Origin of the sequence: Methylopila capsulata (genome assembly GCF_016907975.1) — a bacterium.
Taxonomy (GTDB): Bacteria; Pseudomonadota; Alphaproteobacteria; order Rhizobiales; family Methylopilaceae; genus Methylopila; species Methylopila capsulata.
The window spans coordinates 732,126-786,631 of sequence record NZ_JAFBCY010000002.1; the positions used below are offsets into that span (position 1 = coordinate 732,126).

Annotated in this window: 57 protein-coding genes (2 of these 57 cut by a window edge); 30 read left to right on the forward strand and 27 right to left on the reverse strand. The window is 70.5% G+C overall.

Going from position 1 to position 54,506, the window contains the following annotated elements:
• The 5 genes from cysG to JOD31_RS09145 all read left to right on the forward strand — a co-directional run.
• Positions 1-22: the 3' end of a siroheme synthase CysG gene (gene cysG, locus JOD31_RS09125; protein WP_204950012.1), read on the forward strand. It extends 1,397 nt beyond the left edge of the window; the window shows 22 of its 1,419 coding nt (coding positions 1,398-1,419); its start codon lies off the left edge, out of view; it ends in the stop codon at positions 20-22.
• 16 nt (positions 23-38) lie between these two features.
• Positions 39-374, forward strand: a complete 336-nt coding sequence (locus tag JOD31_RS09130; protein WP_204950013.1) for a DUF2849 domain-containing protein — start codon at positions 39-41, stop codon at positions 372-374.
• 12 nt (positions 375-386) lie between these two features.
• Positions 387-2,048, forward strand: a complete 1,662-nt coding sequence (locus tag JOD31_RS09135; protein WP_204950014.1) for a nitrite/sulfite reductase — start codon at positions 387-389, stop codon at positions 2,046-2,048.
• A complete protein-coding gene (locus tag JOD31_RS09140; RefSeq protein ID WP_204950015.1) occupies positions 2,035-2,811 on the forward strand; it encodes a phosphoadenylyl-sulfate reductase in 777 nt (258 codons plus the stop codon). The genes JOD31_RS09135 and JOD31_RS09140 overlap by 14 nt, the downstream gene beginning before the upstream one ends.
• A gap of 149 nt (positions 2,812-2,960) precedes the next feature.
• On the forward strand, positions 2,961-3,497 hold the full coding sequence (locus JOD31_RS09145; protein ID WP_204950016.1) for a DUF934 domain-containing protein: 537 nt from the start codon (positions 2,961-2,963) through the stop codon (positions 3,495-3,497).
• Between the two features lies 1 nt (position 3,498).
• Here JOD31_RS09145 and JOD31_RS09150 read toward each other — a convergent pair whose 3' ends face one another.
• Positions 3,499-4,572, reverse strand: coding sequence for a dipeptidase (locus JOD31_RS09150; protein WP_204950017.1), 1,074 nt, complete (start codon positions 4,570-4,572; stop codon positions 3,499-3,501).
• Positions 4,573-4,830: 258 nt separating this feature from the next.
• Positions 4,831-5,832, reverse strand: a complete 1,002-nt coding sequence (locus tag JOD31_RS09155) for an adenosine kinase (RefSeq protein ID WP_204950018.1) — start codon at positions 5,830-5,832, stop codon at positions 4,831-4,833.
• A 114-nt stretch (positions 5,833-5,946) separates the two neighbouring features.
• Here JOD31_RS09155 and trpS point away from each other — a divergent pair, with 114 nt between their 5' ends.
• The 3 genes from trpS to JOD31_RS09170 all read left to right on the forward strand — a co-directional run bounded on the left by trpS (position 5,947) and on the right by JOD31_RS09170 (position 8,196).
• A complete protein-coding gene (gene trpS, locus JOD31_RS09160; protein WP_204950019.1) occupies positions 5,947-6,984 on the forward strand; it encodes a tryptophan--tRNA ligase in 1,038 nt (345 codons plus the stop codon).
• 40 nt (positions 6,985-7,024) lie between these two features.
• A complete protein-coding gene (locus tag JOD31_RS09165) occupies positions 7,025-7,519 on the forward strand; it encodes a universal stress protein (RefSeq protein WP_204950020.1) in 495 nt (164 codons plus the stop codon).
• Between the two features lie 110 nt (positions 7,520-7,629).
• Positions 7,630-8,196, forward strand: a complete 567-nt coding sequence (locus JOD31_RS09170) for a NifU family protein (protein ID WP_204950021.1) — start codon at positions 7,630-7,632, stop codon at positions 8,194-8,196.
• A 9-nt stretch (positions 8,197-8,205) separates the two neighbouring features.
• Here JOD31_RS09170 and JOD31_RS09175 read toward each other — a convergent pair whose 3' ends face one another.
• The 4 genes from JOD31_RS09175 to JOD31_RS09190 form a co-directional block, all read right to left on the reverse strand.
• Positions 8,206-8,400, reverse strand: a complete 195-nt coding sequence (locus tag JOD31_RS09175) for a Flp family type IVb pilin (protein ID WP_204950022.1) — start codon at positions 8,398-8,400, stop codon at positions 8,206-8,208.
• Positions 8,401-8,449: 49 nt separating this feature from the next.
• Complete coding sequence (locus JOD31_RS09180) at positions 8,450-8,866, reverse strand: (deoxy)nucleoside triphosphate pyrophosphohydrolase (RefSeq protein WP_103122764.1); 417 nt, start codon at positions 8,864-8,866, stop codon at positions 8,450-8,452.
• Between the two features lie 43 nt (positions 8,867-8,909).
• Entirely contained in the window at positions 8,910-10,142 is a 1,233-nt protein-coding gene (gene argJ / locus JOD31_RS09185) for a bifunctional glutamate N-acetyltransferase/amino-acid acetyltransferase ArgJ (RefSeq protein WP_204950023.1), read from the reverse strand.
• Positions 10,143-10,347: 205 nt separating this feature from the next.
• Positions 10,348-11,292 (reverse strand): peptidylprolyl isomerase, encoded by a 945-nt coding sequence (locus tag JOD31_RS09190; RefSeq protein WP_204950024.1) that lies wholly within the window; start codon positions 11,290-11,292, stop codon positions 10,348-10,350.
• 231 nt (positions 11,293-11,523) lie between these two features.
• On the opposite strand from JOD31_RS09190, the gene secA reads away from it, so the two are divergent.
• Complete coding sequence (gene secA, locus JOD31_RS09195; RefSeq protein WP_204950025.1) at positions 11,524-14,241, forward strand: preprotein translocase subunit SecA; 2,718 nt, start codon at positions 11,524-11,526, stop codon at positions 14,239-14,241.
• Between the two features lie 313 nt (positions 14,242-14,554).
• Here secA and JOD31_RS09200 read toward each other — a convergent pair whose 3' ends face one another.
• From JOD31_RS09200 to JOD31_RS09225, 6 genes are all read right to left on the reverse strand, one after another.
• On the reverse strand, positions 14,555-16,771 hold the full coding sequence (locus JOD31_RS09200; RefSeq protein WP_204950026.1) for a 3-hydroxyacyl-CoA dehydrogenase NAD-binding domain-containing protein: 2,217 nt from the start codon (positions 16,769-16,771) through the stop codon (positions 14,555-14,557).
• Between the two features lie 171 nt (positions 16,772-16,942).
• A complete protein-coding gene (locus tag JOD31_RS09205; RefSeq protein WP_204950027.1) occupies positions 16,943-18,151 on the reverse strand; it encodes an acetyl-CoA C-acetyltransferase in 1,209 nt (402 codons plus the stop codon).
• Positions 18,152-18,177: 26 nt separating this feature from the next.
• Positions 18,178-18,810, reverse strand: coding sequence for a glutathione S-transferase family protein (locus JOD31_RS09210; protein ID WP_204950028.1), 633 nt, complete (start codon positions 18,808-18,810; stop codon positions 18,178-18,180).
• A 76-nt stretch (positions 18,811-18,886) separates the two neighbouring features.
• Positions 18,887-20,680, reverse strand: coding sequence for an acyl-CoA dehydrogenase C-terminal domain-containing protein (locus tag JOD31_RS09215; protein ID WP_204950029.1), 1,794 nt, complete (start codon positions 20,678-20,680; stop codon positions 18,887-18,889).
• 160 nt (positions 20,681-20,840) lie between these two features.
• Positions 20,841-21,212, reverse strand: a complete 372-nt coding sequence (locus tag JOD31_RS09220) for a response regulator (RefSeq protein WP_204950030.1) — start codon at positions 21,210-21,212, stop codon at positions 20,841-20,843.
• Between the two features lie 34 nt (positions 21,213-21,246).
• Positions 21,247-23,190: a sensor histidine kinase gene (locus JOD31_RS09225; protein WP_204950031.1), complete on the reverse strand. Its 1,944-nt coding sequence runs from the start codon at positions 23,188-23,190 to the stop codon at positions 21,247-21,249.
• A 201-nt stretch (positions 23,191-23,391) separates the two neighbouring features.
• On the opposite strand from JOD31_RS09225, the gene JOD31_RS09230 reads away from it, so the two are divergent.
• A complete protein-coding gene (locus JOD31_RS09230; RefSeq protein ID WP_204950032.1) occupies positions 23,392-25,923 on the forward strand; it encodes a DUF3772 domain-containing protein in 2,532 nt (843 codons plus the stop codon).
• Positions 25,924-25,971: 48 nt separating this feature from the next.
• Positions 25,972-26,586 carry a CAP domain-containing protein gene (locus tag JOD31_RS09235; protein WP_204950033.1) on the forward strand — a complete coding sequence of 205 codons (615 nt, stop codon included), beginning with the start codon at positions 25,972-25,974 and terminating at the stop codon, positions 26,584-26,586.
• Between the two features lie 104 nt (positions 26,587-26,690).
• On the opposite strand, the gene JOD31_RS09240 is transcribed toward JOD31_RS09235, so the two are convergent.
• Positions 26,691-27,575: a methyltransferase domain-containing protein gene (locus JOD31_RS09240; RefSeq protein ID WP_204950430.1), complete on the reverse strand. Its 885-nt coding sequence runs from the start codon at positions 27,573-27,575 to the stop codon at positions 26,691-26,693.
• A gap of 250 nt (positions 27,576-27,825) precedes the next feature.
• Here JOD31_RS09240 and JOD31_RS09245 point away from each other — a divergent pair, with 250 nt between their 5' ends.
• Positions 27,826-28,329, forward strand: a complete 504-nt coding sequence (locus JOD31_RS09245) for a DUF2199 domain-containing protein (RefSeq protein WP_204950034.1) — start codon at positions 27,826-27,828, stop codon at positions 28,327-28,329.
• Between the two features lie 297 nt (positions 28,330-28,626).
• On the opposite strand, the gene JOD31_RS09250 is transcribed toward JOD31_RS09245, so the two are convergent.
• Positions 28,627-29,856 (reverse strand): SAM-dependent methyltransferase, encoded by a 1,230-nt coding sequence (locus JOD31_RS09250; protein WP_204950035.1) that lies wholly within the window; start codon positions 29,854-29,856, stop codon positions 28,627-28,629.
• A 317-nt stretch (positions 29,857-30,173) separates the two neighbouring features.
• Between JOD31_RS09250 and JOD31_RS09255 the strand changes: the two genes are divergently transcribed.
• The 5 genes from JOD31_RS09255 (at position 30,174) to JOD31_RS09275 (ending at position 33,075) form a co-directional block, all read left to right on the forward strand.
• Entirely contained in the window at positions 30,174-30,953 is a 780-nt protein-coding gene (locus tag JOD31_RS09255) for a ComF family protein (RefSeq protein ID WP_204950036.1), read from the forward strand.
• Between the two features lie 52 nt (positions 30,954-31,005).
• Entirely contained in the window at positions 31,006-31,263 is a 258-nt protein-coding gene (gene grxC, locus JOD31_RS09260) for a glutaredoxin 3 (protein ID WP_204950037.1), read from the forward strand.
• Positions 31,260-32,147 carry a carbon-nitrogen hydrolase family protein gene (locus JOD31_RS09265; RefSeq protein ID WP_428980903.1) on the forward strand — a complete coding sequence of 296 codons (888 nt, stop codon included), beginning with the start codon at positions 31,260-31,262 and terminating at the stop codon, positions 32,145-32,147. The genes grxC and JOD31_RS09265 overlap by 4 nt, the downstream gene beginning before the upstream one ends.
• Positions 32,148-32,187: 40 nt before the next feature.
• Positions 32,188-32,643: a DUF1178 family protein gene (locus JOD31_RS09270; protein ID WP_204950039.1), complete on the forward strand. Its 456-nt coding sequence runs from the start codon at positions 32,188-32,190 to the stop codon at positions 32,641-32,643.
• Positions 32,644-32,871: 228 nt separating this feature from the next.
• Positions 32,872-33,075 (forward strand): hypothetical protein, encoded by a 204-nt coding sequence (locus JOD31_RS09275; RefSeq protein WP_204950040.1) that lies wholly within the window; start codon positions 32,872-32,874, stop codon positions 33,073-33,075.
• On the opposite strand, the gene JOD31_RS09280 is transcribed toward JOD31_RS09275, so the two are convergent.
• The 4 genes from JOD31_RS09280 to JOD31_RS09295 form a co-directional block, all read right to left on the reverse strand.
• Complete coding sequence (locus tag JOD31_RS09280; protein WP_204950041.1) at positions 33,072-33,821, reverse strand: rhomboid family intramembrane serine protease; 750 nt, start codon at positions 33,819-33,821, stop codon at positions 33,072-33,074. The two genes, JOD31_RS09275 and JOD31_RS09280, sit on opposite strands and share 4 nt — an antisense overlap.
• A 118-nt stretch (positions 33,822-33,939) precedes the next feature.
• Positions 33,940-34,503 carry a cob(I)yrinic acid a,c-diamide adenosyltransferase gene (locus JOD31_RS09285; RefSeq protein ID WP_204950042.1) on the reverse strand — a complete coding sequence of 188 codons (564 nt, stop codon included), beginning with the start codon at positions 34,501-34,503 and terminating at the stop codon, positions 33,940-33,942.
• Between the two features lie 7 nt (positions 34,504-34,510).
• On the reverse strand, positions 34,511-34,705 hold the full coding sequence (locus JOD31_RS09290; protein ID WP_204950043.1) for a twin transmembrane helix small protein: 195 nt from the start codon (positions 34,703-34,705) through the stop codon (positions 34,511-34,513).
• Between the two features lie 9 nt (positions 34,706-34,714).
• On the reverse strand, positions 34,715-35,221 hold the full coding sequence (locus JOD31_RS09295) for a TspO/MBR family protein (RefSeq protein ID WP_246482406.1): 507 nt from the start codon (positions 35,219-35,221) through the stop codon (positions 34,715-34,717).
• Positions 35,222-35,490: 269 nt separating this feature from the next.
• Here JOD31_RS09295 and JOD31_RS09300 point away from each other — a divergent pair, with 269 nt between their 5' ends.
• Positions 35,491-36,651 (forward strand): hypothetical protein, encoded by a 1,161-nt coding sequence (locus tag JOD31_RS09300; RefSeq protein WP_204950044.1) that lies wholly within the window; start codon positions 35,491-35,493, stop codon positions 36,649-36,651.
• Positions 36,652-36,703: 52 nt separating this feature from the next.
• Here JOD31_RS09300 and sbmA read toward each other — a convergent pair whose 3' ends face one another.
• Positions 36,704-37,969 (reverse strand): peptide antibiotic transporter SbmA, encoded by a 1,266-nt coding sequence (sbmA, locus tag JOD31_RS09305; protein ID WP_204950045.1) that lies wholly within the window; start codon positions 37,967-37,969, stop codon positions 36,704-36,706.
• 115 nt (positions 37,970-38,084) lie between these two features.
• Positions 38,085-39,029 carry a PfkB family carbohydrate kinase gene (locus JOD31_RS09310; RefSeq protein ID WP_309299041.1) on the reverse strand — a complete coding sequence of 315 codons (945 nt, stop codon included), beginning with the start codon at positions 39,027-39,029 and terminating at the stop codon, positions 38,085-38,087.
• A gap of 138 nt (positions 39,030-39,167) precedes the next feature.
• On the opposite strand from JOD31_RS09310, the gene JOD31_RS09315 reads away from it, so the two are divergent.
• On the forward strand, positions 39,168-39,866 hold the full coding sequence (locus JOD31_RS09315; protein WP_204950047.1) for a GntR family transcriptional regulator: 699 nt from the start codon (positions 39,168-39,170) through the stop codon (positions 39,864-39,866).
• 66 nt (positions 39,867-39,932) lie between these two features.
• A complete protein-coding gene (locus JOD31_RS09320) occupies positions 39,933-40,928 on the forward strand; it encodes a Bug family tripartite tricarboxylate transporter substrate binding protein (RefSeq protein WP_204950048.1) in 996 nt (331 codons plus the stop codon).
• A gap of 6 nt (positions 40,929-40,934) precedes the next feature.
• Here JOD31_RS09320 and JOD31_RS09325 read toward each other — a convergent pair whose 3' ends face one another.
• The gene (locus tag JOD31_RS09325) at positions 40,935-42,302 is read right to left on the reverse strand and encodes a sensor histidine kinase (protein ID WP_204950049.1); all 1,368 of its coding nucleotides are present in this window, start codon (positions 42,300-42,302) and stop codon (positions 40,935-40,937) included.
• Entirely contained in the window at positions 42,299-42,964 is a 666-nt protein-coding gene (locus tag JOD31_RS09330) for a response regulator (RefSeq protein ID WP_204950050.1), read from the reverse strand. Before JOD31_RS09330 ends, JOD31_RS09325 begins: the two co-directional genes overlap by 4 nt.
• A gap of 134 nt (positions 42,965-43,098) precedes the next feature.
• Here JOD31_RS09330 and JOD31_RS19490 point away from each other — a divergent pair, with 134 nt between their 5' ends.
• Both JOD31_RS19490 and JOD31_RS09340 read left to right on the forward strand, forming a co-directional pair.
• Positions 43,099-43,686 carry a hypothetical protein gene (locus tag JOD31_RS19490; RefSeq protein WP_246482407.1) on the forward strand — a complete coding sequence of 196 codons (588 nt, stop codon included), beginning with the start codon at positions 43,099-43,101 and terminating at the stop codon, positions 43,684-43,686.
• A 183-nt stretch (positions 43,687-43,869) separates the two neighbouring features.
• Complete coding sequence (locus tag JOD31_RS09340) at positions 43,870-44,883, forward strand: LLM class flavin-dependent oxidoreductase (protein WP_204950051.1); 1,014 nt, start codon at positions 43,870-43,872, stop codon at positions 44,881-44,883.
• An 11-nt stretch (positions 44,884-44,894) separates the two neighbouring features.
• Here the strand turns inward: JOD31_RS09340 and JOD31_RS09345 are convergent, their stop codons facing one another.
• Positions 44,895-46,415 carry a sensor histidine kinase gene (locus JOD31_RS09345; protein ID WP_204950052.1) on the reverse strand — a complete coding sequence of 507 codons (1,521 nt, stop codon included), beginning with the start codon at positions 46,413-46,415 and terminating at the stop codon, positions 44,895-44,897.
• 101 nt (positions 46,416-46,516) lie between these two features.
• Between JOD31_RS09345 and JOD31_RS09350 the strand changes: the two genes are divergently transcribed.
• The 5 genes from JOD31_RS09350 (at position 46,517) to JOD31_RS09370 (ending at position 49,241) form a co-directional block, all read left to right on the forward strand.
• A complete protein-coding gene (locus JOD31_RS09350) occupies positions 46,517-47,152 on the forward strand; it encodes a uracil-DNA glycosylase family protein (RefSeq protein WP_204950053.1) in 636 nt (211 codons plus the stop codon).
• Between the two features lie 80 nt (positions 47,153-47,232).
• Positions 47,233-47,739 (forward strand): EF-hand domain-containing protein, encoded by a 507-nt coding sequence (locus JOD31_RS09355; protein WP_204950054.1) that lies wholly within the window; start codon positions 47,233-47,235, stop codon positions 47,737-47,739.
• A 74-nt stretch (positions 47,740-47,813) separates the two neighbouring features.
• Positions 47,814-48,401 carry a sigma-70 family RNA polymerase sigma factor gene (locus tag JOD31_RS09360; protein ID WP_271206120.1) on the forward strand — a complete coding sequence of 196 codons (588 nt, stop codon included), beginning with the start codon at positions 47,814-47,816 and terminating at the stop codon, positions 48,399-48,401.
• 1 nt (position 48,402) lies between these two features.
• Complete coding sequence (locus JOD31_RS09365; RefSeq protein WP_204950056.1) at positions 48,403-48,819, forward strand: hypothetical protein; 417 nt, start codon at positions 48,403-48,405, stop codon at positions 48,817-48,819.
• Positions 48,819-49,241, forward strand: coding sequence for a periplasmic heavy metal sensor (locus JOD31_RS09370; protein ID WP_204950057.1), 423 nt, complete (start codon positions 48,819-48,821; stop codon positions 49,239-49,241). The genes JOD31_RS09365 and JOD31_RS09370 overlap by 1 nt, the downstream gene beginning before the upstream one ends.
• Before the next feature lie 15 nt (positions 49,242-49,256).
• Here the strand turns inward: JOD31_RS09370 and fae are convergent, their stop codons facing one another.
• Together fae and JOD31_RS09380 are read right to left on the reverse strand one after the other, a co-directional pair.
• Complete coding sequence (gene fae / locus JOD31_RS09375; RefSeq protein WP_204950058.1) at positions 49,257-49,796, reverse strand: formaldehyde-activating enzyme; 540 nt, start codon at positions 49,794-49,796, stop codon at positions 49,257-49,259.
• Positions 49,797-49,821: 25 nt separating this feature from the next.
• Positions 49,822-50,487, reverse strand: a complete 666-nt coding sequence (locus JOD31_RS09380; RefSeq protein ID WP_204950059.1) for a carbonic anhydrase — start codon at positions 50,485-50,487, stop codon at positions 49,822-49,824.
• Between the two features lie 198 nt (positions 50,488-50,685).
• On the opposite strand from JOD31_RS09380, the gene JOD31_RS09385 reads away from it, so the two are divergent.
• Positions 50,686-51,567, forward strand: coding sequence for a RibD family protein (locus tag JOD31_RS09385; RefSeq protein WP_204950060.1), 882 nt, complete (start codon positions 50,686-50,688; stop codon positions 51,565-51,567).
• Positions 51,509-52,060 carry a cytochrome b gene (locus JOD31_RS09390; RefSeq protein ID WP_204950061.1) on the forward strand — a complete coding sequence of 184 codons (552 nt, stop codon included), beginning with the start codon at positions 51,509-51,511 and terminating at the stop codon, positions 52,058-52,060. Before JOD31_RS09385 ends, JOD31_RS09390 begins: the two co-directional genes overlap by 59 nt.
• Before the next feature lie 74 nt (positions 52,061-52,134).
• Here the strand turns inward: JOD31_RS09390 and JOD31_RS09395 are convergent, their stop codons facing one another.
• Positions 52,135-52,560, reverse strand: a complete 426-nt coding sequence (locus tag JOD31_RS09395; protein WP_204950062.1) for an OsmC family protein — start codon at positions 52,558-52,560, stop codon at positions 52,135-52,137.
• A 121-nt stretch (positions 52,561-52,681) separates the two neighbouring features.
• The gene (locus tag JOD31_RS09400; RefSeq protein ID WP_271206121.1) at positions 52,682-53,572 is read right to left on the reverse strand and encodes a YihY/virulence factor BrkB family protein; all 891 of its coding nucleotides are present in this window, start codon (positions 53,570-53,572) and stop codon (positions 52,682-52,684) included.
• A gap of 185 nt (positions 53,573-53,757) precedes the next feature.
• On the opposite strand from JOD31_RS09400, the gene JOD31_RS09405 reads away from it, so the two are divergent.
• On the forward strand, positions 53,758-54,506 hold the 5' portion of the coding sequence (locus tag JOD31_RS09405) for a DMT family transporter (protein ID WP_204950064.1). It continues 211 nt past the right edge of the window; the window shows 749 of its 960 coding nt (coding positions 1-749); the start codon lies at positions 53,758-53,760; its stop codon lies off the right edge, out of view.

Sequence of the window (54,506 nt, forward strand, 5' to 3'; positions counted from 1 at the left end):
CGGCACGACCGCCGCCGCCTGAAGGTTCAAGCTCGAACATGTCCGCGCCCATTCAGAAGTCGGCCGCCAAGACCAAGGCCGCCACGCAGATCGTCACAGCGAACCGGCTGTCGGACGGGGTCGTCGTGTACCTCGCGCCCGACGGCGGCTGGATCGACCGCATTGACTCCGCGCTTGTGGCGGAGGGCGCCGACGCCCTGGCCGAGGCGGTCGCCGCGGGCAAGGCCGCCGAGGCCGCCCAGGAGGTGGTCGAGTCCTATCCGATCGACGTCACGCGCGACGGCGGCCGGCTGAAGCCGCTGCGTCTGCGCGAGGAAATCCGCGCCGTCGGCCCCACGGTCCGTCCGGACCTGCTTCGGCCGACCGGCGTCTGAGGAGTTCGCCCCATGTACCGCTATGACGAGTTCGACCACGGCTTCGTCGCCGCCCGCGTCGACCAGTTCCGCGATCAGGTCGCCCGCCGCCTGACCGGCGAGCTGACGGAAGACCAGTTCAAGCCGCTGCGGCTTATGAACGGCGTCTACCTGCAGCTCCACGCCTACATGCTGCGGATCGCGATCCCCTACGGCACGCTGTCGTCCAAGCAGCTCCGGATGCTGGGCCACATCGCCCGCACCTACGATCGCGGCTACGGCCACTTCACCACCCGCCAGAACCTGCAGTTCAACTGGCCGGCGCTGAAGGACATTCCGGCAGTGCTGGACGACCTCGCCAAGGTCGAGATGCACGCGCTGCAGACCAGCGGCAACTGCATCCGCAACGTCACCACCGACCATTTCGCCGGCGCGGCCGCCGACGAGATAACGGATCCGCGCCCCTACGCCGAGATCCTGCGCCAGTGGTCGTCGATCCACCCGGAGTTCTCGTTCCTGCCGCGCAAGTTCAAGATCGCGGTGACGGGCGCGCCGAAGGATCGGGCCGCGATCCAGGTGCACGACATCGGGCTGGAGCTGAAGCGCGGGCCGGACGGCGGGATCGGCTTCGCGGTCTACGTCGGCGGCGGCCAGGGCCGCACCCCGATGATCGCCCACAAGGTGCGCGACTATCTTGCCGAGGAGGACCTGCTCGCCTACGTCGAGGCGATCATGCGGGTCTACAACCTGCACGGGCGTCGCGACAACAAGTACAAGGCGCGCATCAAGATCCTGGTGCACGAGACCGGCGCGGAGGAGATCACGCGCCAGATCGAGGCCGAGTTCGTCGAGGTCCGGAAGACCGAGCTGCTGCGTCTGCCGGACTCCGAGATCGAGCGCATCACGGCCTATTTCGCGCCGCCCGTGCTGGCGGAGAAGCCGGCGCGGTCGAGCGCCTTCGAGGCCGCCAAGGCCGACAGCGCGGCCTTCGCGGACTTCGCGACCTACAACGTCACGCCCCACAAGGCGGCGGGCTACGGCGTCGTGACGATCTCGCTGAAGCCGATCGGCGGCATCCCGGGCGACGCGACCGACGTCCAGATGGAGGCGATCGCCGATCTCGCCGACGCCTACTCGCAGGGCGAGATCCGGGTCAGCCACGAACAGAACCTCGTGCTGCCCCACGTGGCGCTCGACGACATGCCGGCGCTCTACGCCAAGCTCGCCGAGCACGGCCTCGCGACCGGCAACGCCGGGCTCGTCACCGACATCATCGCCTGCCCCGGCCTCGACTACTGCGCGCTCGCCAACGCCCGCTCGATCCCGCTGGCGCAGGATCTTTCGAACCGCTTCGGCTCGCCCGAACGGCAGAAGGAGATCGGCGAGCTCAAGATCAAGATCTCCGGCTGCATCAACGCCTGCGGCCACCACCACGTCGGCCACATCGGCCTGCTCGGCGTCGATCGGCGCGGCGAGGAGGTCTACCAGATCACCCTCGGCGGCTCCGGCGACGAGACCGCCTCGGTCGGCACTCTGGTCGGCCCCGGCTTCAAGACGGAAGAGGTCGTCGACGCGGTCGAGACCGTGGTCGACACCTATCTCAAGTTGCGTGAGGGCCCCGATGAACCTTTCCTCGCGGCCGTCCGCAGGCTTGGCCAGCAGCCCTTCAAGGAAGCGCTCTATGGAACGGCCTAACAACGTTCCGCTGCCGAGCGTCAGCGCCGCCCGCGCCGCGGAGCGGGCGACGTCGCTCGCGGCGCATCTCGACGCCCGTCACCGCGGCCAGAACGCGCAGGCGCTGATCCACGCGGCGGTGAAGGACCTGTTCCGGGGCCGCATCGCGCTGGTCTCGAGCTTCGGCGCGGACTCCGCCGTGCTGCTGCATCTGGTGGCCGAGGTGGACCCGACGACGCCCGTCATCTTCGTCGACACCGGCCAGCTGTTCGCGGAGACGCTGCGGTACCGCGACGAGCTCGTGGCGCTGCTGGGCCTCACCGACGTGCGCTCCGTCGGTCCCAAGACCGATCGGCTGGCGCGGCTCGATCCCGAAAACTTCCTATGGCAGTCGAACCCCGACCTCTGCTGCCGCATCCGCAAGGTGGAGCCGCTCGCCGACGCGATCGGCGACTTCCCTGCCTGGATCTCCGGCCGCAAGCGGTTCCAAAACGCCTTCCGCGCCGAACTCCCGGTGTTCGAGGGCGATGGCGCGCGCATCAAGGTCAATCCGCTCGCGGACTGGGGGGCCAAGGACGTCGAGGCCTACCGGCTGGAGCACGGCCTGCCCGAGCATCCGCTCGTGAAGTTCGGCTACCTCTCGATCGGCTGCGCGCCCTGCACGGACCGCGTGAAGCCCGGCGAGGACCCGCGCGCCGGCCGCTGGCGCGGCCGCGCCAAGACCGAGTGCGGCATCCACATCGCCGGTTCGATGACGCCCGAGAACGAGGGCAGCGGCATCTGACGGCCGCCCGCGTCCCGGCCTATGGATCGTCATCCCGGACGCGACCGGCGGGCCGCGCTCCGGGATCGCCATTTGCGGCCAGCGCTTTATTCTAACCACGACCCCGGCTCTTCACGGCTCCGCCGCCGGGTCGGGATGACGAGGATTCGATGACGACCGAGACCACCGACGCCGAGCTGACGATCTGGCGCGACGGCCGCTTCCAGGCGGACGAATGGACCCGCGCGGCGGAGGACGAGGCGGTCGCCGACGGTCCGGCCATCCTGCCGCTCGAGCGCTTTCTTGCGGAGCGCGACGCGCTCGTCTCCCGCAACGCACCGCTTGGCGTCTCCGTGGAGCCGAACGAGGCGATCGAGGAGCTCGCGCCGCATCTCGACCGCGTGGCCCTCGTCACGCTGAATTTTCCGAAGTACTCGGACGGCCGCAGCTCGTCGTCCGCCCGGCTGCTGCGCGAGCGCTACGGCTACGTGGGCGAGATCCGCGCCGTCGGCGACGTGCTGATCGACCAGATGCCGCTGATGCGCCGCTGCGGCTTCGACTCGTTCGCGGTCACGAACCCCGTGACCCGCAAGCAGCTCGCCGAGGGCCAGTGGCCCGACGTGCCGTTCTACTACCAGCCGACCGGCTCCACGCAGCAGGCGGAGGTCCCCGCCGGCACGAGGCCCTGGGCGCGCAAGCCGAGCTGAGTCACTCCCCCCAGACCCGCTCCAGCAGCGCCACCCAGTTCCGCCACGCGATCTTCTCCAGCGTGGCGTCGTCGTAGCCGTGCGCCTTGAGATGCACGAGCAGGCGCGGCAGGCCGGCCGCGTCGCCCAGCGCGTCGGGGACGATGGCGCCGTCGAAGTCCGAGCCGAAGCCGACGTGGTCGACGCCCAGCCTGTCGATGAGGTGGTCGAGGTGGCGCGCCATGACGTCGAGGGCGGTGTCGCCGCGCATCCGCCCGTCCTCGCGCAGGAAGCAGGTCGCGAAGTTCAGCCCGACGAGGCCGCCCGTCTCCCGGATGGCGGCAAGCTGCGCGTCGGTCAGGTTGCGGGCGTGCGGCGTGAGCGCGTGGGCGTTGGAGTGGGTCGCGACCAGCGGTCGGGTGGACAGCTTCGCCACGTCCCAGAAGCCGGCCTCGTTGAGGTGGCTGAGGTCGAACACGATGCGGAGCTCGTCGCAGGCCTTGACCAGGCGCTTGCCGGTCTCGGTCAGCCCGGGGCCGATGTCCGGCGAGGACGGAAACCGGAACGGCACGCCATGGCCGAAGATCGTCGGCCGGCTCCACACCGGCCCGAGCGAGCGCAGGCCGGCGGCGTGCAGCACGTGGAGCGCGTCGAGATCGGCGTCGATCGCTTCGGCGCCCTCGATGTGGAGCACGGTCGCGAACGCGCCCCGCGCCATCGCGGCGCGGATCTCGGCGCCGCTGCGGCAGACCGCGACGGCGCCGTCCGACGCGCGCTCGATCCGCAGCAGCAGCGCGGCCATGGCCAGCACCGCCTTCTGCGCGTCGCCGAGCGGCAGGCGATCGGGCAGCGGCACGTCGTAGGTCGCGGCCCGCATCAGCTCGAGGTAGTCGACCCCGAGCTGCGGCGACGGCGTGAAGATCGCGAACATCCCGCCCGCCAGGCCGCCTGCGCGCGCTTTGGCCAGGTCGATATGCCCGCCGACGCCGCCGTTCAGGAACGCCCCCACGCCCAGGTCGTCGTCCCCGCGCATGTGCAGGCGGAGAAGCGTGTCGTTGTGGCCGTCGAAGACGGGAATGGTCGGCGTGTCGGTCATCGCGCGAGGAGATCAGGCGGAGGCGAGCGGCGCAACGGACGAGCCGCTTCAAGAACACCGCGGGGATCCCTCCTCGCGCCGAAGGCGTGGGGAGGGTGGCCTCGGCGCAGCCGAGATCGGGTGGGGTCTCGGGCGTAGGGCGCGACGGCCGCGAGCTTTGTCTTGAACCCACCCCACCCGGCCGGGCTTCGCCCGTCCACCCTCCCCTCTGTCGAGGGAGGGATGCCCGCGCCTGCTGCGATGCGCGGGGCGAAGCGTTCAGATCAGGCCGCGGCTCTCCGCGAGCGTCTTCAGGCTGACCAGCGGCCTCGCGCCGACATGCGAGATCACCTCCGCCGCCGCGAGCGAGCCGAGTTCGCCCGAGCGCTGGAGACCCAGGCCCCGGACGTGGGCGAACAGGAAGCCGGCCGCGAACAGATCGCCCGCGCCGGTCTTGTCCACGATCGCGCCGCCCACGGGAGCCGCCGGCACATAGACCCGCTCGCCGCCCTGGAGGACCACGCAGCCGTCCGCGCCCAGCGTCACCGCCGCGAGCTTGGCGTCGGTCGCCACGGCCTGCAGCGCAGCCTCGATGTCGCCCGTCTCGTAGAGCGCCTTCAGCTCGCTGTCGTTCGCGAACAGGATGTCGACCACGCCGGTGCGGATCAGCTCCAGGAACTCCGCCCTGTAACGGTCGACGCAGAAGGAGTCGGACAGCGACAGGGCGACCTGCCGGCCGGCGCCGTGCGCGATGCCGGCCGCCTTGCGGAAGGCCTCCTTGGCCGCCGGCGGATCCCACAGGTAACCCTCGAGATAGGTGACGTGGGCGGCCTCCACGGTCGCGGCGTCGATGTCGTCGGGGCCGAGCGCCTGGGCCGCGCCGAGATAGGTGCTCATGGTGCGCTCCCCGTCCGGCGTCACCAGCACGAAGCAGCGGGCGGTGGCGGCGCCGTCGGTCGCGGGCGCGGACGGGAAGTGGACGCCGATCGCCGTGATGTCGTGGGCGAAGACGCCGCCCAGCGTGTCGGCCTTCACCTTGCCGAGGAAGGCCGCGCTCCCGCCCAGCGAGCCGAGGCCCGCGAGCGTGTTGGCGGCCGAGCCGCCGGAGGCCTCGATCGCGGGGCCCATACGGCCGTAGAGCGCCTCGGCGCGCTCCTCGTCGATCAGCGTCATGGAGCCCTTGGCCAGCCCCTCGGCGATCAGGAAATCGTCTTCGGCGACGGCGATCACGTCGACGATGGCGTTGCCGATGCCGAGGACGTCGTATTTCGCGTGCGACATGGCGGATCAACGCTCCGAAAGGCGGGGTCAGCGGGCGGCGTGAGAGGCGGCGAGGCCTTGCGTGGCCGCCGGGCGGAGGCCATAACGCGCCCTCGTTCAGAGGGCAAATCCAAGATGACGAGCGCGTCCCAGCGGGTCTTCTCCGGCGTCCAGCCGACCGGCAACCTCCACCTCGGCAACTACCTCGGCGCGATCAAGCGCTTCGTGGAGCTGCAGGAGGGCTACGACTGCATCTACTGCGTGGTCGACATGCACGCGATCACCGTGTGGCAGGACCCGGTCGAGCTGAAGAAGTCGATCCGCGAGGTCGCGGCCGCCTTCCTCGCCGCCGGCGTCGACGGCTCGAAGCAGATCGTCTTCAACCAGAGCCAAGTCCCCCAGCACGCCGAGCTCGCGTGGGTGCTGAACTGCGTCGCCCGCCTCGGCTGGCTGAACCGCATGACCCAGTTCAAGGAAAAGGCCGGCAAGGACCGCGAGAACGCCTCGGTCGGGCTCTACGCCTACCCCAACCTGATGGCGGCCGACATCCTGGTCTACCGCGCCACCCACGTGCCGGTCGGCGAGGACCAGAAGCAGCACCTCGAGCTCGCCCGCGACATCGCGCAGAAGTTCAACAACGACTTCGCGACCTCGATCGCGGCGAACGGCCTTCCCGAGAAGTTCTTCCCGCAGCCCCAGCCGCTGATCGCAGGCCCCGCGACCCGGGTGATGAGCCTGCGCGACGGCGCGAAGAAGATGTCGAAGTCCGACCCCTCGGACGCGAGCCGCATCAACCTGACCGACAGCGCCGACCAGATCGCCAACAAGATCCGCCGCGCCAAGACCGACCCGCTGCCGCTGCCGGAGAGCCTGGACGGCCTGAAGGAGCGTCCGGAGGCCGACAACCTCATCGGCATCTACGCGGCGCTCGCCGACACCGACGCCCAAGGCGTCATCGACGAGTTCGGCGGCGGCCAGTTCTCGCAGTTCAAGCAGGCGCTGGTCGATCTGACGGTGGCGAAGCTCGGGCCGATCAACGCCGAGATGACGCGTCTCGTCGCCGATCCCGGCCACATCGACCGCGTGCTGGGCGACGGCGCCGCGCGCGCCGAAGCGATCGCGGCGGAGACCATGACGGCCGTGAAGGACATCGTCGGCTTCGTCCGCCGGTGACGCCGTTGCGCGGCCGCCGCGCCGCGCGCATCCTCCCGTCATGATCGCGCAACGCCGCTCCTACGAGGCCGGGCACCGGCCGAAATTCCTCGTCGTCGTGGACGATAGCGAGGAGTGCGACCGCGCCGTGCGCTTCGCCGCGCGGCGGGCGGCGCGCGTCGGCGCGGACCTCGCCCTGCTCACCGTCATCACGCCGGGGGAGTTCCAGCACTGGTTCGGCGTCGGCGACGTCATGCGCGAGGAGGCCGAGGCCGCCGCCAGGGCGCATCTGGCGCGGGTGGCCGCGAAGGCGCGCGACGCCGCAGGCGTCGAGGCCGAGCTGGTGGTGCGCGAGGGCGCGAAGTCCGAGGAGCTGATCGCCGCGATCGAGGAGGACGAGGACGTCGCCCTGCTCGTGCTCGCGGCCGGCGTCAGCGCCGAAGGGCCGGGGCCGCTCGTCACGCAGATCGCGGGCCGCTCCGCGGGCACCTTCCCGATTCCGGTCGCGATCGTCCCAGGGCATCTCACGGACGCCCAGATCGACTCGCTGGCCTGACGCCCGCCGCCGGCATTTGACCGAGCGCCCCAAAACCACCATCTGTCTCACGATAGGCGCCGCGACCGGCGCGAAGGCTCCGCGCCTTGAACCCGGAGGCTGATTTCAGAATGTTCATCCAGACCGAAGCGACCCCGAATCCCGCGACGCTCAAATTCCTGCCCGGCCGCGACGTGCTGCCCGGCGACACGCTGGAGATGCGCACCGCCGACGAGGCCGCGCGCTCGCCGCTCGCCCAGACCCTGTTCGCGATCGACGGCGTGTCCGGCGTGTTCTACGGCTCCGACTTCATCACCGTGACCAAGGCCGGCGGCGAGTGGCCGCACCTGAAGCCTGCGATCCTCGGGGCGATCATGGAGCACTACCTCGCCGGCGGGCCGCTGGTCGCCGAAGGCGGCGCGCAGACGGCGACGGGGGGCGACGAGTTCTTCGACGAGGCCGACGCCGAGACGGTCAACACCATCAAGGACCTGCTCGAGACCCGGGTGCGCCCGGCGGTGGCGCAGGACGGCGGCGACATCACCTTCCGCGGATTCCGCGAAGGCGTCGTCTATCTCGATATGAAGGGCTCGTGCTCCGGCTGCCCGTCGTCAACGGCCACGCTGAAGCAGGGCATCGAGAACCTGCTCCGCCACTTCGTGCCGGAAGTCGAGGAAGTCCGTCCGGTCGCGACCTGAGACGGGGCCTCAGCCACCCGAAAGCGCCCTTAATTCGTTCGCGATCCGCTCGAAGTACCTGACCCGCACGACGTCGCCCAGGACGAAGACGGTGGCGACCAAAGCGATCGTCATGACGCTTGCGATCAGCGCGTACTCGATCGCGGTCGCGCCGCGTTCGTCGCGCGCGAACCGCCGAAGCGCATCCTGAACCTGCCACGCCATGCCAATCCCCAGTCCGCGCGTCCTGCGCGTGTCGATCGGCGGAACGGCCTCAGAGCAGGGCGACGAGGTGCGCGATCAGCGGCTCGTCGGCCGGCGGCATCGGATAGTCGCGGAGCGCCTGCGGGCGGACCCAGCGCGTCGCCTGTCCCTCCCGGCCCGTCACGATCCCCGTCCACCGCCGGCACACGTAGAGCGGCATCAACAGGTGGAAGGTCTCGTAGGCGTGGCTCGCGAAGGTGAGCGGCGCGAGGCATGGCTCCTCGACCGCGACGCCGAGCTCTTCGGCAAGTTCCCGGATCAAGGTTTCTTCCGGCCGCTCGCCCGCCTCGACCTTGCCGCCGGGAAACTCCCAGAGCCCGGCGAGGGTCTTGCCTTCCGGCCGCTGCGCGAGGAGCACGCGGCCGTCGGCGTCCACCAAAGCGCAGGCGACGACTAGGACGAGCTTGGGCTTCGCGTCCGCGGACATCATGGCGACCACACGTTAAAGGGGAGTTGTACGGACGCCGCGACTACGACCGATAGTCCGCATTGATCGCGATGTAGCCCTCGGTCAGGTCGCAGGTCCAGACGCGGGCGGTCCCTGCGCCGAGCCCCAGCTCGACCCCGATCGTGATCTCCTGGTTCTTCATGTAGGCCGAGGTCTCGGCCTCATCGTAGTCCGGGTCGCGCTCGCCTTCGAAGGCCACGCGGATATCGCCGAAGCGGATCGTCAGCCGGTCGCGGTCCGCGGGCTCCCCGGCCTTTCCGACCGCCATCACCACCCGGCCCCAGTTGGCGTCCTCGCCGGCGGCCGCGGTCTTGACCAGGGGCGAATTGGCGATCGAGAGCGCGATGCGCCGCGCCGAAAGGTCGCTCTCCGCGCCCCCCACCTCGACCGTGATGAACTTGCGCGCGCCCTCGCCGTCGCGGGCGACCAGCTGCGCAAGCTCGACCAGCAGCTCCTCGAAGGCCGCGGCGAAGTCGGCGAGCGCCGGACCGCCGGCCTCGGTGACGGGCGGGTTGCCGGCCGCGCCGGTCGCGAAGGCGAGCAGCGTGTCCGAGGTCGAGGTGTCGCCGTCGATCGTCACGCAGTTGAACGAGCGGTCGACCGCCGCCGACAGGATCGCCTGCAGCGCGGCCGGGGCGATCGCGGCGTCCGTCGCCACGAAGGACAGCATCGTCGCCATGTCGGGCGCGATCATGCCCGCGCCCTTCGCGATTCCGTTGATCGTCACCGTGACGCCGCCGATCTCGGCCGTGCGGGTGGCGAGCTTCGGGAAGGTGTCGGTGGTCATGATGGCGCGCGCCGCCGCGTCCCAGCCCTCGCCGACGCCGGAGGCGACCAGCGCGTCCATCACGCCCGAGAAGCGGGTGGCGTCGAGCGGCTCGCCGATCACGCCGGTGGAGGCCAGGAAAATCTCGGCCTCGGGGCAGCCGACGGCCTGCGCGGTGATCTCGGCCGTCAACCCGGTCGCGGCGCGGCCTTTCTTGCCCGTGAAGGCGTTGGCGTTGCCGGAGTTGACCACCAGCGCGCGGATGCGCCCGCCCGAGACCCGCTCGCGGCACCAGTCCACCGCGGCCGAAGGGCAGCGCGAGCGGGTGAACACGCCCGCGACGCTGGTTCCTTCCGCGAAGGTCGCGAGCAGCACGTCGGTGCGGCCCTTGTACCGGATGCCCGCGGCGGCGGTCGACAGGGTCACGCCCGCGATCGCCGGGAGGGTCGGAAAGGAGGTGGGGGCGAGCGGAGAGACGGCGGTCGACATGGCGGGCCCAACAGCAGGAGGCGCTTAGTGCGAAACCAGGCTCCGGCGGCGTCCCGGCTTGAGCCTGGACCCATACCCGCCGAGCTTTGAAGGCGACGCCGGCGGGAACGCGTCAGTCCCCGCCGGCGACGCATCTGTGGTCCCGGCTCAAGGCCGGGACGCGAAGTCGACGCTTGCGGCCCGTCGCCGGGCGGCGAACGCGGCCTTACTTCGGGGCCGGAGCCGCGGCCGGAGCGTCCGCGGGCGGCGTCGGCTCGGACGGCTCGCCGGCCTTGGTGCGCTCGACCTTGGCCTCGCCGCGCAGCTTCAGCACCAGGTCCTGCTGAGCGGTGCGCACGACGTACTGTTCGATCTGCGGCTTGACCTGCTCGAACGGCGGGATCGGGCGTTCGCGCTTCTCCGTCACCTTGATGACGTGGAAGCCGAACTGGGTCTTCACCGGCTGGGAGACCTTGTTCGGCTCCAGCTTGAACACGACCTCGTCGAACGCCGGGACCATCTGGCCCTTGGCGAAGAAGCCGAGATCGCCGCCCTGCTTGGCGGAGCCGGGATCGGTCGAGACTTCCTTCGCGACGGTCGCGAAATCCTCGCCCTTGGCGAGACGGTCCTCGACCTTCTTGGCCTCGTCCTCGGTCTTGACGAGGATGTGGCTCGCGCGGACCTCCTGCTCGGGCTTCAGGTTCTTCGCGGTCTCGTCGTAGAGCTTCCGCATCGCCTCGTCGGTGACGGCGGCCTTCGAGGTCTTCTGGAGCAGCTCCTCCATCAGCGCGCGGTCGTGCAGATAGGCGATGCGCTGCTTGAACTCGGGCGTCTCCGAGAGCTTGTCCTTCTCGGCCGCGTTCGCCGCGATCTTGAGGTCGATCAGATAGTTGAGCGTGTAGTCGCGGCGCTGCGGCTCGGTCATGGAGGCGAGCGACTGCTGCAGGTCTTCGGAGGCGATCTCGACGTCGCCGGCGGTGATCTCCTCGCCGTCGACGGTCGCCAGCACGGTCTTGGGATCGAGCGGCTTGGCCTCGGCGGCCGCAGCCGGCGCCGGGGCCGCTGCGGGCGGCGGGGTCTGCGCGAGGGCCGGGACGGCGGCCGCCAGCGCGACGGTCAACGCGGCGCCGAGCGCGACCGAACGCCGGGCCCGAAGAAGCGAAAATGTCATGAGAACCTTCCGTTTTGAGCGTCTTGGCGCCCCGATCGCGCGGGAGAGTGTCCGAAAGGGCTCACATTGACAACCCTCGGGGTCCCTCTTATCTCGACCACTGCCGCTAGCCGTGCGCGAGGCGGCTCCAATTCGAGGGGATTGCCGGGGGTCCGAAGGCCGCGAGCCGCGGCGTCGCCCCTCCGACCGAGCGCTCCGACACGGTCCGCGCCAGTCTTGAAAGGTTCGCCCATGTTCGGCGGTCTCGCCCGACGCCTGTTCGGCTCATCCAACGACCGACGCATCAAGGCCTTCCGCACGAAGGTCGCTCAGATCAACGCGCTGGAGCCCGAACTCTCGGCGCTCAGCGACGAGCAGCTCCGCGCCAAGACCTCCGAGTTCCGCGACCAGCTCGCGAACGGCGCGAACCTCGACGATCTGCTGGTCCCGGCCTTCGCCGTGGTCCGCGAGGCAAGCAAGCGCGTGCTCGGCCAGCGCCATTTCGACGTCCAGATGATGGGCGGCATGACCCTGCATGAGGGCCGCATCGCGGAGATGCGGACCGGCGAGGGCAAGACGCTGGTCGCGACGCTCGCGACCTACCTCAACGCCCTGACCGGCAAGGGCGTCCACGTCGTCACCGTCAACGACTACCTCGCCAAGCGCGACAGCAGCTGGATGGGCCGCATCCACGGCTTCCTCGGCCTGTCGGTCGGCGTGATCGTGCACGGCATGGACGACGAGGAGCGGCGCGAGGCCTACGCCTGCGACGTCACCTACGCCACCAACAACGAGCTCGGCTTCGACTATCTGCGCGACAACATGAAGTACGACGTCCGCGCCATGGTCCAGCGCGGGCACCATTTCGCGATCGTCGACGAGGTCGACTCGATCCTGGTGGACGAGGCGCGCACGCCGCTCATCATCTCCGGCCCGATGGAGGACCGCTCGGACCTCTACATCGCGATCGACGCCTTCATTCCGCGCCTCGATCCGGACGACTACGAGATCGACGAGAAGCAGCGCACCACGACGCTGACCGAGAAGGGCAACGAGCACATCGAGGCCATGCTCTCCGAGGCCGGCCTGCTCAAGGGCGAAAACCTCTACGACGTCGAGAACGTCACCGTCGTCCACCACGTCACGCAGGCGCTCCGCGCCCACAAGCTGTTCTCGAAGGACAAGGACTACATCGTCCGCGGCGACGAGGTCGTCATCATCGACGAGTTCACCGGCCGCATGATGCCGGGCCGGCGCTTCTCGGAAGGCCTTCACCAGGCCCTCGAGGCCAAGGAAGGCGCCAAGATCCAGCCCGAGAACCAGACGCTCGCCTCGATCACCTTCCAGAACTACTTCCGCATGTACCACAAGCTCGGCGGCATGACGGGCACGGCCCAGACCGAGGCCGAGGAGTTCCTGGACATCTACGGCCTCGAGGTCGTCGACATCCCGACCAACCTGCCGGTGCAGCGCAAGGACGACCACGACGAGGTCTACCGCACCGCCCGGGAGAAAGAGGCGGCGATCATCGAGCTGATCCGCGACTGCGCCGAGCGCGGCCAGCCCATCCTCGTCGGCACCACCTCGATCGAGAAGTCCGAGACGCTGTCCGAGGCGCTCAAGCGCGCCAAGGTCGAGCATCAGGTGCTGAACGCCCGCTACCACGAGCAGGAGGCCTTCATCGTGGCCGACGCCGGCGTGCCGGGCGCGGTGACGATCGCTACCAACATGGCCGGCCGCGGCACCGACATCCAGCTCGGCGGCAACCTCGAGATGCGCATCGAGCGCGAGCTCGAGGGCGTCGAGGAAGGTCCGGAGCGCGAGGCGCGGATCGCGACCATCAAGGCCGAGATCGCCGAGAAGAAGCAGAAGGCGCTCGCCGCCGGCGGCCTGTTCGTGGTCGGGACCGAGCGGCACGAGAGCCGCCGCATCGACAACCAGCTCCGCGGTCGCTCCGGCCGCCAGGGCGACCCCGGCCGCAGCCACTTCTTCCTGTCGCTGGAAGACGACCTGATGCGCATCTTCGGCTCCGGCCGCATCGACGGTATGCTGCAGAAGCTCGGCATCCAGGAGGGCGAGGCCATCATCCACCCCTGGGTGAACAAGGCGCTGGAGAAGGCCCAGAAGAAGGTGGAGGCGCGGAACTTCGACATCCGCAAGAACCTCCTCAAGTACGACAACGTCATGAACGACCAGCGCAAGGCGGTGTTCGAGCAGCGGCTCGAGTTCCTCTCCGCCGAGTCGATCTCCGGACCGATCGCGGAAATGCGCCACGACGTCATCGACGACATCGTCTCGAAGCACATCCCGGCCAACGCCTATCCCGAGCAGTGGAGCTCGCAGGAGCTCGAGGAGGAGGTCCGCGAGGTCCTCAACCTCGACCTTCCCATCGTGGCCTGGGCCGCCGAGGAAGGCATCGCCGACGAGGAGATCCGCGACCGCATCACCAAGGCCGCTGACGCCGCCGCGACCGAGCGCGCCGAGCGCTTCGGCCCGGACATCACCGGGCAGATCGAGAAGGCGGTGCTGCTGCAGACGCTGGACCACCTCTGGCGCGAGCACCTCGCGACGCTCGACCATCTGCGCCAGGTGATCGGTCTCCGCGGCTACGCCCAGCGCGACCCGCTCAACGAGTACAAGTCCGAGGCCTTCGAGCTGTTCGAGGCCATGCTCGCCCGCCTGCGCGAGACGGTCACGGCTCAGCTGATGCGCGTCGAGCTGGTGCAGTCGCCGCCGCCGCTCGCGGACGAGGACCTCCCCGAGATGCACGCGATCCACCAGGATCCGCACACCGGCGAGAACGAGATGGCGCTGGCCGACCAGTCCTACGCCGCCGCCGACGAGAACGGCGCCTGGCCCCAGAGCGTGAACCCGAACGACCCGACCACCTGGTCCGCGGTCGGCCGCAATGCGCCCTGCCCCTGCGGCTCCGGCAAGAAGTTCAAGCACTGCCACGGCGCCTACGCCTGAGGCGGCTGACCCGAACTGAAAAAGGCCGGACATGTTGTCCGGCCTTTTTCAGTTGTCGCGCGGCGGTTGAGCGGAAGCGTGACGTGTCGTCTCGTGTGAGTTGAACGCGCTTCTCTGAGAGGCTCGACGTCGCCCCGGCCGGAGTGCCGGGGCCCATCATCCCGGCGGTTGAGATGGTTGTGGGCCGGCGGGGTGATGGGTTCCGGGACTTCGCCCGGAACGACGGCGCGTGCGTCCCCAGTGAACCCAAACCGACGCGGCCCGGACGGGTCGCGGAGATCCAGGTTCGTCAGGAATGCAGGCGCCCCCCGCGCTACGCCGCCTCGGCGGGCGCCTTCGTCGGCGCGAACCGGCCGTAGAAGGTGTCGTCCTTGGCGGCGAGGTCCTTCAGCAGGGCGTTGGGCGCGAAGCGCGGGCCGTGCTTGGCTGCGAGGCCTTCCGCCAGCGCCACGAAGGCCTTGGGGCCCATGCCGTCGATCCAGCTGAGCGGACCGCCGGTGAAGGGCGCGAAGCCGAAGCCGAGGATGGCGCCCACGTCCGCCTCCCGCACGTCGGTGATCACGCCCTCCTCGACCGTGCGCGCCGCCTCCAGCGCCTGCGTCACCAGCAGGCGGTGGCGGATCTCCGTCACGTCGAGCGCCTCGGGATCCAGCTTGGTCTCCTGCAGGTCGGCGAGGCCCGGCCACAGGCTCTTCTTGCCGCCTTCGGGGTAGTCGTAGAAGCCCTTGCGGTTCTTGCGCCCGAGCCGGCCCTCGGTCTCGACCAGCGTGCGGAGGAGCTTCTCCTGCGCCGGGTTCACCGCGTCCGGCCCGAGCTGGGCCTTGGTGGCGTTGACGATCTTCAGGCCGAGGTCGAGCGCCACCTCGTCGTTCAGCGACAGCGGCCCGACCGGCATGCCGGCCTGCTTCGCGACGTTCTCGACCATCGCGGCGGGCACGCCCTCGGTCAGCAGCAGGTGCCCTTCGAGCATGTAGGCGATGACGCAGCGGTTGGCGAAGAAGCCGCGCGAGTCCTTCACCACGATCGGCGTCTTCTTGATGGCGCGGACATAGTCGAGCGCGGCGGCGAGCGCCCGGTCGCCGGTCTGCTCGCCCTCGATCACCTCGACCAGCAGCATCTTCTCGACGGGCGAGAAGAAGTGGATGCCGACGAAGTGCTCCGGCCGCTTCGAGGCCTTGGCGAGGCCGGAGATCGGCAGCGTCGAGGTGTTGGAGGCGAAGGTCGCGCCGTCCTTCAGCACGGCCTCCACCTTGGCGATGACCTCGGCCTTGACCTTGGGGTCCTCGAACACCGCCTCGATCACGAGGTCGCAGTCCGACAGAGCGGCGTAGTCCGGCGTCGCGGTGATGCGGCCGAGCAGGGCGTCGCGGTCGGCGCCCGTGGCGCGGCCCTTGGCGACCTGGTCGGAGATCAGCTTGCGGGCGAACTCCTTGCCCTTGTCGGCGGCCTCCTGGTCCCGGTCGACCAGCACCACCTCGAGGCCGGCCTGCGCGCTGACGTAGCCGACGCCGGCGCCCATGAAGCCCGCGCCGACGATGCCGACCTTCCGGATCGCGGCCTCGGGAACGCCCGCCGGGCGGCGCGCGCCCTTGTTCAGCTCCTGCATGGAGACAAACAGCGTGCGGATCATCGCGGCCGCTTCCGGCGAGCGCAGCACCTTGGCGAAGTGCCGGCTCTCGACGGTGAGCGCCAGGTCCATCGGCAGCTGCAGCCCGTCGAACACCACCTGCAGCATGGCGCGGATGGCGGGGTAGTTGTCCTGGGTCTCGCGCCGGTAGATCGCGTTCGCGGGCGGGAACGTCATGAAGCCGGGCTTCGACCACACCGGGCCGCCGGGCAGCTTGAAGCCCTTCTCGTCCCAGGGCTTCACGGCCTTCGGCGTTCCCTTCAGCCAGGCCTTGGCGCGGTCGACGATCTCGTCCTTGGGCGCGACCTCGTCCACCAGGCGCATGCCGCGGGCCTTGTCGGGGCGGATCTGCTCGCCCTTCATCAGCATCTGCAGCGCGTCCTGCGGCGGCAGCATGCGCGCCACGCGGGTGGTGCCGCCAGCGCCGGGGAACAGGCCGACCTTCACCTCGGGCAGCCCCACCCGGGTGGAAGCGTCGTTCGCCGCGACGCGCCAGTGGCAGGCGAGCGCCAGCTCGAAGGCGCCGCCGAGGCACACGCCGTGGAGCGCGATCGCCCACGGCTTTCCGGAGGTCTCGATCCGCCGGTAGAGCTGGGAGAGCTTGCGGCTTTCCTCGAACACCACGCCGGCCGCGGCCGCCTCGCCGTTCTGCGCCTTTTCCCGCGCGTAGAGCCGTCCGATGCCTTCCAGCATCGTCAGGTCCGCGCCGCCCGAAAACGCCTTCTTGCCGGACGAGATCACAACGCCCTTCACCGCCTCCTCCGCGATCACCCGGTCGACGAGCCCGGACAGCTCGAGGATGGCGTCGGCGGAGAGCACGTTCATGGAGCGGCCGGGCATGTCCCAGACGACGGAGAGGATTCCGTCCGCGTCGAGCTCGGTCTTGAAGTTGGTCTCGGTCATGGTCGCTTCTTGTCCCTGCCGCCGCGTGTCCGTTTCTCGACCGTCATGCCCGGCGGAGCCGGGTATCCACGACTTTCCGAGCCGCTGCGCTCCACGTCCAAGTCGTGGATACCCGCGAAGACGCGGGCATGACGGTGGAGTGTCCGAGCGAGGCGGTCGACGTTCGTAAGTTCACACCCGTTCGATGATGGTCGCCGTGCCCATGCCGGCGCCGATGCAGAGCGTCACCAGCGCGGTCGACTTGCCCGACCGCTCCAGCTCGTCGATCGCCGCGCCCAGGATCATCGCGCCGGTCGCGCCGAGCGGGTGGCCCAGCGCAATCGCGCCGCCGTTGGGGTTCACCTTGGCCGGGTCGAGGTCGAACGCCTGGAGGTAGCGCAGCACGACCGCCGCGAAGGCCTCGTTAACCTCGAACAGGTCGATGTCGGCGAGGCTCATGCCGGATCGCGCCAGCACCTTCTTGGTCACGTCGATCGGCCCCGTCAGCATCAGCGCCGGGTCCGAGCCGATGTTGGCGAAGGCCCGGATGCGCGCGCGCGGCTTCAGGCCCGCGGCGTCGCCGGCCTCCTTCGAGCCGACCAGCACGGCGGCGGCGCCGTCGACGATGCCGGAGGAGTTGCCGGCGTGGTGCACGTGGTTGACGCGCTCCACGTCCGGGTGCGCGTAGACCGCGACCGCGTCGAAGCCGCCGAGCTCGCCCATCTCGGCGAACGAGGGCTTGAGGGCGCCCAGCGACTGCATGGTCGCGTCGGGCCGCATGTGCTCGTCGCGGTCGAGCAGGATCTGCTCGTTGACGTCCTTCACCGGCACGACGGAACCCACGAAGCGCCCCTCGCTCCAGGCGGCCGCGGCGCGCTTCTGGCTCTCGACGGCGTAGGCGTCGACGTCGTCGCGGGAGAAGCCGTACTTGGTCGCGATCAGGTCGGCCGAGACGCCCTGCGGCATGAAGTAGGACTTGATCGCGATCGCCGGATCCATCGGCCAGGCGCCGCCGGAGGCGCCGAGGCCGACGCGGCTCATGCTCTCGACGCCGCCGCCGACCACGAGATCGTGCTGGCCGGACATCACCTGCGCCGCCGCGAAGTTCACCGCGTCGAGCCCCGAGGCGCAGAAGCGGTTGATCTGCACGCCGGGAACCTGGACGCCGTAATCGGCGGCGAGCGCCGCCGCGCGGGCGATGTCGCCGCCGGCCTCGCCGACCGGGTCGACGCAGCCCAGCACCACGTCGTCGATCCGGCCGGCGTCGAGCCCGTTCCGATCGGCGAGCGCCCGGAGCGCCGTGGTCGCGAGGCCGAGCGTGGAGACCTCGTGCAGCGCCCCGTCCGGCTTGCCGCGCCCCCGGGGGGTGCGGACGGCGTCGTAGATAAAGGCCTCGGCCATGGGACGTCCTCCTCGTGCGGCGTCGTTCACGCCGCCGCCGGCTTTTCGCGCGGCATGAGATCGTAGGGATGCTTCCAGCCCGGCAAGCTGCGGATACGCTCCAGCCAGGCGCGAATGTTGGCGTAGGGTTCGAACGGAACGCCGATCTCGTCGCCAAAGAACAGATAGGCGGACAGCGAGAGGTCCGCGATGGTGGGGCGTTCGCCGACGACGAAGGTCTTGCCTGCGAGGTGCGCGTCCAGCACGGCGTAGGCCGCCTCCGCACGCTTGTGCAGGAAATCCGTGACAGGCGTCTCGCCGGTCTTCGCGATCGCCCGCATGAAGCGGAGCGTCGCCGTGTAGCTCGTCAACTTGTGGTTATCGAACAGGATCCAGCGCCAGATCTCGCGCCGCTCGGCTGGCGTCTCGGCGCCGAACGCCCCCAGCGCGTCGGCGAGATAGTCGAGGATCACCCCGGACTGGCTGAGCGTGACGTCGCCATGCTCCAGCACCGGCGCCTCGCCCATGACGTTGAGCGCGCGGTACTCGGCCTCGCGGGTCTCGCCGTGGAAATAGTCGACGAACACCGGCGCCCAGTCGGCCCCGGCGAGCTCGAGCAGAATCGCCGGCTTGTAGGAGTTGCCGGACTCGGCGAAGCAGCGGAGCAGGTATTCGGGCATTGGCGTCCCGCGTCGTCAGATCAAACCGTCGCCAGGCTCCCGGGCGTTCCCAGGCGTCCCGACGTCATCGAGCGCGTCAGAAGGCTTCGGCCGGCAGCGCCATCACCGCGTCGGCGCCGGCCGAGATCGCGGCGAGGCGGGCGCCGGTCTCCGGCAGGCAACGCTCCATGAAGAAACGGCCGGTCGTCAGCTTCACGCCCATCGCCGCGGCGTCGCCGGTCCCATCCACGGTCTTGTCGAGCGCGGCGCGCGCGATCTTCGCCCACATGTAGCCGAGCGCGACGAGGCCGAAGAGGTGCATGTAGTCGGTGGCGCCGGCGCCGGCGTTGTCGGGCTTCGCCATGGCGTTCGCCATGAACCACATGGTGGCGGACTGCAGGTCGCCGCGCGCCTTCTTCAGCGGCTCGAGGAAGGGCTTCATCCCCTCGTCGGCGGCGTTCGCGGCGAGGAAGCCGTCGATCTCCTTGAACAGCGCCATGATGGCGCGGCCGCCGTCGCGGCCGAGCTTGCGGCCGACGAGGTCCATGGCCTGAACGCCGTTCGCGCCCTCGTAGATCATGGCGATGCGGGCGTCGCGGACGAACTGCTCCATGCCCCATTCGGCGACGTAGCCATGCCCGCCGAACATCTGCTGAGCCTTCACGGTGTTGTCGAAGCCGACGTCGGTGATCACGCCCTTGATGACGGGGGTGAGCAGGCCCATCAGGTCGTCGCCGGTCTGCTTGTCCTTGGCGTCGTCGCTGGCGTGGCCGACGTCGCCCTTGAGCGAGGTCCACAGGATGAGCGCGCGCGCCGCCTCGTTGAAGGCCTTGATCGACAACAGCGTGCGGCGGACGTCCGGGTGCACGATGATCGGGTCGGCGGGCTTCGCCGCGTCCTGCGCGCCCGTGAGCGCGCGGCCCTGCAGGCGGTCCTTGGCGTAGGCCACGGCGTTCTGGTAGGCGACCTCGGACTGGGCGAGGCCCTGGATGCCGACGCCGAGCCGGGCCTCGTTCATCATCGTGAACATGGCCGGCAGCCCGCGGTGCTCGACGCCCACCAGCCAGCCGGTCGCGCCGTCGTAGTTCATCACGCAGGTGGCGTTGCCGTGAATGCCCATCTTGTGCTCGAGCGAGCCGCAGGACACGCCGTTGCGGTCTCCGAGCGAACCGTCGTCGTTGATGAGCAGCTTCGGCACGACGAACAGCGAGATGCCCTTGGTGCCCTCGGGCGCGCCCTCGATGCGCGCCAGCACTAGATGGACGATGTTCTCGGTCAGGTCGTGCTCGCCGGCCGAGATGAAGATCTTGGTGCCGGTGATGCGGTAGGAGCCGTCGCCGTTCGGGACCGCCTTGGTCTTGATCAGCCCGAGGTCGGTGCCGCAGTGCGGCTCCGTCAGGTTCATGGTGCCGGTCCAGTCCCCGGCGATCATCTTCGGCAGGTAGGTCCGCTTCAGCGCGTCCGATCCGTGCAGAGTCAGAGCCGCGATCGCGCCCTGGGTCAGCCCGGGATACATGGCGAGCGCCATGTTGGCGGAGGAGACGTACTCGTTGACGATCGCGGCCAGCGTGTGCGGCAGGCCCTGGCCGCCGTACTCCGGATCGGCCGAGAGTCCGATCCAGCCGCCTTCGGCGAAGGCGTCGTAGGCGGCCTTGAAGCCCTTCGGGATGGCGACCGACCCGTCGTCCGCGCGCACGCAGCCCTGGACGTCGCCGATCCGGTTCACCGGTTGGAACGCCTCCTCGGCGAGCTTCCCCGTTTCCTGCAGCACCGCTTCGACGACGTCGCGCGAGGCGTCCGAGAAGCCGGGAAGGTTGGCGTGCCGTTCGAAGCCCAGCACGTCGTAGAGCAGGAAGAGCGTATCCTCGACGGGCGCCTTGTAGCTCGGCATAGCGTCTCTCGATCCGAGATGTGTGTATGCACTATAGCGACAGTCCGTCGCGGCTGACCAGCCCCTCCAGGCAAGGAAACACAAACTCGTCGCCGCGCCCCGCAGTCTCTGTCGCGGGCAGGACGCCGTCAAAGCCTAACAGGCTGCGGGCGCGCGCGGACTACCGCGCCGCGGCGAGATGGGCGAGCGCGCGCTCGAGATCGGCCGGCATGAACGGCTTCTGCAACGTCCGCGCGTTGGGATAGCGGTCGATCACGCCGGCCTCGCCGTAGCCGGTCGAAAACACGAACCTGACCCCGCGTTCGGTGAGGGCGTCCGCGACGGGAAAGCTCTTCTCGCCGCCGAGGTTGACGTCGAGCAGCGCGCCGTCGATGTCCTGGCCCTCCAGCGCCTTCATCGCCTGCGCGACGCTGCCGGCCGGGCCGACGACGGTCGCGCCGCAATCAAGCAGCATGTCTTCGATCAGCATTGAGATCATCGCTTCGTCTTCAACGACGAGGATGCGGAGTCCGGAAAGGGATTGGTCTGTCATCTATCGACGGAGGCTCGGGGCGACGGCGCGACAATCACGGCGCCATCACCTTGTGTGACAAGGGAATGCGAAAGGCGCACGTAACGCCGCTCGGAGCAAAGGAAAGCGTCACGGAGCCGCCAAGTTCCTGCGTGGCGCCGCGTTCGATCAGGCGCCGGCCGAATCCGCGGCGCTGCGGGGGTGCGACGATCGGGCCGCCGGACTCGCGCCAGACCAGATCGATCGCCGACTGTTTGACGCTCCAGGACACGACCACCCGCCCTTCCTCGTTCGACAGCGCGCCGAACTTGGCCGCGTTGGTCGCGAGTTCGTGCAGGGCCATGTTCAGCGTCACGGCGGCGGTGGGCGCCAGCAGGATCGTCGGGCCCTGCGAGCCCACCCGGCCCACGCTTCCAGCGGCGTAGGGCGCGAGCGTGTCCACCACGAGTTCGCCCAGCGACGCCGCCGTCCAGGTCTCGCGCATCAGCAGATCGTGCGCCCGGGCGAGCGCGACCAACCGCGCGTCGAGCGCCGTCTCGAACTCCTGCGGCGTGACCGCGTTCATCCGGCTGTGCCGGACGAGCGACTGCACCGTGACGATGTTGTTTCGGACGCGATGGTTCAACTCCGCCACGAGAAGACCGCGGAGCCGCTCGGCCTCGCGGCGTTCGCTGACGTCGATCGCGACGACGAAGAACTCGCCGGGCGAGCCCCCCTCCCCCATGAGGCGGGTGACGGTCGAGACCGCCCACACCTCCGAGCCGTCGGGTCGCAGATACCGCTTTTCGATCCCGAAGGATTCGCCGTCGCGCCCGTTCTGCGCCAAAAGCCGGCGCCACTTCTCGCGATCGACCGGATGGAGCAGCTGCTCCATCGGCACGCCCTGGACGTCGTCGCCGCGGCCGAGCAGACGGCGCATGCTGTCGTTCACGCGCAACACGCGGCCGTCGAGATCGATCTCCGCGAAGCCGACCGCGGTCTGACTGAACAGCGCCGCGAAGCGGCGCTCGCTCTGCTCCATCCGGTGCGTCGCGAGCGCCCGTTCGTAGGCGAGCGACATCCGGTCCACGGCGTCCCGGAACGTCGCGATCTCACGGCTGCGCCACCGGCGCGGGCGATCCGCGTGCACGAAGACGAGCGCGAAGGCGCGCCCCTCCCGCGCGATGGGAACCACGAGGTTGGCCGCGACGCCGATGTCGCTGAACCGCGCGCGCTCCTCGGCCGAAAGGTCAGGATCGGCGTCGAGGTCGTTGCGCACGATGACCTCGCCGGCCGCCGTCGCCATCGCCATGGCGCCGCCGTAATCCGTGAGGTCGTGGCGGCCGGGCCGGACGCTCACGACGCCATCGTCCCGGCGCCATTCGGCGTGGACTAGGCAGATGCGGCCATCTTCGATTTCGCAATAGCCGCAGCGCGACGCGCCGAAGTAACCGCCGAGCGCGGCCACCGTCGTCTCGAGCACCTCAGTCGGCGGACGGCCCCGCTCCGTCGCGGCGCGCAGAAGGTCGCCGATCTGGATCAGAAAATCCTGCGAGCGCACATGAAGCACGCGGTCGGTCGTTTCGTGCCCCTGGTTGAACACGCCCGAGACGCGGCCGTCGTCGCCGAGGATCGGGGTGAAACTGTAGTTCCAGTGGGTGTCTTCGACCACGCCCTGGCGGCGCATCTGCAGCATCTGGTCGTAGGCGACGAAGCCCTTGCTTCCGCCCACCACGCCCTGAAGCTGCGGGCCGACCACGTCCCAGATGTCGCTCCAGACTTCGGCGCCAAGCCGTCCCAGGGCCCAAGGATGGCGTTCGGCGAGAATGGGCGCCCAGGCGTCGTTGTAGATCAGCCGGAGATCATCCCCCCAGTAGACCGCCGTGGGGAAACTGGATTGCAGACAGATGCCGACCGCCACCTTCAGCGACGTCGGCCAGGAGCCGATGGGCCCGAGCGGCGTCGAGGACCAGTCGTGCGCCGCGATGCGCGCCGCCATCTCGCCGCCGCCGCTTAGCACTCCCAATGTCCTCCCACGTTGCGCAATCCCCGGCGGCTGGTCGGGAATCCGTTCGCTTAAAGAGTTATAAGCAAGCGATCAGCCTTAGACAGGGGAGGCGTAACAACAAGCCTCGTGAATCTTGCGTTCGCCCGGCCTTGGCCTCATTCGTGCGAGATGGAACCGGCTGTTCGGCAACCTGCAGAGGCGGCGCCCTCCCCGATGATTCGCACGATCTCCGGCCTCCGGCCCGCCGCCGCGCGGCTCCTTGCCGCCCTCGCCCTCCTGCTCGGGCTCGCGGCCGCCGCAGCGGCGCAGGATCAGGCCGCGCCAGGCGCGGCGCTCGACCAGGCGCGCGCGCAGCTCGACCAGATCGAGGCGACGCTGAAGCGCGACAATCTGGACGATCGCACGCTGAGCGACATGCGCGACCAGATCGAGCCGCTCTCGGTCGCGATCGGTCAGGCGGTCACGGCGCTCGCGCCCCAACTCGCCTCCGCCGACGCGCGGCTGGAGCAGATCGGACCGAAGCCCGCGGACGGCGCGCCCGCCGAAAGCCCAGACGTCGTGAAGGAGCGCGACGCCCAGACGGCCGCGCGACAGAAGATCGACGAGCAGATCAAGCGCGGACGGCTGCTTCAGGTCGAGGCGAGCCAGGTCTCCGACGAAATCACCCAGCGCCGGCGCTTCCTGCTCGCCCAGCGCCTGTTCGAGCGCAGCCGTTCGCTGCTCGATCCCGGGCTCTACATGGACATGATCGCGCAGGCCCCGCGCGACATCCGCAGCATCCAGCTGTTCGCCTCGGACGTCGTCGGCGTCGTCGCGCGCAGCCTGTCGGCCGCGTCGATCGCGCTCGCGCTCACCTCGGCGGCGATCGCGCTCGTCCTGCTGATTCCGGGACGCCGGCTGATCACCACGCTGGGGCACCGGCTCGTGGTCGAACAGATGCCGAAGACGCGCATCCGACGATCCGCGACGGGCGTGCTGTTCGTGCTGGCGTCCACGCTCGGCCCGGTTCTGGGCGTCCTCGCGCTCTACTGGGGCCTGAAGGGCGCGGGCTGGCTGCCCGCGCGCGCCGAGACGCTGGCGGTGGCCTTTGTCTGGGCCGCCGGCTTCCTCGGGCTCGCCTACGGGCTGATGCGCGCCTTCCTGACCCCGAGCCGGCCGTCCTGGCGGCTGGTCGATCTGTCGGACGCCGCCGTCGCCGAGATCAAGAACCAGCCGATGTGGTGCGCTCTGATCTTCGTGATCGGCCGGCTGCTCGACCACTTCAACGAGATGATCGTCGCGAGCCTCTCGGCCTCTATCGTCGTGAACGGCGTCTTCGCGGTGCTGAACGCCGGCGCCTTCGCGCTCGCGCTCCGCCGCATCCGCGCGGCCGAGAAGATCGAGGCGGCGGACAGCGCCGAGAAGGACGAGCGGCTCGGCAGCTTGTTCTTCTCGCTTCTCAGGATCGTCGCCTGGGTCGCGGTCGCCGTGATCCTCGCCGCCGCCGCCGCCGGCTACGTCTCGCTCGCCCAGTTCCTCGCGAACCAGGTGATCTGGATCGCGACGGTGATGTCGCTGCTGACGCTGCTGCTGATCTTCGTCGACGACCTCTGCACCTCGGGCCTGTCGGCCGAGACGCGGTTCGGCCGCTCGGCCAGCGAGGCCGTCGGCATCCGGCCGGCGGCGCTGGAGCAGATCGGCGTGCTGCTGTCCGGGCTCGTGCGGGTGATCCTGATCGGCGTCGCCGCGCTGTTCGTGCTCGCGCCCTGGGGGCTCGAGACCACCGACGTGTTTGTCTGGCTGCGGCTCGGAGTGACGGGCTTCCAGGTCGGCGGCATCACCATATCGCTCTCCGGCATCCTGGGCGCGATCCTGCTGGTCGCGATCGGCTTCGCGCTGACCAAGGCCGTCCAGCGCTGGCTCGACCGCGACCTGCTGCCGAAGACCCGGATGGACGCCGGCCTCAAGGCCTCGATCAACACCGGCGTCGGCTATCTCGGCGGCCTCGGCGTGATCGTGCTGGCGGTGTCGAATCTGGGCTTCAGCCTCGACCGGCTCGCGATCGTCGCCGGCGCGCTCTCGGTCGGCATCGGCTTCGGCCTGCAGGCGGTGATCTCGAACTTCGTCTCGGGCGTGATCCTGCTGGCGGAGCGCCCCATCAAGGCGGGCGACTGGATCGTGATCGGCTCCGATCAGGGCAACGTCCGCCGCATCTCGGTGCGCTCGACCGAAATCGAGCTGTTCGACCGCTCCACGCTGATCGTGCCGAACTCCGACTTCATCACCAAGAGCGTGAAGAACGTGACGCACGGCGCGCCGATCGGACGCGTCCAGATCGAGCTCACGGTCGCCGCCGACGTCGACCCGGTCGAAGTGAAGCGCATCCTGCTCGAGGTGGCGAAGAAGCACAGCTCGGTGCTCGCCTTCCCCGAACCTCAGGTGTTCTTCAACCTTCTCGGCAAGAGCGACAACGTCTACGCCCTGTTCGCCAACGTCGCGAGCCCGCGGCAGGCCTCCAGCGTGAAGAGCGACCTGAACTTCGCGCTGGTGAAGGCCTTCAAGGACCAGGGCGTCGCGATCGGCGGCGCGGCCGGCCCCAGCATGGTCGAGGCCGTCGACCGGCTGGGCGAGGCGCTGCGGTCGGGAATGAGCCCCGCCGCGCTCGCGGCTCAAGCCGAGGCGCCCCGCCGCCATGACGCCTCGGACGCGCCGCTCGCGGAAACCCCGCCGGCGGAGCCGCAATCGCCGCCGTCAACCAAGGCTTAAGCCGCGGCGCCGCTCATCCTGTCCCCCCGCATGTCCGGAGCGCCGTCCATGGTCCCCACTGTCTCCCGCGCCGCGGCGCTCGCTCTCGTCGCGACGCTCGCCGGCTGCTCGACGGCGCCCGTCGCCCCTCCGCCGTCCTCGACGCCGAGCGTCTACCAGAGCATGTCGAAACCGGGCGCCAGCCTCGACCGTCGCGCCGCCGCGGAGATGATCTCGGAGTTCCGCCGCGGGAACGGGCTGCCGCCGGTGACGCTCGACCCTGCGCTCAACCGGATGGCGCAGGAGCAGGCCGACGCCATGGCGCGCAACGACAAGCTCAGCCACTCCGTCGGCGGCACGCTGAAGGAGCGCATCGCGCGTTCGGGCTACCGCAACGCGCTGGTGGTGGAGAACATCGGCGCGGGCCACGACACGCTGGCCGACGCCTTCACCGGCTGGCGGCACTCCCCGCCGCACATGAAGAACATGCTGGCCCCGAAGGTCACGCGCATCGGCATCGCCTCCGCCCGCGCCCCCTCGAGCCGCTTCGAGGTGTTCTGGGCCATGGTCCTGGCCGATCCCAACGACCCGCGCCCGCTGCCCGGCGCCATGGCCGCCGCCCAGCCCGCCCCTGCGCGTCCGGGCGAGTCGCTGACGATCAACGGGGTCCCGGTGGCGCGCTGACGCGCGCTCTTCCCTTCTCCCCCTGCGGGAGAAGATGTCGCATAAGCGCCGGATGAGGGGTCGTCTCGGACATCCTGAAGGGTGACGAAGGCGCCGATCGTCCTTCACCCCTTCCCCGGAAACTCCCCTTCGGGCACGCCAAGCGCGTCGGCGAGGCGCGCGCGGGCGGAGCCGGGCTTCAGCGGCTTCTGCTGCTCCGGATGCGGCGCCCAGCCCGACAGCCAGGCGACGTCGAACGTCGCGCGCACCCGGCCGTCGGCGTCGGCGAACCGCTCGGCGTAGAGCGCGATCGCGCGGGCGAGCGTCGCCCGCCGCAGCGGACCGCGCCTTCGCTCCAGCAGGACGTTGGTCGCGCCCCAGGCGCGCAGGTCCGCCATCAGCGCGAGCGCATGCGGATAGCGCACCGTCACGCGGTCGACGTCCGCGACCGGCAGCGCGAAGCCCGCCCGCTGCAGCAGCGCGCCCAGCGCCCGCACGTCGGCGAAGGGCAGCACGCGCGGGCTCAAGCCGCCCTCGACCTCGCCCTCGGCCGCCGCGAAGGCCTGCCGCAGCTCCGTCAGGGTCTCGCCGCCGAGCAGGGCGGCGAGAAACAGCCCGTCCGGCCGCAGCATGCGCCGCACCTGAGCGAGCGCTCCCGGAAGGTCGTCGACCAATTGCAGCGCCAGCGACGAGACCACGAGGTCGAAGCTCTCGGGCGCGAACGGCGAAGCCGCCGGATCGCACACGAGGTCCGCCCCGGCCTCGGCCCGCGCCGCCGCCCGGACGACCCGGCCGGCGCCCGGACGCGCCCGCAGAACGGCGGCGGCCTCCGCCCCGGCCGAGACGAGGTCGAGCGCGTCGCCGAACGGCCGCAGCGTCGCGGCCAGCCGGTCCTCAAGGTCCTCGGCCACCCGCCGCCGCAGGAAGTCGGGCCCGCCGCCGGCCGAGGCCGCGCGCGTGAGCCGAAGGCCGAGCGCGCGGCGGTCGATGAGGGCAGGGACGGTGGTCATGGGCGACAGATAGGCCGCCGCGGCGATCAGGTCACCCATTGTGACGACGGCAACGTCTGGAGCGGGAAAGCCCCTCGACCGGATCGCGTTGGGCGATCCGGTCCCTCCCCCCGAGGAGAGGTGAAGACCCCGCGTCTTTCGCCAGACGTCAGCTTATCATTTTGACGCCTACGCGCCCCGCGGTCCGTTGACTGTTCCACGGACCTGATTTCTACTTATGCGCGAACTGACGTCGGACCGGGGGCGGGCGATGGCGCTGTATCGGTGGAGCTGTGCGTGCTGCGGCGTGGAGCATGACGAGCTGCCCACATGCTGGAGCGTCCCGTCGCCCTTCGATCTTCTGCCGGAGGAGGAACGCGAACGGCGCGCGATCTTCAACCGCGACTCGGGGATCCTGGACGACAAGACGTTTTACGTCCGCGGCGGAATCTACATCCCCATCCACGGCATGGACGAGCCTCTCGCCTGGGACGTGTGGGTGTCGCTGTCGGAGGCCAGCTGGAACGCGATGGCCGAGACCTGGGACGATCCGGACCGGCACGAGACGACCGGCCCGTTCTTCGGATGGCTCCACAGCTCGCTTCCCTACGCGGAAGAGACCCGCAGCCTGAAGACCATGGTGCACATCCAGCCGCCGGGCCAGATCCCCTGGATCGAGGTCGAGCCCACCGCCCATCCTCTTGCGATCGAGCAGGAATTCGGCGTTACCGTCGAGCGCGTCGCGGAGATCGCGGCGCGCCTTCTGGCGCACTGACGACGACCTCCGCCTCGGTGCCCATCTTCGCCCGCTCGGGCCGGCGCCGGGATCCGCGACAGTCTTCCCTGTCTGCGAAGGGCGAGCCTCGGTCGTCATTCCCCGGTTTATCCGGGGAATCCAGGCCAGCTCGCGCCCGGCGGGGGTCGACTGGATGCCCCGGATAAACCGGGGCATGACGCGCGCGCTTTCAGGCCGGGTCGGAGCTCACGCCGACGCCGAGAAGACGGTGGCCTCCCTCTTCCTCGCGAGAGAGGTCGCCGCGAAGCCGCGGGTGAGGGCCCAGGCCGCCCCGCCTCAATCCGGCCGTCGCTCGCCCGCCTGCAGCCGCGCTTCGGCCTCGCCCAGGTAGTCGCGGGTCTTCGGGACGGCGTCGACGTCCTTGGTGAGCTGGATCTGGAAGACCATGTGCTTGCCGTGGCGGAACGAGAACTCGGCGGTGATGAGGTAGAACTCCCACATCCGGCAGAAGCGCTCGCCGAGCAGCGCCGCGGCCTGCGCGCGGTTTTGCTGGAAGCGGCGCTCCCAGTGCACGAGCGTGTCGGCGTAGTGCATGCGCCAGATCTCGATGTCGGTCGCCCAGAGCTTGGCGCCCTCGATCGCGGTCAGGGTCTCGGACAGGGCCGGCGAGTAGCCGCCGGGGAAGATGTACTTCTTCACCCAGGCGCCGGTGATCCCCGGGCCGCCTTTGCGGCCGATCGAGTGCAGCAGCGCGACGCCGTCCGGCTTCAGCAGCTTCGAGACCTTGGCGAAGAAGGCCGGGAAGTTCTTGACGCCGACATGCTCGAACATGCCGACGGAGACGATGCGGTCGAACGGGCCTTCGACGTCGCGGTAGTCCATCAGCTCGAAGCGCACCCGGTCCGACAGGCCCTTCGCCGCGGCCCGCTCGATCGCGAGCGCGCGCTGCTCCTTCGACAGCGTGACGCCGACGACCTCGACCCCGCAGTTCTCGGCCAGATAGATCGCCATCGAGCCCCAGCCGGAGCCGATGTCGAGCACACGCTGGCCGGGCTTGAGGTCGAGCTTCGCCGCGATGTGGCGGAGCTTCGCCACCTGCGCCTGCTCGAGCGTATCGTCGGCGGAGCGGAAATAGGCGCAGGAGTAGTTCAGGCCCTCATCGAGGAAGAGCCGGTACATCTCGTTCGAGAGGTCGTAATGGGCCTCGACGTTCTTCTTCGACAGCGCCGTGGTGTTGGAGCGCGCCCAGCGCTTGAGCGTCTTCAAGCCGCGGCGCAGCGCCTTCTGGATCGGCTGGGCGCGCAGGTTGGTGCGGTTCAGCGCGTAGATCGAGAGGAAGTCGCGCAGCGTGCCCTGCTCGATGGTGAGCCGGCCGTCCATGTAGGCCTCGCCCGCCTTCAGCTCCGGATTGAGCAGCAGGTCGCGCGCGACCTTGGCGTCGTGGAACTTGAGCGTCACGGCCGGACCGGGTTCGCCGGAATGGCTGTGGCGGACGCCGGTATGGTCGATGATCGTGAGCGAGCCGCGCCCGACGAAACGGCGTAGCATGGCTTGGAACAGATCCATCGGCGGCTCCGGGCGTGAAAGGCTGGGCGCTTGATTAGAACAGAGAGCGCGATCCCGCACCGTCTTTGTGCAGGCCTTGGGCGCGCTTCGCGCCGGCGCGCTGCTGCGCCGGTCTTGCGGGGCTCAGTCATCCGATCTCGAAACGCGCCGTCGCGGGCCCCCTCTCCCCTCGCGGGAGAGGGTAGGGGTGAGGGGTCGTCCGGGACGCCCTCATTTTGGTTCAGGATGGTCCAGACGACCCCTCATCCGGCGCTCCGCGCCACCTTCTCCCTCAAGGGGAGAAGGGAAGGTGGCAGCCGCGCGTCCGAGAGACGCCGATGAGCGCGGTCGACGAGGCCGCCGCGCCCCTCCTCGCCCGCGTCCGCGCGCCCCTCGTGCGGCTCGGCCGGCGCGCGCTCGATCTCGCGCTGCCGCCCCAGTGCCTGGCCTGCGCGACGCCGGTCGCCGACATGGGCGGGCTCTGCGTCGCGTGCTGGAGCGGGCTGAAAGCGATCGAGCGGCCATTCTGCGAGCGGCTGGGGACCCCGTTCCCCGCCGACTTCGGTCCCGGCCTGGTGTCGCCCAAGGCGCTCGCGAGCCCGCCGGCCTGGGACCGGGCGCGCGCGGTGGCTCGGTTCGACGGCACGGCCCGCACGCTGGTCCACCGCCTGAAGTACGGCGACGGGACCCATCTCGCGGACGCGCTCGGCGGCATGATGGCGCGTGCCGGCCACGAACTGCTGGCGCCCGAAACGCTTCTGCTGCCCGTGCCGCTGCACCGGGGGAGGCTGTGGCGCCGGCGGTTCAACCAGTCGGCGCTGCTCGCCCGCAGGATCGCCGCGCTCTCGGGCGCGGAGCTCGCGCTCGATCTCCTGGTGCGCGCCAAGGCCACCCGGCCCCAGGTCGGCCTCAGCGGCCGCGAGCGAGCCGAAAACCTCGCGGGGGCCTTCCGCCTCGGCGAGGAGGGGAAGGCGCGGATCGCCGGGCGGCCGGTCGTTCTCGTGGACGACGTGATGACGACCGGGGCTACCGTCGACCGCCTCGCCCGGCTCGTGCGGCGCGCGGGCGCAGGGTCCGTGGACGCGCTGGTGTTCGCGCTGGTTGTGAACGACGGCTGACAGCCTATATCGTGGCGCTTTCGCCCCTTCGGTCCTTTGCGTCGAGGTTTCGATGCCCACGGTGACGATCTACTCCCGCGTCGGCTGCCCCTATTGCGACATGGCCAAGAGCCTGCTGCGCCAAAAGAGCGTGGCCTTCGACGAGATCGACGTCGGCCGCGCGCCGGACAGGAGACCCGAGATGATCGCGAAATCCGGAGGCCGCACCACGGTGCCGCAGATCTTCATCGACGGACGCCACGTGGGCGGCTGCGACGATCTCTACGCCCTCGACGAAGGCGGCGGTCTCGACCCGCTGCTGGCGGCGTGACGGCGATGGCGGAGAACTCCAGGAGTTTCGTCGCCGCCTGCGCGCAGATGCGCTCGGGCAAGGACATGACCGCCAACGTCGACGCCGCGGCCAAGCTGATCCGCGAAGCGGCGGAGAGCGGCGCGGCCTACGTCCAGACCCCGGAGATGACCAACATCCTGGTGCGTTCCCGCGACGAACTCTTCGCCGCGATCATGCCGGAGAACGTCTGCCCGACGCTGGCCGCGTTCCAGGAGCTCGCGCGCGGCCTCGAGGTCTATGTCCATCTCGGGTCGCTCGCGGTGAAGCTTGACGGCCACCGGGCGGCGAACCGGAGCTTCGTGATCGACCCCGAGGGCGAGATCGTCGCGCGCTACGACAAGATCCACATGTTCGACGTCGATCTTCCGAACGGCGAGAGCTGGCGCGAGAGCGCGACCTACCGGCCGGGCGAATCCGCCGTCGGCGTCGACCTGCCCTGGGGGCGGCTGGGGCTCACCGTCTGCTACGACGTCCGCTTCCCGACGCTGCACCGGGCCCTGGCCGAGACCGGCGCCGAGGCGATCGCCTCCCCCGCCGCCTTCACCCGGCAGACCGGCGAGGCGCACTGGCACGTGCTGCTGCGCTCGCGCGCGATCGAGACTGGCTCCTTCGTCATCGCGGCCGCCCAGGGCGGCAAGCACGACGACGGCCGCGAGACCTATGGCCACAGCCTGATCATCGACCCCTGGGGCCGCGTGCTGGCGGAAGCCGACCACGACCGCCCGGGGGTGATCCTGGCGGAGATCGACCTCGCGCAGTCCGCCGAGGCCCGCCGCCGCATCCCGGCGCTCGAGAACGGGCGGCGCTTCGGCGTGCTGCCCCAGACCTCGGACCCGACCCCGCTGCGCGACGTCGGGACGTGAGACCCGGCGCCGACCCAGCCGTCAACCCGATCGTTCGCCCATGATCCGCTATCAACTGACCTGCGCCGCGGGCCACGGCTTCGACGGCTGGTTCCGCTCTTCCGCCGATTTCGACGGCCAGGCGGAGCGCGGCCTTTTGTCCTGCCCCGCCTGCGGTTCGGCCGAGGTGCGCAAGGCGCTGATGGCGCCGGCGGTGGCGACCTCGTCCGACGTCGCGAGGGCCGCGGTCGAGTCCGCCTCCCCGGCCGAGCCGGTCACGCTCGTCTCCGAGAAGGACAAGGCGTTGCGCGCGATGCTTCGGGAGCTCCGCGAGCACGTGACGCGAAACGCCGAAGACGTCGGCGAGCGGTTTCCCGAGATCGCCCGGCAGATCCACGCCGAGGAGATCGAGCCCCGTTCGATCTACGGCAAAGCCACGTTCGAGGAGGCGAAGGCGCTGGCCGAGGAGGGCGTCGCCGTCCATCCGCTGCCGCGTTTTCCCGACGACGGAAACTGACCGGCGGCCATGCGTTTCGGGGCTTGACACAGCCTCCGATCGGCGTATTTCAGCGCGCATCCGCAGCGGCTTACGCCGTTCGCGGCTCCACAGGAATTCGACCCTTTATGCCAAGCGACAGTAGTCGATGGACCGCGCCGTACGCGGCCGTTCGCGAGCGTCTCGCCTGATCGCTTGATCGGGCTCGCCCGCGACCGGCCCGTGCGGCCGGTCGGACGAGGTGAGCCAATGACCTTCCCCAAGCGCGCCCCCGGGCGCATCGCAGCCGAGTTCGAGGCCGCCCCGCGTGAGCGCGGCGGCGATCTCGCCATGATCATCCTGCTTGCGCTGGTGTTCGCGCCGATTGTCGCGATGCACGTGGCCTTCGCGTCCGACGGCGGCGCGGAGCCGGCCGCGCCCGTGGCGCAGGCCATGGCCGTCGGCGCGCGCTAGGCCGACCGCTCTTCCAGCGTCGGCGCCGGCTGGCGGCGGCGCTCGATGCGCTCCGCCAGGCCCCGGTCGAACAGGTGCACGTCGCGCCGCTTGAGCGCGACCACCAGGGCGCCCCCGGTGAGGAAACCGCCGACGTGCGCCCACCAGGCGATCTGGGCGCCCTCGCCCGCGAGCAGGGCGTTGCCGGCCTGGAAAACCACCCAGGCGCCGATGATCCAGAAGGCGCGAAGCCGCAGCGGGATCCGGTAGAACACCAGCACCCAGACCTTCACCTGCGGGTGCAGCATCACGTAGGCCGCGACCACGCCCGCGACGACGCCCGAGCCGCCGACCAGCGGCGCGTCCGCGTTGGCCGCGCCGGCGGCGTGGGCGAGGCCCGAGCCGACCCCGCAGAGCGCCAGGAACAGCAGGTAGCGGGCACGACCGAGGTCGTCCTCGACGTTGTCGCCGAAGACCCACAGGAACATCATGTTGCCGATGAGGTGCAGCCAGCCGCCGTGCAGCACGATCGAGGTCACGAGCGTGGCCCAGGCCGGCACCCGCTCATAGCCCGCCGGCAATACCGCCTCGCCGAACAGCACGCTGGGGATGAGCCCGAACGAGACCACCGAGGCCTGGCGCGCGTCGATCACGAGGCCGGACTGGAACACGACGAAGATCGCGATCGAGACGCCCATGAAGGCATAGGTCACCCATGGCCGCCCGATGTGGCGGTGGGGAGCGTCGTCCAGGAAGGGGACGAACATGGCGGTCTCGACCCGTCAAGCGCGGCTGCGGCCTCCTGCGGGCCGGCGCGCTTCCGCAAATATGGCGGCGCGTGCGACCGTCACAAGCGCTCGGGCGCGCAGCCCGGCGATTGGCGCGTCAGCGTGTCTTTCCGGGCGCCCAGAGCACGTCGCCCTGGCCGAGGTTCGCGACCCGCGCGGCGACGAACAGGAAGTCCGACAGCCGGTTGACGTAGGCGAGCGCCGGCTTCGACACTGGCTCGCGCTCCGCGAGCGCCGTCATCAGCCGCTCGGCGCGGCGGGCGATGGTGCGCGCGAGGTGGAGGTTCGCGGCGAGCGCCGTTCCCGCCGGCAGCACGAAGGACTTCAACGGCTCGAGCCGCGCGTTGAGCGCGTCGATGTCGGCCTCGAGCCGGTCGACCTGGCTCTGGACGATCCGCAGCGGCTCGTAGCCCAGGTCCTCGCCGGTGTCGGGCGTCGCGAGATCGGCGCCGAGGTCGAACATCTCGTTCTGGACCCGCGACAGGATGGCGTCGAGCTCCGGCTCGGCGTGCAGCCGGGCAAGCCCGATCGCGGCGTTGGCCTCGTCGACGGCGCCGTAGGAGTCCACCCGCAGGTCGTGCTTCGGACGTCTGGGGCCGGACGCCAGCCCCGTGGTGCCGTCGTCGCCGGTGCGCGTGTAGATCTTGTTGAGCTTGACCATTTCGGCGTCAGGACCCCATCGCCCAGACCGTCGCCATGATGATGACGATCGCCACGAACTGCAGTCCGACGCGCCAGCGCATCAGCTTCTGCGACCGATTGGGATCGCCGCCCCGCATCATGTTGAAGAGGCCGAGAATGAGGACGACGGCGACCGCGCCGACCGCCGCCGGCACCGCGTAGCCCGAGAGAAGATCGGCCATGGGGGACCCTCAGTTCAGGAACAGGATCGACGCGTTCAGCGCCGTGGCGAAGGCGACCCACGCCAGATAGGGGTGCAGCAGCCCGGCCGCGAGCCCGTCGATCGACCGAAACGTCAGGATCGTCCAGACGATCGCGGCGAGCAGCGCCAGGATGACCCCGAGCCCCAGCCCCGGGTTCTGCGCGCCGAAGAAGGCGAAGGACCAGGCGACGTTGAGCGCGAACTGCACGGCGTAGGCCGTCAGCGCGCGCCGCCGCGCCGCGCCCTCCCCGATCACCGCGACGCGCCAGAGCGACACCGCCATGAGCGCGTAGAGGATCGTCCAGGCGATCGGGAACGCGAGCTTCGGCGGGTTGAACGAGGGCTTCGCCAGCCCGTCGTACCAGGGAAGGTTCGGAACGGTCACCGCCGAGCCGAGCTGGGACGCGGCCAAGCTCAGCGCGAGCGCGCCGGCCAGGATCAGCAACGAGCGCGGCGAGCGCCAGGCGGGACGGGCGGGACGCAGGGGGGCGGTCATGCGCCAGACATAGCGCGCGACGCGTGCTTTCGCGAGGCCGGGCGCGGGTCGGCCGTGTTGAGCGACACGCCAAAATCGTCTAAGGACGACGGCATTCCTGACGTCAGCGCCTGAAGGGAGGCGACCGATGCTTATCGATCATCGCCTCGGCCTGAGGCCGCAAGACATTTGAAGCGCCGCCGCGGCCAACGCGCCGCGGCTCTGTCGCTTCTTGGTCAGACGTTCGCCGCACGTCGGTTCGCCGCGGCCGGCGCTTGGGATTTTCTTTCATGTTTTCCGCCACGTCCTGCGCCCTTACGGGGCGCAGCCTTCGATCCACTGCGCCGTCGGCGACGGAGCGCGCTCTCGCCCGCTTTCCCTCCCCGCAGGGGTGTTCGATCCGCAGGCTCGCGCGGCGAGATCCGCGCCTCGCCGATCTTGCGCTCAGCTTTCCCGGCCTGCTTGCGACCCTCGCCGCGCCAAAGGGGAGCTTCGACCCGGAGCCTGCGATCGCAGCGATCGAAAGGGGCGCCGCGCTGAAGCTGGCCGCCGCGCTGGCGGCGGTCCCGATGTGGACGCGCCGCCTGCCGCCTGAGGCCTTTGCCGCCGCCGACCTCCGTCGCCTGCCGGACGGCGACCGCTTTCGCCGCCAAATAGCGAACGCCGTGCCCAAGCGTCCCGCGGGCGCCGCGCGGTGGCTCCAGATGGTCTCGGAAGCGGCGCTCTGGGGCGACGACGCCTTCGTGCTCTGGACTGCGCGTGAGGCGCCGTCGCTACGGTCGCGGAGGGGATCGGCCGTCGTGCGACCTCTGGCGCTCTATGCGTTTTACTCCCGGAACCCGGCCACCTCGGCCGGGGCGATCGTCGACCGGCTCTGGTCGCCGAAGCTCGGTGCCCCAGCGGCGCTCGAGGGCGCCGAAGCGTGGCTCATCGCGGCGGAACTTCGCGCGCACATGGCCGCTCCCACATCGTCGTGCGGCCTGAAACCCGGGCGCATCCTCGATGCAGACCTCGTGCCCCTCCTCTCGGAAAGCGACGTCGTCGAGGAGGCGATCGCGATGCGGAACTGCCTCCGCCGGTTCGGCCCGCAGGTTCGCCGTCAGGGGCAGAGCTTGTGGAGCCTTCGCCGTGGCGAACGCCGGGTCGCGACCCTACGCATAGGCTACCCGCGCGGCAGTCCGATTCTCGGCGTGCTCGAATTCCGTGGCCCAAACAACGCGGACGTCGACCTGGAGCTGTGGGCGGCGGTTCACCGCTGGCTCGGCGCCCACAACTTGGCGTCGATCCGGCCGGAGATCGTGGGCTGGCGGCCTGAAGTGATCGACCGGACGATTTGGGCCGAGCTGTGGCGACCGTATTGGCTGGCGCTTGGCCGCTTCCCAGCTTGGCTCCCGCTTCGGCCGTCCTCGGCCGCGCTTGAGGGCCTCAAGGACGAGATCCGCTGGAGGTGAGCGTGTCGTGGACCGTCGCGCAGGCCCGTTGGGTCCGAGCGACGGTCCATCCTCAGACCCGCACGCCCGCGGCGTCCACCTCCGCCTCGGGGGCCTCGAGGTCCTGCGTCGGCGGCTTGCCGCCGTGGATCGTCGCCTCGAAACCGCGAAGACGCTTGTAGATCGACAGCAGCTCGATGATCTGCGGCCACGAGTTCACGAGATACTGGAACGACGACCGCACCTGCTCGAACGCGCTCAGGATCTGCTGCATCGGCCCCAGCGTGATCTTGCCGGCGACGATGGTCGGCGCGAGCACGATGTAGGGAAAAATGTTGTCGATCTGCACGTACGAAATGCGGGCGACGTTGAAGTAGAGATAGTGGAAGTAGAGCCGGAAATAATTCCGGCGGACATTTCCAAACAGCTCCCGCACGGTCGGCGGCTGAGCGCGGCCGGCGTCGTCTTCGCCGTAGACCAGCTCCTTGCGGTAGGCGGCCTCAACGCGCTGGTTGCGGAACTCGAGGCCGGGCAGCTTGACGCCGACCAGCGCCAGGAACGTCGTGCCGAACGCCGCCCACAGGATCGCCGCCGTCACCAGCGGGTGAGGAATCGCGCCCACGATCGGCAGCTCGCTGATCGGGCCGGACAACCGGATCAGCACAGGCAGGAAGGCGATCAGCGTCATCACCGCGTCGATCAGGCTGACGCCGAGCGTCTCCATCTGGGTGGAGAACCGCATGGTGTCCTCCTGCACGCGCTGCGAGGCGCCCTCCACATGACGCAGTTTCGGCCAGAACGACATGTAGTAGTCGTTCATCGCGGTTCGCCAGCGGAAGATGTAGTGCTGCACAAAGAACCGAGTGAACACGCCGACGATCACGGCAACCATGGCGATGCCGATGAACGCGAAGGTTTCGCCATAGAAATCAGGGAGAGTAACAGGCCGGCTTTTCGAGACCGCGGCCTGCACCAGGTCGTAGAACGGCCCGTACCAAGCGTTGATGGCGACCGCCACCTGCACTTGAAAGTAGGTGACGAAGATGATCAGCGCGCTGCCGAGGATGGACCACGGCGCCCACGGATGCTTGGACGTGGCCAACCAGTAGGCCGAGAACAGGCCGACCGCGATCGCATAGTAGACGTAAAACCACAGGAACGGCGCGGAGACGAAGACGGCCGGCCCTATGATCGGCGGCGCATCCGGCGCGGCGGGCGGCAGGCCGATCCAGGTCCCCGCGGCCCAGCCGCCCGCGTACCACAGTCCGATCGCGAGCAGCGACCAGACCACGACCGAGATGAAGAACGGTTTCGGGTTCGGGAAAAACGATACGAACATGCCCGACGGTCTCCACGTGCGCTCCCTCAGCGGAACGGCGACAAGGCATACGCCGGAAGCGGCGAGACGATGGCTTAAAATTTAGAAGGGTTTGCGCCCCGGCGGGCGGGCCGCCTCACCAGACCGCGGCGAGCAGCGCGTCGCGTTCGACCCGGGTCGGAAAGGCGCCGAAGCCGCCTTCGGCGCGGACCGCGAGCGCTCCGCAGGCGGCGGCGTGCCGCAGGCTTTTGGGCCAGTCGCCGGTTTCCGCGAAGGTGGTCGCGAACCCTGCGGCGAAGGCGTCGCCCGCGCCGATGGTGTCGACCGCTTCCACTTCGAAGGCCGGCTGCGTCAGGATCGCCCCGTCCGACAGCCGGGCGATCGCGCCGGCCGCGCCGCAGGTCGCCACCAGCGCGCTGACGCCGAGGGCGAACAGAGCCGCCGCCACCGCCTCGGCGTCCAAATCGGCCTCGACGCCGAGCGCAAGCGCGAGCGCCTCGGTCTCGACCGCGTTCGCGACGACGATGGAGCAGGTCGCGAGGATCTCGGGCGCGACAGGGCGGAACGGCGAGGGGTTGAGCACGGTGATTCGGTCCGCGCCGCGGGCGATCGCGAAGCCCTCGGCGATCGCGGCGTCGCCGATCTCGAACTGGGCGAGCGTCACCGCGGCCGCCTCGATCGCCGGCCGCGCGTCTTGGGCGTCCTGGGCGGAAAGCGACGCGTTCGCGCCGGAGAACACCGCGATGGCCGTCTCGCCGTCTTCGGCGATGAAGCCGACGCCCGCGCCGGTCGCTCCCGGCCGGCGGCGCAGCATGGCCGGGTCGAGATCGGCGTGCGCGAAGGCCGCCGCCGCGAGCGCTCCGAGCGCGTCGTCCCCGACCGCGAACAGGCCGTCGACCTCAGCGCCGAGCCGGCGGGCGGCGACCGCCTGGTTGAATCCCTTGCCCCCGGGCTCCATCCGAAACCCCGACGCGGCGAGCGATTCGCCTGCCACGGGCAGCCGTGCAACGCGTGTCGTGCACGCCGTCACGAAGCTTCCCATAATGAAAAGCTTCGCGCGCGCGCCGTTCTGGTTCATCATAAGTCACGCCCCCCCGACGCGACGTCGTTCCCGCCACCCTGCGCCGAGGGCGCTCTAGCCGCCCCGCATGATATGCTGAAAGCGTTGCACGACACTCCGAGCTTACACAGTCGTCTGCGTTTGCGCGACGACACTGCGATGCCGCTCTATCGGCAACTGGAGCTGCAGATCGCCGCGCTGATCGAGAGCGGCGAGATCGGTCCGGGCGCGACGCTGCCGGCCGAGAGGCAACTCGCGTCCGACCTGGGCGTCAGCCGCACGACCGTGCAGCACTGCTACAGCGCTCTGCGCCGGCGCAGGCTGGTGAGCGCGCATGGCCGTCTCGGCTTCATCGTCGAAGGGCCGACGGAGAAGCTCCACCCCGGCATGGAGCGCCTCAAGGGCTTCACCGAGGAGATGCGCGAGCTCGGCCGCGCCGCGTCGTCGAAGGTGATCGAACGGGTGGTCACCCACGACCGCTCGCTCGCCTCCCTGTTCCAGCAGCCCTCGACCGCGCCCTTCCTGAAGCTCGTGCGGATTCGCTTCGGCGACGACGTCCCGCTGTCGCGGGAGGTCGCCTGGTACGACCTCGGTGTCGCGCCGGAGCTCGCCGAGGCCGACCTGTCGGGGTCGGTCTACGATCGGCTGCGGGAAATCGGCTGCGCGCTGACCCGCTGCGAACAGACGATCGAGGCCGCGACCCCGGACGTGGACGAATGCGCCGTGTTCGGCTTCGAGGAGCCGCTGCCGTGCCTGCTGATCAAGCGCCGCTCCTTCGCGGGCGAACGCATGGTGGAGTACGTCGAGGGCCTCTTCCGCGGCGACGCCTACGCCTACCGGCTCACTCTCGGCGCGTGACCGCCTGACTTTCGGCGCGGGCGCGCTAGCTCGGGAAGGATGCCCCTCGCCGAGGAGACGCCGTCCATGCCGATGCGACTGACCCGCCGCGCCGCACTCGCCGGCGCCGCCGCGACCGCGGCCCTCGGCCTGCCGCTCCCCGCCCGGGCCGCCGCCGTCACGCTGATCGTGCCGTTTCCAGCCGGCGGCGCCGTCGACATTCTGGGGCGGCTCGTCGCCGAGCGCCTGCAGGCGAAGCTCGGAGAGACCGTGATCGTCGACAACCGCGGCGGGGCCGGCGGCATGATCGGCACGGCGGCGGTGGCAAAGGCGGAGCCCGACGGCGCGACCCTCGGCGTCGCCTCGACGTCGCAGCTGATCGCGAACAAGTATCTCTACGCCTCGAGCCCCTACGACCCCGACGCGGACCTCGTCCCCGTCAGCCGGATCGCGACCGGCACCGTGCTGTGCGTGGCGAACGCGAAGATCGCGCAAGACCGCGGCTGGACGAGCTTCCGCGACCTGATCGCCTGGTCGAAGGCCCATCCGGACGAGACCCGCATGGGCTCCTCCGGGCTCGGCCAGGTCTCGCACCTGATGATCGAGCTGGTGAAGGCGCGCACCGGCGCCAAGATCCTGCACGTGCCCTACAAGGGCGGCGGCCCGGCCATCCTCGACCTGCTGGGCGGCACGATCGACATGATGTTCGACGTCATCCCCGCGCTGATGCCGCACGTGAAGGACAAGGCCTTCCTGCCGCTCGCCGTCGGCAGCCGCGACCGCATCCCCGCGCTCCCCGACACGCCGAGCATGAAGGACTTTGCGGACCTCAACCTCGCCGACGTCGACCTGCAGACCTGGTACGCGGTGATCGCCCCGAAGGGCTACCCCGCCGACAGGCAGGCGTCCCTGTCCAAGGCCCTGGCCGAGATCATGGCGGACCCCGCCGTGAAGGCGAGGCTGGAGCCGATCGGCTTCTCGCCCGTGACCGACGCCTCGCCGGACGCGCTGAAGACGCGGATCGCCGAGGAGAATCCGATGTGGAAGGACATGGTGCGACTGTCAGGCGCCAAACTCGATTAGCCGGCTTTATTTCTGCGCGGGCAGCGTCAGCCGGGCGGCCAGACCTCCGGCCGGGCCGCGCTCCAGCGTCAGCCCGCCGCCGTAGAGCTCGGCGAGTTCGCGGGCGATCGACAGGCCGAAGCCGTGGCCGGGCGTGGTCTCGTCGAACCGCCGGCCGGGAAGCAGCGCCTCCGGCAGCGCGTCCTCGGGCAGGCCGGGCCCGTCGTCGGAGATCGTCAGCGCGACCTGCGCGTCGCTTCGCTGCGCATGAACCACGATCGCGCCGCGCGACCACTTGCAGGCGTTGTCGAGCAGATTGCCGGCCATCTCGTCGACATCCTGCGGGTCGCAGGCCACGTGGAGATCGTCCGGGACCTCGACCGCGATCGTCAGCGCCTTGTCCGCGTGGATCGCCTTCAGCGCGACCGCGAGATCGTCGATCCGGGGCTTGAGCTCGGTGCGCATGCGCTGCGGCCCGCCGAGCGCGGCGGCCCGGGCGCGGGCGAGATGATGGCGGATCCGGCGCTCGACGCGGTCGACCTCGGCGCGCAGGGCGCCGTCGGGGTCGCGGCCGGGATCGTCCAGCGCGACCGAGAGCGTCGCGAGCGGCGTCTTCAGGCCATGCGCGAGATTCGCGACGTGCAGCCGCGCGCTCGCAAGTCCCGCGGCGTTCTGCTCGATCAGCGCGTTGAGCTCGGAGGCGAGCGGCTTCAGCTCCGCCGGCTGGTCGTCGGGCACGCGGGCGGCCCTGCCGGCGCGCACCTCGCCCAGCGCCTCGCGCAGCCGGCGGAGCGGCGTCAGGCCGAACCGCACCTGCAACAGCGACGCGCCGACGAGGCCGAGGCCCACCGCCGCGAGCGAGAGCATGAGCGGCGTCAGCGCGTCCTGCATCGGCCCCTCGACCGCGCCGCGCGGCGCCGCGACCGCGATCTCGACCGGTCTGCCGCCTACCTCGACGCGCGTCGCGCGCACGATCAGCGGCTCCTCCGCGGGGCCGCGGCCCTCGTCCATCTTGGGCTTCGGCTCGCGCCAGCGCGGGTCGAACGGCGCCGGCAGCGGCCGCCGCCGCCCGGATTCGAACCCTTCGTCGCCGAGCGAGCCCGACCGCAGGACGGCCGCGCCCTCCTCGTCGACGCGCCAGTACCAGCCGGAGCGCCGCCGGTCGAACGGAGGGCCGTCGACGTTCCGGGACAGGCGGAGCCGGCCGTCCGGGTCGCGCTCCAGCGCGTCGGCGATCGTCGTCGTCTGCGCGTCCAGGCGCTGCTCGACCTGATGCGTCACGAAGCGCTGCAGGATGAAGCCGATGGCGAGGCCCGCGCCCACGAGCGCGACCAGAGTCAGCACAGCCGCCGCGAGCGTCAGCCGGCCGGCGAGGGAGCGCGGCGCGAGCCTCATGCGCCGTTCGCCGTCAGCCGGTAGCCGCGGCCCCGCACGGTCTCGATCAGGTCGCGGCCGATCTTGCGGCGCAGCCGGCCGACGATGACCTCGAGCGAATTCGAATCGACCTCGGCGTCGCCCTCGTAGACCCGCTCCAAGAGCTCCATCCGGTCGACCACCGCCTCCTTGCGCAGGGCGAGGCAGGACAGCACGCGCCACTCCATGCCGGTGAGCTTCAGCGGCAGGCCGTCGAGCTCGAAGGTCCCGAGCTGGGCGTCGAAGGCGATCGGGCCGCAGACCACCCGCGACGACGCGGCGCCGGCCGCCCGGCGCACCAGCGCGCGCAGCCGCATGACAAGCTCCTCCACCCGGAACGGCTTGGTCAGGTAGTCGTCGGCGCCGGCCTTGAAGCCCTCGACCTTGTCGGACCAGCTTTCGCGCGCGGTGAGGATGAGCACCGGCAGGTCGCGCCCTTCCGCGCGCCAGCGGCGCAGAACCGTCGCGCCGTCGACCTTCGGCAGGCCGAGGTCGAGCACGGCGACGTCGTAGCGCTCGGTCGCGCCGAGATGGCCGCCGTCCTCGCCGTTCGCGGCCACGTCGACCGCGAACATCTCCTCCCGGAGCGCGCGAGCCACCCGGTCGGCGAGCGCGGCGTCGTCCTCGACCAGAAGCACGCGCATGGGAAACGTCCTCGAGAGTGGGAGAGGGTTCGATAGACCCGGCGGCTGAACCGAAGCTGAACCGCGCGGTTCAGGCCGGGTTCCACGGCCCTCATCTAGAACGGCGTCATCGAAACCGAACCGGAGATCACCCGATGACGACTGACAACAACGCCCCGACCGCCGAGCCGATCGCCCCGAAGACCGACGCGGCGCCCCGCCCGAAGCGCGGCCGCCGGACGATCTTCGCCGCGGCCGGCGTCGCGCTTCTCGCCGCGGGCGCCGCGGCCGGCGCCGGAGCCGCCTCTTTCGCCCGCCACGGCGGCGGCGAGATGGCGCCGCTGGCGCCGGTCGCGATCTCGGCCGTGAAGGACGGCGCGGTCACCACCGTGAAGGGCAAGGTTGCCGAGATCTTCGGCAACAAGTTCGTCCTGCAGGACGACAGCGGCCGCGCGCTGGTGGAGACCGGCCGCGCCGGCGAGGGCGGCAAGCTCGTCGCGGCCGACGAGGCGGTGACGGTGCAGGGGCGCTTCGAGAACGGCTTCCTGCACGCCGCCTGGATCGTCCGCGCCGACGGCGCGACGGAGAAGGTCGGCGGCTTCGGACCCGGCGGGCCGAAGGAGCACGAGCGCCACGGCCACGGGCCGAAGCGCGGCGAGCGCGAGGACGGCCCGCGCCGCGGCGCGGACGCTCCTCCCCCGCCGCCGGCCGGCGGCCCGGAGCGTCCCGGCGCGCCGCTCTGACCTCTGCGAAGGGGCGCCCCGCGCGGGGCGCCCCTTCCGTTTTGGGCCGCGGGCCCCGATCTTGGGAGCAACGCGAGGCTCGGCGCGCGACGCGCGACCGCCTCTTCCTCCTGCGCATCGCGCGCGGGGGCCGGCCGGGCGACGCCCGCGGCTCCCGCGCGCGACGCCCGATCGGATGATCTCATGATCCCCTTTTCCGTCCTCGATCTCGCGCCGATAGCCGAAGGCTCCACCGCGGCCGACGCCCTGCGCAACTCCGCGTCCTACGCGCAGGCCGCCGAACGGCTCGGCTTCCAGCGGTTCTGGCTGGCGGAGCACCACAACATGACCGGCATCGCCAGCGCCGCCACGGCGGTGGTGATCGCCCATGTGGCGGCCGCGACCTCCTCGATCCGCGTCGGCTCCGGCGGGATCATGCTGCCGAACCATTCGCCGCTGGTGATCGCCGAGCAGTTCGGCACGCTGGCCTCGCTCCATCCCGGCCGCATCGACCTCGGCCTCGGCCGCGCGCCGGGCACCGACATGCTGACCGCCCGCGCGCTCCGGCGCGACGTCAACGCGGCGGCCGAGCGCTTTCCCCAGGACGTGATCGAGCTGCAGGCCTACTTCGCGCCGGCGGTCGAGGGACAGGCGATCCGCGCGGTGCCGGGCGTGGGCCTCGACGTGCCCCTCTGGCTGCTCGGCTCCAGCACCTTCTCCGCCCAGCTCGCGGCGATGCTCGGCCTGCCCTTCGCCTTCGCGGCCCACTTCGCCCCGGCGGATCTCGAAGCCGCCTTCGCGGTCTACCGCGACCGGTTCCAGCCCTCGGAGACGCTGGCAAAGCCGCACGCGATGGTCGCGGTGAACGTGCTGACCGCGGAGACCGACGCGGAGGCCCAGCGGCTGTTCACCTCGCAGCAGCAGGCGTTCCTGAACCTGCGCCGCGGCCGTCCAGGCCCGCTGCCGGCTCCGGTCGACGACATCGGAACGGTCGCGTCGCCCGGCGAGGTGGCGAGCCTTGAGCAGATGCTGCGCTACGCCTTCGTGGGCTCGGTCGAGACGGTCGAGCGGGAGCTGGCGCGTTTCATCGCACGGCTGCAGCCGGACGAGCTGATGGCGACCGGCCACATGTTCGATCCCGCGGCCCGGATCGCCTCGCTCGAGGGCGTCGCGGCGGCGCGCGACCGTCTCGCTGCGGCGGAACGCGTCGCGGCGTGACGCCGAGAGCGTCAGACCACCCGGCGCAGGTCGTCGGCGTACTGCTTGATCGGCGCGAGCGCGCTCATCACGCGCGCCGCGGGGAAGGCGACGATGACCTCGGTGCCTTCCCGCAGCCGGCTCTTCAGCGAGAAGTGACCGCCGTGGAGATCGACCAGCCCCTTCACGATCGGCAAGCCGAGCCCGGCGCCCTGTTCCGCGGTCTTGATGGCGAGGCTGCCCTGGCCGAAGGAGGCGAGCACGGTCGGGATCTCGTTCTCGGGAATTCCCGGCCCGGAATCCGAGACCGACAGGTACTGGCCGCCCGAAGCCATCCAGCCGACCTTCAGCCGGATCTCGCCGCCCTGCGGCGTGAACTTGATCGCGTTCGAGAGCAGGTTGAGCGTGATCTGGCGGAGCGCGCGCTCGTCCGCCCAGAGCGGCGGGAGGCTGGCCTCGTAGACCTCCCGGATCGTGATGCCGCGGTTCTTGGCGCGGAGCTTCAGCAGGCGGTGGCAGTCCTCCACCACATAAGGCAGGCTAACGCTCTCCTCGCGCAGCTCGTAGCGGCCGGCCTCGATGCGCGAGAGGTCGAGGATCTCGTTGATGAGCTGGAGCAGGTGCTGGCCGCTCTGGTGGATGTCGCCCGCATACTCCTTGTAGGTTGGCACCGCATGGGCTCCGAACACCTCGGACTTCATCACCTCGGAGAAGCCGAGGATGGCGTTCAACGGCGTGCGCAGCTCGTGGCTCATCGTGGCGAGGAACCGCGATTTGGCGAGGTTCGCCTCCTCCGCCCGGCGGCGCGCCTCGTCGGAGTTGGCCTTGGCCTGCTCCAGCTCGCCGATCAGCGCGTCCTTCTCCGCCTGAAACTCGAGCGCGCCGAGCGCGTTGCGGTAGAGCTTGCGGGCGAGCAGCAGGAAGTAGATCTCGACCCCGGCCGTCATCCCGGCGACCGCCGCCGAGCCGATGCCGCCCTTGGAGAGGTAAGCGGCGACGACGACGACGGCGATCGGGATCGTCCCCGCATAGACCGCCGCCGGAACGCTCGCGGCGAGCATGACCGGGACCGCGACGCCGACGAGCATCACGAACAGGGAGATCAGCTCGGCGGAGTCCTCGCCGCCGCTGAGCAGGGCGACGATCGATCCCCAGGCGAGGCCGTTGAGGCATTCGGCGAAGACGAACCGGGCCGTCCAGCGGCGCACGTCCAGCCCTTCGGACGGCTGGCGCATGAAGCGCTTCGCCAACAGCCCGATCAGGGCGTGGCCCGCGAACACAGTCGCGAACCAGGCGATCGCGAACTGCGGTTCGGCCCACAGGGTCGCGACGCCCGCGATAACGGCGGCGAGCGTCAGCACGACGACGAGGGCGGACAGGCGGTTCTGGGCGTAGATGCGGGCGAGCTCGACGTCGAACTCCGGACGGATGCCCGTGGTGGAGGTCAGCCGTTCGCGTTCGGCGCGCACTTTCGCCGTCACGGTGCGCCGGCGCTCCGTCGTCGTTTCGCCCGACCGGCCCTCGGCGTCCCGCATGGCCGGAAGATCGAACATGTCCACGTGGAGATCGCGTCCCGCCTCGCCCGGAGATCGTTTGGGGCGAGGATGACCGCCAAAGGCTTAAAAGGGTGCTGACGCGACCGATCAATTGCGGAATGAGCGCCGTGCACTCGCGACCCGACCTCGACGCCCTGGTGGCCGAGATCCGGCGCTGCCGGATCTGCCGCGACGCGCCGCGGGGCGCGCCCCTTCCGCACGAGCCTCGCCCGGTGGTCCGGGCGCGGGCCTCCGCGCGCCTCGTCGTCAGCGGCCAGGCGCCGGGCACGCGGGTGCACGCCAGCGGCCTGCCGTTCACCGACCCCTCGGGCGTGCGGCTGCGCGGCTGGATGGGCGTGACGGACGAGGAGTTCTACGACGAGACCCGGGTCGCGGTGGTGCCCATGGGCTTCTGCTTCCCCGGCCAGGACGCCAAGGGCGGCGATCTGCCGCCGCGCAGCGAGTGCGCGCCGGCGTGGCGGGCCTCGGTGTTCGCCGCCCTGCCCGACGTGGAGCTGGTGCTCGCGGTCGGCCGCCCGGCGCAGCGCTGGCATCTGGGCGAGGACGCCGGGAGTTCCCTGACAGAAGCCGTGATGGACTGGCGGCGCATCCTAAACCGCGCGGCGCCCCCGCGCGTTCTGCCGATGCCGCACCCCTCGTGGCGCAACAACGCCTGGCTGAGGCGCAACCCCTGGTTCGACGCCGATCTCGTGCCGGAACTGCGCCGGCTGGTCCGGGATGCGATCGCGAGATGAAATGGCGCGCAGGGAGAGGGCCCGTCCCGCGTATCAGCCTTCGAAGGGGCCGTTGTTTCCACCCCCACAAGGAGATCATCATGATCCGCATCGCCGCCGCAGCTCTCGCCGCGACCGTCGCCCTCGCTCCGCTCGCAGCCTCCGCCGCCGCCGGCGACGCCCGGCAGGACCGCCTGCAGAAGCGCGCCGAGATGATGTCGAAGCGCTTCGACAAGCTCGACAAGAACAAGGACGGCGCGGTCGACAAGACCGAGATGGAGGCGGCCTCGGCGCGCGCCTTCGACAAGGCCGACACGAACAAGGACGGCGTGATCGACGAGACCGAGGCCAAGGCGATCCGCGACCGCATGGCCGAACGCCGCGGCGACCGCCCGGCGAAGGCCAACCGCAAGGACCGCCTCGAACGGGCGGACGTCGACAAGGACGGCAAGATCACCCGCGACGAGTTCGCCGCGAGCGCGACCCCCTGGCTCATGCGCGCCGACTCCGACAAGGATGGCAAGGTGACGAAGGCCGAGCTCGACGAGTATGTCGGCAAGCTGCAGAAGCGGGCGGACAAGGCGGACGCGAAGCCGGCCGCCCAGTAACGGAGGCTCGAGGCGGAGCTTGAAGGGTGGCGGGCGTCAGCCTCAGGGCGGAACTCCAACGCGACGGGCGCGCCGTGTCCGAGCCTGAGCTCCCGCGGCCCGGCCGCGCCGAGGCGGACGAGGACGACGATCTGGTCGCCCGCGCCGCGGGCGGCGACCAGCGGGCCTTCGCCCGGCTCGTCGCCCGCCACGGCGCCCGCGCCCAGGCGCTCGCGCACCGCTTCACGGGCTCCGCCAACGAGGCCGAGGACATCGTCCAGGAGGCGTTCTGGCGGGTCTGGCGGGCGGCCCACCGCTGGACGCCGGGCGTCGCCCGGTTCTCCACCTGGCTGCACCGCATCGTGGTCAACCTCTGCGTGGACCGCGCGCGGCGCGAGCGGCTGCGACGGATGCTGCCGTTCGCCGACCACTTCGACCCGCCGTCCGAGGCCCCCAGCCCCGAGCGCTCGCTCGGAGACCGCCACGCGGTCGACGCCGTCCGCCGCGACATCCTCGAACTTCCGGCGCGCCAGCGGGCGGCGATCCTGCTGAGCGCCGACGGCGAGCGCTCCAACGCCGAGATCGCCGCGGTGCTGGAGACGACGGAGAAGGCGGTGGAATCGATGCTCGTGCGCGCCCGGCGCACGCTGCGCGCACGCCATCGGGAGCGTGAGGAGGCCTGAGATGACCAAAGGATCCGAGATCGACCTCTTCGCCGACCGGCTCGACGCCTACGGCCCGGACCTGGCGCGCTGGCCCGCGGACCTCGCCGAGGACGCCGCGGCGCTGCTGGCGCGCTCGGCGGAGGCGCGGGCGCGCCAGAGCGACGCCCGCCGTTTCGCGCGACTGCTGGCCTCCGCGGCGGAAGCGCCCGCGCCCAACGGCTTCGCGTTCCGGGTCGTCGGCGAGATCGCGGCGCGGCGGGAGGACCGGTGGTTCCGGCTGTTCGGCTCGCCCGGCCGCTTCGGCCTTGCGAGCGCGGGCCTCTGCGCCGCGGCGGTCGTCATCGGCGTCAGCCTCGGCCTCGCCGCCAGCCCAACCAGCCCGAGCTACGATCCCGGCGACGCCATCGACGTCGCCTTCAACGACGTGGACCTGTGATGGCGCGACGGCCCCACTGGGCGCTCTACGCCGCGCTCGCGCTCTCGGTCGCGCTCAACCTCGGCGGCGCCGGCTATCTGTTCGCGACCGCCGAACGTGGCCGAGGCCCCCGCACGATCGAAAACACGATCGAGACCGTCTCCAGCCGCTACCCCGGCGCCACCGGCGAGGCGATCCGCGCCGCGCTGGAAAACCGGCGCGCCGAGCTGAAGACCGCGTTCGACGACATCCGCACGGCCCGCCGCGCCACCCGCGCCGCGATGAAGGCGCAGCCCTACGATCCCGAGCGGCTGGAAGCCGCCTTCGCGGAGGCGCGCGCAAAGAGCTCCGCGCTGCAGGCGATCGTCCACGAGGCGATCGCCTCCGCCATTCCCGGCGCGCCGACGGACGACCGCGCCAGGATCAGCGACGACAAGGACTGAGACGCGAGGCGCCGCTCAGTACTCGACGACGCCGTCGAGCGCGTAGTGCTTGATCGTCTTGCGGTTCGCGATCAGCTCGTCGATCGTCGGCTCGTTGTTCATCGCGCGCTTGATGGCGAGCTTCATCGCCTCGTAGTTCGTGCGGTAGAGGTCGGGCTTGTCGAGGTTCGGGTCCTCGGCGCAGCGGAGATCGAGCCAGACGGTCACGATGATGCAGATGTCGTTGACGATGTCCTTGGGGATGACGCCGTCGATGACGCTGTCGAGCACGGCGTCCGCGATCGCGCCCTGAACGACGCCGCCGAGCAGGTCGACGTACTCCGCGCCCGGGATCGTCACCTTCGACGTCATCAGCGTGGCGGGCCGGACCAGCTGGTTGAGGTCGCGCACCGCGAACATGCGGGTGTGCCCGACGCTCTGGCCGAGCATGGAGGCGAAGGCCTGGCCGACCGGGCCGTTGACGGCGCCGATCAGGACCTCCGGCATCGCGTCGGTCGCCTGGCCCTCGACGGCCAGAACGGTCGCCTCGCCGGCGCGGAAGATGATGTCGGTCATCAGAAAGCTCCTGTGAAGGTCGTCGTCATTCCGTCGGCACGTCGCACCAGACGCCCCGGGCGTCGTCGCGACACCGGAGGCAACCGTTGGCGACGCCGAAATGCATGGCGGAGATGGCGAGCGACCCGTCCTCGACCCGCTCGCGCACCCAGGGGAAGGTCATCAGGTTCGCGACAGTCACCTCTGCGCAGGCCTGCTCGGCCAGCCGCTCGCGCTCGTCCCAGTCGAGCGAGGCGTCGACCTTGGCGCGCGCCTCGTCGGCGATGTCCATCCAGCTGACCACGAAGTCCGAGGCCTCGGCCGGCGCGCCTTGGAACAGCGCCTTCACGCCGCCGCAACCGGCGTGGCCCAGCACGACGATGCGGTGAACCTGAAGCACCCGCACCGCGAACTCGACCGCGGCGCTCGCGCCGTGATGCGCCTGGTCGGGCGCGTAGGGCGGCACCAGCGCCGCGACGTTGCGCAGCACGAACAGTTGTCCCGGCGCTGCGCCCAGGATCTGCTGCGGATCCACGCGGCTGTCCGAGCATCCGATCACCATCACCTTCGGCGACTGGCCCTGGGCGAGGCGCTCGAAACGGCGTTGCAGCTCGGGCCAGGCTTCGGCGCGAAACCGCCGGTAGCCGTCGAAAAGAGCGTCCAGCGAACCCGCCCGCCCGGGCGTCGTCGCGGGGCTGTGACCGTCGTTCATGAACCGCTGCCCCCTGTCGCCGCGTAAGGTTGAAACCGTGATGGCTTTGGCCGCACGGACCATGCCCGTCGGGCGCCCGTCAATCGCGCAGAGGGTCGCGGCCTCATCTTCGCGCGAGCCGTCTGGCCGAACGCCGCGGCGGGTCTATCTGGAACCGTTCGAGGGCGTGATCAACGCCGCCTTTAGGATCGGACGCCGATGATCGCATCCGCCTCGCCCGGAGGTTTTGGGCCGAAGGACGACGCGCTGGACGCCGCGGCCTGGGCGGCCGTGCGGGCCGTGCGCCATGGCGCGACGCCGCCCGCGCATCTCCGCGCCCATCCCCTGCTAGGGATGCTCGGGCCGGTCGCGCTGCCGCGCGCCGCGGTGATCGCCCAGATCGGGCAGTCGCTCGACGGCCGCGTCGCCACCGTCACCGGCGCCTCGCACTACATCAACGGCCCCGGCGGCCTCGATCACCTGCATCGCCTGCGGGCGCTGGTCGACGCGGTCGTGGTCGGCGTCGGCACGGTGTGCGCCGACGACTGCCAGCTCACGGTGCGGCGGGTCGAAGGCGTCTCCCCGGCGCGCGTCGTGATCGACCCGACGGGCCGCATGCCGGCCGGCGCGCGCATGCTGGCGGACGACGGGACGCGGCGCATCGTGATCCGCGCCGAGGGCGCGCCCCACTGCGACGCGCCGGGCGTCGAGACGGTTCATCTGCCGGTCGCCGCGGGCCGAATCGAGCCGCGCGACGTCGTCGCCGCGCTCGGACGCCGGGGCCTGCGCCGGGTGCTGATCGAAGGCGGCGCCGCGACGGTCTCCGCCTTCATCGAGGCGGACATGGTCGACAGGCTGCACGTGATGGTCGCGCCGCTGCTGGTCGGCTCGGGGCGCGCAGGCCTCGCGCTCGCGCCGATCGAGCGGCTCGACCTCGCGCGCCGGCCGGCCGCCGCGGCGTTTTCGCTCGGCGAAGACATCCTGTTTGACTGCGACATGCGGCGTTCGGCGCAGAACCGGCGCGCGGAGGGAGGGTTAAGCGATGACGCTGACGGCATCGACGAGGACGCCCGCGGCCGGCGGCTACACGCCGACGGCTAAGGTGCTGCACTGGGTGGTGGCGATCTTCGTCATCTCGGAAATCATCGTCGGCCTGTCGCTGGACAGCATCCCGGACGGGCCGACCAAGGACACGATCTACGACCTGCACAAGTCGACCGGGATCGTCATCCTCACGCTGATGATCGTCCGGCTGGCCTGGCGCCTGACCAACCCGCCGCCGCCGTCGGAGCCCACGCTCGCGCGCTGGCAGATCGGCCTGTCGCACGCGGTGCACTGGACGCTCTACCTGATCCTGCTGGTGATGCCGATCCTCGGCTGGGCCGGCTCCAACGCCTTCGGCGCGCCGGTTCCGGTGTTCTGGCTGTTCGAGATGCCAAGGATCATGTCGGAGAACAAGGAGCTGTCGAAGCAGATCCTGGCGGTGCACGGCACGCTCGGCTTCGTCGCCGGCGGCCTGATCCTGCTCCACGTCGCCGCGGCGCTCTACCACCGGCTCGTTCTGAAGGACGCGGTGCTGGCCCGCATGACCTGAGGCGCCCGGCTCAAGGCCGGATAATGGGCGCGAACCCGTTCGGCTCGCGCCCATCGTCGCCCGTTGCGTCGAACTCAGCCCGCGAGCGACGCCTCGAAGTTGATCTTCGCGTTCAGCACCTTGGAGACCGGGCAGCCGTCCTTGGCCTTGGTCGCGATCTCCTTGAACTGGGCCTCGTCGATGCCGGGCACCTTGGCCGTGACCGAGAGGTCGATGAAGGTGATCTGGAAACCCCCGCCCTGTTGCTCGATCGAGACCGCCGAGGAGGCCTCGATCTCGTCCGGCGTGAAGCCGGCTTCGCCCAGCATGAGCGAGAGCGCCATCGAGAAGCACGAGGCGTGGGCCGCGCCGATCAGCTCTTCCGGGTTGGTGCCCTTCTCGTCGCCGAAGCGCTTCTTGAACGAGTAGTTCAGGTCGGACAGAGCTCCGCTCTCGGTCGAGACCTTGCCCGAGCCTTCCTTGACGGAGCCGTTCCAAACGGCGCTGCCGGTGCGCTTCATAGTCGCTCTCCTTGGATTCGACCGCCGTTTCGGCGGCGTTGAGAGACGAGTTAGGGCGCGGGGGCGGATCGTCAGGGGCGGTCGCGCGCACGGGGCGCGTGCGGAGACGCGCGGGAACCCGTCATTCGGCGGGCTGCGCCGCGGCCGGGCCGCTCAGCTGCTTTCCCGCGAACTGCGCCTTGCGGCGGGCCGCGAGCGCGGCGTTGAACTCGGCCCCGAGAATGAACAGCGCGGCCGACACGTTGAGGAACACGATCGCCGTCATGATGCCGGCGAGCCCGGCGTAGGTGGAGGCGTAGTTCGCGAAGCGCGCGAGGTAGATCGAGAAGCCGGTCGCGCCCGCGATCCAGAGCGCCACCGTGATGGCGACGCCCGGCAGCACGTCCATGACCTTCCGGCGTCCGCCGGGCAGCCAGAGGTGGGTGAGGACCAGCCCCGTGGTCACCACCACGATCGTGAGCCCGTAGCGCGCGAGATTGCTGATGAACTCGAGGTTCACGAGGGCGACGGCGTACTCCGGAAAATAGTTCGAGACGTAGGTGAGCGCGAAGCCCCAGAGGATCGGCCACAGCACGATGAAGATCGCGACTACCACCAGCCCGAAGGCGCCGAGCAGCACGAACCAGATGCTCTGCAGCCGCGCGAGCCACACCGGCTTCGAGGTGGGCGACGCGTAGGCGCGGCCGAGCGCGATCCTGAGCGACTCCACCGCGGAGGACGACACCCACAGCGTCAGCAGCACGCCGATGGTGAGGATGCCGCCGCGCGGCGTGGTCAGCACCTTCTGCACCTCGGTCGCGAGCGGCATGGCGACGCCCGACGGCCAGGTGTCGAAGATCAGGTGGACGATCGTCGAGGTCTCGGCGCCCGCCCCCAGGAACGCCGCGAGCGCGGTCACGAAGATCAGGAACGGGAAGATCGCGAGCAGGCCCGACAGCGCGACGTGGCTGGCGATCGCCCAGCCGTCGTCGCGCTCGAAACGCTGGAGCGCGTCCCAAACCAGCCAAACCACCGAAGCCGACGCGTCCCGCAGACCTTTGCGCATGTGGCGGGAATGTAGCGCTGCGGCGGCGGAAATGGAGTCCGCGCCGGGGCGGCCGTCTGCGCGCCATCGTCGCGCGTGATGCAGCCATCATGGATTAGCGCTTGAGCGCGGCGGCCAGGAGGGCGAGGAGACAGGCGTCCTCGGAGCTGGTCATGATCGCGCGCCTGACGCCCATCGTCTTCATTGTAATCTGGTCGACCGGCTGGATCGTCGCCAAGCTCGCGGCCCCGCACGCCGATCCCCTCGCGTTCCTGATGGTCCGCTACGCCGGCGCGGTCGCGCTGCTCGCGCCGCTCGCCGTCGTTCTCGGCGCCCGCTGGCCGGCGACGCGCGGCGAGTGGGGCCACGCGCTGCTGAACGGCGCGCTGCTCCACGGGCTCTATCTCGGCGGCGTGTGGTGGGCGGTGTCGCAAGGCGTGCCGGCCGGCGTCTCGGCGCTCATCGCGGCGCTGCAGCCGCTGTTCACGGCGCTGGCCGCCGGGCCGCTGCTCGGCGAACGGCTCGACGGCCGTCGCTGGCTCGGCGTCGCGCTGGGCTTCGCCGGTGTCGCCGGCGTGGTCGCGCCGAAGCTCGCCGGCGGCGCGGCGGAGGGGCTCGGCGGGCTCGGCCTGCCGATCGCCGTCAACGTGCTGGCGATGGCGGCCGTCACCGCCGCAACCCTGCACCAGAAGCGCGCGCTCGCCGGCGCGGACCTGCGGACGCTCGCCCCGGCGCAGTACCTCGGCGCGCTCGCGGTCACCGCGCCCGTGGTCTGGGCGACCGGCGAAACCCGGATCGACTGGACCGGCGAGACGCTCATCGCCATGGTCTGGTCGGTGCTTGTGCTCTCGATCGCCGCGATCATGCTGATGCTGGTGATGATCAAGCGCGGCGAGGTCTCGCGCGTCGCGGCGCTGATCTA

Bases quoted from the DNA above. Each gene is read 5' to 3' on its own strand.
- JOD31_RS09215 (WP_204950029.1), bottom strand. From the start codon at position 20,680: ATGCCGAGCTACAAGGCGCCCGTCGAGGATACGCTCTTCCTGCTCTAC.
- JOD31_RS09175 (WP_204950022.1), bottom strand. From the start codon at position 8,400: ATGGCGTGGCAGGTTCAGGATGCGCTTCGGCGGTTCGCGCGCGACGAA.
- JOD31_RS09210 (WP_204950028.1), bottom strand. From the start codon at position 18,810: ATGCCCGAATACCTGCTCCGCTGCTTCGCCGAGTCCGGCAACTCCTAC.
- JOD31_RS09320 (WP_204950048.1), top strand. From the start codon at position 39,933: ATGCCGATGCGACTGACCCGCCGCGCCGCACTCGCCGGCGCCGCCGCG.
- JOD31_RS09240 (WP_204950430.1), bottom strand. From the start codon at position 27,575: ATGACCACCGTCCCTGCCCTCATCGACCGCCGCGCGCTCGGCCTTCGG.
- JOD31_RS09315 (WP_204950047.1), top strand. From the start codon at position 39,168: ATGCCGCTCTATCGGCAACTGGAGCTGCAGATCGCCGCGCTGATCGAG.
- JOD31_RS09235 (WP_204950033.1), top strand. From the start codon at position 25,972: ATGGTCCCCACTGTCTCCCGCGCCGCGGCGCTCGCTCTCGTCGCGACG.
- JOD31_RS09250 (WP_204950035.1), bottom strand. From the start codon at position 29,856: ATGGATCTGTTCCAAGCCATGCTACGCCGTTTCGTCGGGCGCGGCTCG.
- JOD31_RS09370 (WP_204950057.1), top strand. From the start codon at position 48,819: ATGGCGCGACGGCCCCACTGGGCGCTCTACGCCGCGCTCGCGCTCTCG.
- JOD31_RS09300 (WP_204950044.1), top strand. From the start codon at position 35,491: ATGTTTTCCGCCACGTCCTGCGCCCTTACGGGGCGCAGCCTTCGATCC.
- JOD31_RS09135 (WP_204950014.1), top strand. From the start codon at position 387: ATGTACCGCTATGACGAGTTCGACCACGGCTTCGTCGCCGCCCGCGTC.
- argJ (WP_204950023.1), bottom strand. From the start codon at position 10,142: ATGTCGACCGCCGTCTCTCCGCTCGCCCCCACCTCCTTTCCGACCCTC.
- JOD31_RS09295 (WP_246482406.1), bottom strand. From the start codon at position 35,221: ATGACCGCCCCCCTGCGTCCCGCCCGTCCCGCCTGGCGCTCGCCGCGC.
- JOD31_RS09330 (WP_204950050.1), bottom strand. From the start codon at position 42,964: ATGCGCGTGCTTCTGGTCGAGGACGACGCCGCGCTCGCCGACCGGGTG.
- JOD31_RS09365 (WP_204950056.1), top strand. From the start codon at position 48,403: ATGACCAAAGGATCCGAGATCGACCTCTTCGCCGACCGGCTCGACGCC.
- JOD31_RS09245 (WP_204950034.1), top strand. From the start codon at position 27,826: ATGGCGCTGTATCGGTGGAGCTGTGCGTGCTGCGGCGTGGAGCATGAC.
- grxC (WP_204950037.1), top strand. From the start codon at position 31,006: ATGCCCACGGTGACGATCTACTCCCGCGTCGGCTGCCCCTATTGCGAC.
- JOD31_RS09165 (WP_204950020.1), top strand. From the start codon at position 7,025: ATGATCGCGCAACGCCGCTCCTACGAGGCCGGGCACCGGCCGAAATTC.
- JOD31_RS09170 (WP_204950021.1), top strand. From the start codon at position 7,630: ATGTTCATCCAGACCGAAGCGACCCCGAATCCCGCGACGCTCAAATTC.
- JOD31_RS09355 (WP_204950054.1), top strand. From the start codon at position 47,233: ATGATCCGCATCGCCGCCGCAGCTCTCGCCGCGACCGTCGCCCTCGCT.
- JOD31_RS09270 (WP_204950039.1), top strand. From the start codon at position 32,188: ATGATCCGCTATCAACTGACCTGCGCCGCGGGCCACGGCTTCGACGGC.
- JOD31_RS09350 (WP_204950053.1), top strand. From the start codon at position 46,517: ATGAGCGCCGTGCACTCGCGACCCGACCTCGACGCCCTGGTGGCCGAG.
- JOD31_RS09395 (WP_204950062.1), bottom strand. From the start codon at position 52,560: ATGAAGCGCACCGGCAGCGCCGTTTGGAACGGCTCCGTCAAGGAAGGC.
- JOD31_RS09180 (WP_103122764.1), bottom strand. From the start codon at position 8,866: ATGTCCGCGGACGCGAAGCCCAAGCTCGTCCTAGTCGTCGCCTGCGCT.
- JOD31_RS09385 (WP_204950060.1), top strand. From the start codon at position 50,686: ATGATCGCATCCGCCTCGCCCGGAGGTTTTGGGCCGAAGGACGACGCG.
- JOD31_RS09130 (WP_204950013.1), top strand. From the start codon at position 39: ATGTCCGCGCCCATTCAGAAGTCGGCCGCCAAGACCAAGGCCGCCACG.
- JOD31_RS09275 (WP_204950040.1), top strand. From the start codon at position 32,872: ATGACCTTCCCCAAGCGCGCCCCCGGGCGCATCGCAGCCGAGTTCGAG.
- JOD31_RS09280 (WP_204950041.1), bottom strand. From the start codon at position 33,821: ATGTTCGTCCCCTTCCTGGACGACGCTCCCCACCGCCACATCGGGCGG.
- JOD31_RS09145 (WP_204950016.1), top strand. From the start codon at position 2,961: ATGACGACCGAGACCACCGACGCCGAGCTGACGATCTGGCGCGACGGC.
- JOD31_RS09200 (WP_204950026.1), bottom strand. From the start codon at position 16,771: ATGACCGAGACCAACTTCAAGACCGAGCTCGACGCGGACGGAATCCTC.
- JOD31_RS09290 (WP_204950043.1), bottom strand. From the start codon at position 34,705: ATGGCCGATCTTCTCTCGGGCTACGCGGTGCCGGCGGCGGTCGGCGCG.
- JOD31_RS09150 (WP_204950017.1), bottom strand. From the start codon at position 4,572: ATGACCGACACGCCGACCATTCCCGTCTTCGACGGCCACAACGACACG.
- JOD31_RS09255 (WP_204950036.1), top strand. From the start codon at position 30,174: ATGAGCGCGGTCGACGAGGCCGCCGCGCCCCTCCTCGCCCGCGTCCGC.
- JOD31_RS09340 (WP_204950051.1), top strand. From the start codon at position 43,870: ATGATCCCCTTTTCCGTCCTCGATCTCGCGCCGATAGCCGAAGGCTCC.
- JOD31_RS09190 (WP_204950024.1), bottom strand. From the start codon at position 11,292: ATGACATTTTCGCTTCTTCGGGCCCGGCGTTCGGTCGCGCTCGGCGCC.
- JOD31_RS09325 (WP_204950049.1), bottom strand. From the start codon at position 42,302: ATGAGGCTCGCGCCGCGCTCCCTCGCCGGCCGGCTGACGCTCGCGGCG.
- JOD31_RS09390 (WP_204950061.1), top strand. From the start codon at position 51,509: ATGACGCTGACGGCATCGACGAGGACGCCCGCGGCCGGCGGCTACACG.
- sbmA (WP_204950045.1), bottom strand. From the start codon at position 37,969: ATGTTCGTATCGTTTTTCCCGAACCCGAAACCGTTCTTCATCTCGGTC.
- JOD31_RS09220 (WP_204950030.1), bottom strand. From the start codon at position 21,212: ATGACAGACCAATCCCTTTCCGGACTCCGCATCCTCGTCGTTGAAGAC.
- JOD31_RS09345 (WP_204950052.1), bottom strand. From the start codon at position 46,415: ATGTTCGATCTTCCGGCCATGCGGGACGCCGAGGGCCGGTCGGGCGAA.
- JOD31_RS09230 (WP_204950032.1), top strand. From the start codon at position 23,392: ATGATTCGCACGATCTCCGGCCTCCGGCCCGCCGCCGCGCGGCTCCTT.
- fae (WP_204950058.1), bottom strand. From the start codon at position 49,796: ATGACCGACATCATCTTCCGCGCCGGCGAGGCGACCGTTCTGGCCGTC.
- secA (WP_204950025.1), top strand. From the start codon at position 11,524: ATGTTCGGCGGTCTCGCCCGACGCCTGTTCGGCTCATCCAACGACCGA.
- JOD31_RS09380 (WP_204950059.1), bottom strand. From the start codon at position 50,487: ATGAACGACGGTCACAGCCCCGCGACGACGCCCGGGCGGGCGGGTTCG.
- JOD31_RS09205 (WP_204950027.1), bottom strand. From the start codon at position 18,151: ATGGCCGAGGCCTTTATCTACGACGCCGTCCGCACCCCCCGGGGGCGC.
- trpS (WP_204950019.1), top strand. From the start codon at position 5,947: ATGACGAGCGCGTCCCAGCGGGTCTTCTCCGGCGTCCAGCCGACCGGC.
- JOD31_RS09310 (WP_309299041.1), bottom strand. From the start codon at position 39,029: ATGATGAACCAGAACGGCGCGCGCGCGAAGCTTTTCATTATGGGAAGC.
- JOD31_RS09155 (WP_204950018.1), bottom strand. From the start codon at position 5,832: ATGTCGCACGCGAAATACGACGTCCTCGGCATCGGCAACGCCATCGTC.
- JOD31_RS09140 (WP_204950015.1), top strand. From the start codon at position 2,035: ATGGAACGGCCTAACAACGTTCCGCTGCCGAGCGTCAGCGCCGCCCGC.
- JOD31_RS19490 (WP_246482407.1), top strand. From the start codon at position 43,099: ATGACGACTGACAACAACGCCCCGACCGCCGAGCCGATCGCCCCGAAG.
- JOD31_RS09285 (WP_204950042.1), bottom strand. From the start codon at position 34,503: ATGGTCAAGCTCAACAAGATCTACACGCGCACCGGCGACGACGGCACC.